The 45,451-nt window shown below is 71.8% G+C and carries 36 protein-coding genes (1 of these 36 running past the window's edge); 25 read left to right on the forward strand and 11 right to left on the reverse strand.

All coding sequences use genetic code 11. The annotated features are described in order from the left end of the window. From ABT023_RS17960 to ABT023_RS17980, 5 genes are all read left to right on the forward strand, one after another. Positions 1 to 1,150, forward strand: partial view of an RHS repeat domain-containing protein gene (locus tag ABT023_RS17960; RefSeq protein ID WP_350886777.1) — the 3' portion only. The gene continues 4,553 nt to the left of window position 1, outside the view; the window shows 1,150 of its 5,703 coding nt (coding positions 4,554–5,703); the start codon falls outside the window, past its left edge; its stop codon occupies positions 1,148 to 1,150. 31 nt (positions 1,151 to 1,181) lie between these two features. Continuing rightward, positions 1,182 to 1,649: a DUF3592 domain-containing protein gene (locus ABT023_RS17965; RefSeq protein ID WP_350886779.1), complete on the forward strand. Its 468-nt coding sequence runs from the start codon at positions 1,182 to 1,184 to the stop codon at positions 1,647 to 1,649. Positions 1,650 to 2,080: 431 nt separating this feature from the next. Next, on the forward strand, positions 2,081 to 6,697 hold the full coding sequence (locus tag ABT023_RS17970) for an RHS repeat protein (RefSeq protein WP_350886781.1): 4,617 nt from the start codon (positions 2,081 to 2,083) through the stop codon (positions 6,695 to 6,697). Beyond that, positions 6,603 to 8,423 carry an RHS repeat-associated core domain-containing protein gene (locus ABT023_RS17975; RefSeq protein ID WP_502890704.1) on the forward strand — a complete coding sequence of 607 codons (1,821 nt, stop codon included), beginning with the start codon at positions 6,603 to 6,605 and terminating at the stop codon, positions 8,421 to 8,423. Before ABT023_RS17970 ends, ABT023_RS17975 begins: the two co-directional genes overlap by 95 nt. 6 nt (positions 8,424 to 8,429) lie before the next feature. Then, positions 8,430 to 8,879, forward strand: a complete 450-nt coding sequence (locus tag ABT023_RS17980; protein WP_350886785.1) for a hypothetical protein — start codon at positions 8,430 to 8,432, stop codon at positions 8,877 to 8,879. Positions 8,880 to 9,125: 246 nt separating this feature from the next. Here ABT023_RS17980 and mgrA read toward each other — a convergent pair whose 3' ends face one another. Then, a complete protein-coding gene (gene mgrA / locus ABT023_RS17985) occupies positions 9,126 to 10,115 on the reverse strand; it encodes an L-glyceraldehyde 3-phosphate reductase (protein ID WP_350886788.1) in 990 nt (329 codons plus the stop codon). 92 nt (positions 10,116 to 10,207) lie between these two features. After that, complete coding sequence (locus ABT023_RS17990; protein ID WP_350886791.1) at positions 10,208 to 12,043, reverse strand: glycosyl hydrolase; 1,836 nt, start codon at positions 12,041 to 12,043, stop codon at positions 10,208 to 10,210. Positions 12,044 to 12,191: 148 nt separating this feature from the next. Here ABT023_RS17990 and ABT023_RS17995 point away from each other — a divergent pair, with 148 nt between their 5' ends. The 4 genes from ABT023_RS17995 to ABT023_RS18010 all read left to right on the forward strand — a co-directional run bounded on the left by ABT023_RS17995 (position 12,192) and on the right by ABT023_RS18010 (position 17,319). Further along, a complete protein-coding gene (locus ABT023_RS17995; protein ID WP_350886793.1) occupies positions 12,192 to 13,160 on the forward strand; it encodes an aldo/keto reductase in 969 nt (322 codons plus the stop codon). 63 nt (positions 13,161 to 13,223) lie between these two features. Beyond that, positions 13,224 to 14,669 (forward strand): magnesium chelatase ATPase subunit I, encoded by a 1,446-nt coding sequence (locus ABT023_RS18000; protein WP_350886796.1) that lies wholly within the window; start codon positions 13,224 to 13,226, stop codon positions 14,667 to 14,669. A gap of 3 nt (positions 14,670 to 14,672) precedes the next feature. Next, entirely contained in the window at positions 14,673 to 16,625 is a 1,953-nt protein-coding gene (locus ABT023_RS18005; RefSeq protein ID WP_350886799.1) for a vWA domain-containing protein, read from the forward strand. Between the two features lie 208 nt (positions 16,626 to 16,833). Next, a complete protein-coding gene (locus ABT023_RS18010) occupies positions 16,834 to 17,319 on the forward strand; it encodes a hypothetical protein (RefSeq protein ID WP_350886801.1) in 486 nt (161 codons plus the stop codon). Between the two features lie 230 nt (positions 17,320 to 17,549). Here the strand turns inward: ABT023_RS18010 and ABT023_RS18015 are convergent, their stop codons facing one another. Then, a complete protein-coding gene (locus tag ABT023_RS18015; RefSeq protein WP_350886803.1) occupies positions 17,550 to 18,101 on the reverse strand; it encodes a sugar O-acetyltransferase in 552 nt (183 codons plus the stop codon). A gap of 88 nt (positions 18,102 to 18,189) precedes the next feature. Here ABT023_RS18015 and ABT023_RS18020 point away from each other — a divergent pair, with 88 nt between their 5' ends. Continuing rightward, positions 18,190 to 19,119, forward strand: a complete 930-nt coding sequence (locus ABT023_RS18020; RefSeq protein WP_350886805.1) for a LysR family transcriptional regulator — start codon at positions 18,190 to 18,192, stop codon at positions 19,117 to 19,119. Positions 19,120 to 19,147: 28 nt separating this feature from the next. Here the strand turns inward: ABT023_RS18020 and ABT023_RS18025 are convergent, their stop codons facing one another. Further along, positions 19,148 to 19,432, reverse strand: a complete 285-nt coding sequence (locus ABT023_RS18025) for a DUF427 domain-containing protein (protein ID WP_350886807.1) — start codon at positions 19,430 to 19,432, stop codon at positions 19,148 to 19,150. Positions 19,433 to 19,515: 83 nt separating this feature from the next. On the opposite strand from ABT023_RS18025, the gene ABT023_RS18030 reads away from it, so the two are divergent. From ABT023_RS18030 to ABT023_RS18080, 11 genes are all read left to right on the forward strand, one after another. Then, complete coding sequence (locus ABT023_RS18030) at positions 19,516 to 20,913, forward strand: FAD-binding oxidoreductase (RefSeq protein WP_350886809.1); 1,398 nt, start codon at positions 19,516 to 19,518, stop codon at positions 20,911 to 20,913. Then, positions 20,910 to 22,253: a class I SAM-dependent methyltransferase gene (locus tag ABT023_RS18035; protein WP_350886811.1), complete on the forward strand. Its 1,344-nt coding sequence runs from the start codon at positions 20,910 to 20,912 to the stop codon at positions 22,251 to 22,253. The genes ABT023_RS18030 and ABT023_RS18035 overlap by 4 nt, the downstream gene beginning before the upstream one ends. 93 nt (positions 22,254 to 22,346) lie before the next feature. Next, positions 22,347 to 22,907: a helix-turn-helix domain-containing protein gene (locus ABT023_RS18040; RefSeq protein ID WP_350886813.1), complete on the forward strand. Its 561-nt coding sequence runs from the start codon at positions 22,347 to 22,349 to the stop codon at positions 22,905 to 22,907. Further along, complete coding sequence (locus ABT023_RS18045) at positions 22,900 to 23,760, forward strand: SRPBCC domain-containing protein (RefSeq protein WP_350886815.1); 861 nt, start codon at positions 22,900 to 22,902, stop codon at positions 23,758 to 23,760. Before ABT023_RS18040 ends, ABT023_RS18045 begins: the two co-directional genes overlap by 8 nt. Before the next feature lie 121 nt (positions 23,761 to 23,881). Beyond that, the gene (locus ABT023_RS18050) at positions 23,882 to 24,115 is read left to right on the forward strand and encodes a zinc-ribbon domain-containing protein (RefSeq protein WP_350886817.1); all 234 of its coding nucleotides are present in this window, start codon (positions 23,882 to 23,884) and stop codon (positions 24,113 to 24,115) included. A 6-nt stretch (positions 24,116 to 24,121) separates the two neighbouring features. Continuing rightward, the gene (locus tag ABT023_RS18055; protein WP_350886820.1) at positions 24,122 to 24,301 is read left to right on the forward strand and encodes a hypothetical protein; all 180 of its coding nucleotides are present in this window, start codon (positions 24,122 to 24,124) and stop codon (positions 24,299 to 24,301) included. Positions 24,302 to 24,369: 68 nt separating this feature from the next. Then, entirely contained in the window at positions 24,370 to 25,740 is a 1,371-nt protein-coding gene (locus ABT023_RS18060) for an MFS transporter (RefSeq protein ID WP_350886823.1), read from the forward strand. A 29-nt stretch (positions 25,741 to 25,769) separates the two neighbouring features. Beyond that, on the forward strand, positions 25,770 to 26,879 hold the full coding sequence (locus tag ABT023_RS18065) for a hypothetical protein (protein WP_350886825.1): 1,110 nt from the start codon (positions 25,770 to 25,772) through the stop codon (positions 26,877 to 26,879). Beyond that, complete coding sequence (locus tag ABT023_RS18070) at positions 26,876 to 28,462, forward strand: hypothetical protein (RefSeq protein WP_350886828.1); 1,587 nt, start codon at positions 26,876 to 26,878, stop codon at positions 28,460 to 28,462. The genes ABT023_RS18065 and ABT023_RS18070 overlap by 4 nt, the downstream gene beginning before the upstream one ends. A 493-nt stretch (positions 28,463 to 28,955) precedes the next feature. Beyond that, on the forward strand, positions 28,956 to 31,175 hold the full coding sequence (locus tag ABT023_RS18075) for a putative bifunctional diguanylate cyclase/phosphodiesterase (RefSeq protein WP_350886831.1): 2,220 nt from the start codon (positions 28,956 to 28,958) through the stop codon (positions 31,173 to 31,175). Between the two features lie 48 nt (positions 31,176 to 31,223). Continuing rightward, entirely contained in the window at positions 31,224 to 31,982 is a 759-nt protein-coding gene (locus ABT023_RS18080) for a MerR family transcriptional regulator (RefSeq protein ID WP_350886833.1), read from the forward strand. A 204-nt stretch (positions 31,983 to 32,186) separates the two neighbouring features. Here the strand turns inward: ABT023_RS18080 and ABT023_RS18085 are convergent, their stop codons facing one another. Both ABT023_RS18085 and ABT023_RS18090 read right to left on the reverse strand, forming a co-directional pair. After that, a complete protein-coding gene (locus ABT023_RS18085; protein WP_350886836.1) occupies positions 32,187 to 33,707 on the reverse strand; it encodes a GntT/GntP/DsdX family permease in 1,521 nt (506 codons plus the stop codon). 48 nt (positions 33,708 to 33,755) lie between these two features. Continuing rightward, positions 33,756 to 35,309, reverse strand: coding sequence for a gluconokinase (locus ABT023_RS18090; RefSeq protein ID WP_350886839.1), 1,554 nt, complete (start codon positions 35,307 to 35,309; stop codon positions 33,756 to 33,758). A gap of 257 nt (positions 35,310 to 35,566) precedes the next feature. Here ABT023_RS18090 and ABT023_RS18095 point away from each other — a divergent pair, with 257 nt between their 5' ends. Together ABT023_RS18095 and yidD are read left to right on the forward strand one after the other, a co-directional pair. Further along, positions 35,567 to 36,724 carry a hypothetical protein gene (locus tag ABT023_RS18095; RefSeq protein WP_350886842.1) on the forward strand — a complete coding sequence of 386 codons (1,158 nt, stop codon included), beginning with the start codon at positions 35,567 to 35,569 and terminating at the stop codon, positions 36,722 to 36,724. A gap of 50 nt (positions 36,725 to 36,774) precedes the next feature. After that, on the forward strand, positions 36,775 to 37,143 hold the full coding sequence (gene yidD / locus ABT023_RS18100; RefSeq protein ID WP_350886845.1) for a membrane protein insertion efficiency factor YidD: 369 nt from the start codon (positions 36,775 to 36,777) through the stop codon (positions 37,141 to 37,143). Positions 37,144 to 37,196: 53 nt separating this feature from the next. Here yidD and ABT023_RS18105 read toward each other — a convergent pair whose 3' ends face one another. Beyond that, positions 37,197 to 37,631: a VOC family protein gene (locus tag ABT023_RS18105; RefSeq protein WP_350886846.1), complete on the reverse strand. Its 435-nt coding sequence runs from the start codon at positions 37,629 to 37,631 to the stop codon at positions 37,197 to 37,199. A 189-nt stretch (positions 37,632 to 37,820) separates the two neighbouring features. Here ABT023_RS18105 and ABT023_RS18110 point away from each other — a divergent pair, with 189 nt between their 5' ends. Beyond that, on the forward strand, positions 37,821 to 38,378 hold the full coding sequence (locus ABT023_RS18110; protein ID WP_350886848.1) for a class IV adenylate cyclase: 558 nt from the start codon (positions 37,821 to 37,823) through the stop codon (positions 38,376 to 38,378). Here ABT023_RS18110 and tmk read toward each other — a convergent pair. The 4 genes from tmk to ABT023_RS18130 form a co-directional block, all read right to left on the reverse strand. Beyond that, positions 38,336 to 38,995, reverse strand: coding sequence for a dTMP kinase (tmk, locus tag ABT023_RS18115; RefSeq protein ID WP_350886850.1), 660 nt, complete (start codon positions 38,993 to 38,995; stop codon positions 38,336 to 38,338). The two genes, ABT023_RS18110 and tmk, sit on opposite strands and share 43 nt — an antisense overlap. Further along, positions 38,992 to 40,509 (reverse strand): B12-binding domain-containing radical SAM protein, encoded by a 1,518-nt coding sequence (locus ABT023_RS18120; RefSeq protein WP_350886853.1) that lies wholly within the window; start codon positions 40,507 to 40,509, stop codon positions 38,992 to 38,994. Before ABT023_RS18120 ends, tmk begins: the two co-directional genes overlap by 4 nt. Next, the gene (locus ABT023_RS18125; RefSeq protein ID WP_350886855.1) at positions 40,442 to 41,245 is read right to left on the reverse strand and encodes a DNA glycosylase family protein; all 804 of its coding nucleotides are present in this window, start codon (positions 41,243 to 41,245) and stop codon (positions 40,442 to 40,444) included. Before ABT023_RS18125 ends, ABT023_RS18120 begins: the two co-directional genes overlap by 68 nt. Positions 41,246 to 41,389: 144 nt before the next feature. Beyond that, the gene (locus tag ABT023_RS18130; protein ID WP_350886858.1) at positions 41,390 to 44,458 is read right to left on the reverse strand and encodes a DEAD/DEAH box helicase; all 3,069 of its coding nucleotides are present in this window, start codon (positions 44,456 to 44,458) and stop codon (positions 41,390 to 41,392) included. Positions 44,459 to 44,954: 496 nt separating this feature from the next. Between ABT023_RS18130 and ABT023_RS18135 the strand changes: the two genes are divergently transcribed. Further along, positions 44,955 to 45,451: DNA sulfur modification protein DndB (locus tag ABT023_RS18135; RefSeq protein WP_350886861.1), on the forward strand; the 497-nt coding region annotated here is incomplete at its 3' end.

Raw genomic sequence — 45,451 nt, forward strand, 5'->3', positions numbered from 1 at the left:
GCTCACCTGGGACGCCGAGGGGCAACTGGAAACCTCCACCGACACCACCGGCGTGACCCGCTACATCTACGACGCGGACGGCAACCGGCTGGTCCGCCGCGACCCCACCGGCAGCACCCTCTACCTGGCGGGCCAGGAACTGCGCCGGACCGCCAGCACCAACACCGTCGCCACCACCCGCTACTACACGCAGGGCGCCAACGTCGTCGCCTCGCGGACGGCGGCCGGCCTGACCTGGATCGCCGGTGACCACCAGGGCACGGCGCAGGTCGCCGTCAACGCGTCGACCCAGGCGGCGACCGTGCGCCGGCAGACGCCGTACGGCGAGGACCGGGGGGCCGTGCCGACGTGGCCCAACAGCAGAGGCTTTGTCGGTGGGACGAAGGACAGCACCGGCCTGACGCATCTGGGCGCCCGGGAGTACGACCCGATCGCCGGTCGGTTCCTGTCCGTCGACCCCGTCATGGACGAGGGCGATCCGCAGCAGTGGCAGGCGTACTCGTACGCCAACAACTCCCCGGTCACGATGAGCGACCCGGACGGCCTGTCGCCGTGCGAGCCCGGCGAGGACTGCGGCGGTTACAAGCCCGGCTGTGAGCGGTGCAACATCAAGGAAAAGGAGAACAACCCCTGCTGGCCGGCGAAGAACTGCGACCCGCCGAAGAAGCCGGCGGACAACAAGGGTGACGACGCGAAGGACAAGCCGAAGCCGCCGCCCCCGCCGAAGAAGACGCGGCCGGACTACGAGATCACGGCGGAGAAAATGGCGAAGGCCTTCGACATCGCGAGCACGGTGCTCGGTCTGCTGCCCGGCTTCATCTGCCAGCCCTGCGCAGTGCTCGGGATGATCGCCGGCACCATGGCCGGGGTGCTCTTCCTGGTGGCCGGCAAGATCGGCGACGCCATCAAGGCCTTCGGCGGCGCGCTGCTCGGCATGGTGCTGGGTGAGGCGGGAAAGATGCTCTCCAGTAAGTTGCTGGTGAAGAAGTTCGGCGGGCAGTTCTTCGACGTCGCTTATTCGATCAAGAACAAGGTGCAGCACTACCGGTTCGTTCCGTCCGCCATCCGGAGTCAGATCAATGCCGCGATCGATACCATCACCGCTGGCATCGGGACGCTCTACAACGCGCTCGTCCCACCGACAGGCTGATCGACATGAGCTCACGTGCTTAGGAGGACAGGTGTCGGTATCGCTGAGACCGCCGCGCGGAATGCGGATCATCGTCGCGGCTCTCTTCGGAACCATGCTGATCTGCGGTGCCGTCCTGCTCGATGCTCGCCTGAACGCCACTGTCGAGCAGCGGGTCAGCGAGGGGACAGCGGTGACCGGCCGGGTCGTGCAGGCAAACCGGCTCTGGCTCAGCCGTTCGTACTCGGTGACCCGGATGACCGTGGCGTACACCGTCGACGGGGTGGCGTACCAGCATCGGTTCTCCAGCGAGCTCGACCAGGGTCGGCGCCACGCCGGGGAGGAGCTCACGGTGTACGTCGACCGCAACGATCCGTCCAAGGCGGCCACGGCTGAGGGGTACGCGACGGAGGACCTGCTGCTCCAGTTGCCCGACCTGCTCGGGGTTGCCGGGGGCCTGGCGATCGTGGCGGCGCTCGTCTGGATCAAGACGGGTGGCCGCGCTCCCGGTACCAGCTGACCGGCTGCCGCCCTGCTCCTCGTCGCGGAGCGGGGCGGCAGCCCTAACCAGCCCGACGGCCATCCGGCCGGACGCGCTCCGACCCGTTCATGCACCCACCGCCGACCGGTCCTCCAGCCGGGCCTCGGACTCCAGTTCAACCCGCCCACGCCCTGACAGTCGCGTCGCACGCGCTCCTGGCCCACGTCCGACGTGGGCCAGGAGCGGGGCCCCGTGCGCCCGGCGGCGTTCTGAACCGTCGCCGGCGCACTGCCGGAGAGCACCCGCACACGGCCCGTCGGCGGCCGATCCAGCTCGGACCCTCAGCCCGCCTGGGCCAGGGGTGGCAGGACCCATCTGATCGCGGTTTTCGCGGACACCTCGGGGAGCACATGATGGACACAGTCCACCTGCCTTATCTCTCGCCTTCACGTAGACGCCGAGCGCGACTGGTGACAGCCGCCTTCGTCTCGGCGCTCATGGTCACCGGGCTGGTCAACGCGCCCACGCCCGCGGCGGGTTCGACGTCGTATCGGCCGCCCGCGCCGGAGGCCGTGCCGGTGGTGCCGGTGTCCCCCGTGGCCGTGGGCAAGTCGGCGGCACCGGCGGCGATGCCCGACGCAACCCGCAAGTTAGCCCCCGTGTGGCCGGCCGCGGGGGTCGCCGAGGTCACCGTCGGAGACCTCGCGGCCAAGCCGTCCCCGGCGGGTGCGCTCCCGGTGCGGATAGCGCCGTTGACCTCGGGGGCGGTGTCGGCGGCCGGTCGGACGCTCGCGCCCGCCGCCGCCCCGTCCCGGGTGCGGGTGGAGGTGCTGGACCGGGCGGCCACGGAGCGGGCGGGCGTTCGGGGGCTCCTGCTGCGGGTGGGCCGGGCCGACGGTGCGGCGAGTGCCGGCAGCCTGCGGATGTCCGTGGACTACGGGGCGTTCGCGACCGCGTACGGCGGAGACTGGGCGGCGCGGCTGCGCCTGATGTCGATGCCGGCGTGTGCGCTCAGCGAGCCGACTGGCAAGGCCTGCGTCGGCATACCCCTGCGGTCGACGAACGATCTGAAGACGCGCACCGTCTCGGCGACCGTGCCGGTGTCGGCGACCAACGACCTGGTGGCCCTGACCGCGGGCGACTCGAGCAGCGCGGGTGACTTCAAGGCGACCTCCCTCCAGCCGTCGTCGACCTGGACGGCCGGCGGCAACTCCGGCGCCTTCAACTGGTCGTACCCGATGCGGGTTCCACCGTCGCTCAGCGGGCCTGTACCGAGCTTGGAGCTCTCCTACTCGTCACAGTCCGTGGACGGCCGGCAGGCGGCGAGCAACAACCAGCCTTCCTGGATGGGCGAGGGGTTCGAGGCGAACCCCGGTGGCTACATCGAGCGACGCTATCTCGGCTGCGGCCAGGACATGGACGGCTCGGCCAACAACAACACGAAGACCAGCGACCTGTGCTGGGAGACCAGCAACGCCACGCTCTCCCTGGCTGGCCACTCCGGCGAGCTGATCTACAACTCGACCGAGGACCGCTGGCACCTGCGGTCGGACGACGGGTCGCGGATCGAGCGGAAGACGGGCGCGAGCAACGGCGACAACGACGGCGAGTACTGGGTGGTGACCACCACCGACGGCACCCAGTACTGGTTCGGTGCCCACCGGCTGCCCGGCTGGGCCTCCGGCGACCCGGTCACCAACTCCACGCTGACCGCCCCGGTGTTCGGCAACGACCCGGGCGAGCCTTGCCACGCGACCGCGTTCATCGACTCCGACTGCACCCAGGCGTGGCGGTGGAACCTCGACTACGTGGTGGACGTGCACGGCAACTCCGCCTCGTACTGGTACACCAAGGAGACGAACAAGTACGGCCGCAACCTCGACAAGACCGACGCGGCCTCCTACGACCGCGCCGGCTACCTGAACCGCATCTCCTACGGCACGCGCCGCGCAGGTGGCGTGGAGTCGGTGTTGGGCACCCCGGCGCCGGCCCAGGTGGTCTTCGGGGTCGCCGACCGCTGCCTGTCGAGCTGCACGACCCACGACGAGGCGCACTGGCCGGACACGCCGTGGGACCAGCAGTGCACCGGATCCGACTGCGGCACGGTCTTCTCGCCGACGTTCTGGAGCACCAAGCGGCTCTCGACCATCACCACCCAGGTACGCGCCGGCAGCGCCTACTCCGACGTCGAGCGGTGGACGTTCACCCACACGTTCCCGGACCCGGGTGACGGCACCCGGGCCGGGCTCTGGCTGTCGAAGATCTCCCACGCCGGGCTGGTCGGAACGACCACCACCGTGCCGGACATCGAGTTCACCGGGGTGCAGCTCGCCAACCGGGTGGACACGATCGACTTCGCCGCCGCCATGAACTGGTGGCGGATCGCCGCGATCCGCACCGAGACCGGCGGCACCATCAACGTCACCTACTCCGACCCGGACTGTGTGGCCGGGCAGACCCCGACGCCCCAGACGAACACGAAGCGCTGCTACCCGTCGGTCTGGACGCCGGAGGGTTACGCCAACCCGGTCACCGACTGGTTCCACAAGTACGTGGTCACCACGGTCTACGAGCAGGACAACACGGGCGGGACACCGCCGCAGGGCAGCCCCCGGGTGGTGCACACCTATTCCTACCTCGACGGCGCGGCGTGGCACTACAGCGACGACGACGGCCTGATCGAGAAGAAGTACAAGACGTGGTCGAGCTACCGCGGCTACGGCCGCGTCGGGGTGACCACCGGTGACGCGGGGGAGCAGACCTACACCGAGACCCGCTACTTCCGGGGCATGGACGGCGATCGGGCCGCGCCGTCGGGGGGCACCAAGACGGTCACCGTCGACGGGTTCGCCGACGCGGACTGGTTTGCCGGCCTGACCCGTGAGAGCAGGACACTCAACGGGCCGGGCGGAGCGGTGGTCTCCCGTCAGACCAACGAACCGTGGGGTTCTGCGGCGACCGCCAGCCGCACCTTCAACGGGGACACCGTGACTGCCCGGTTCGCCCGGATCGCCACGACCCGCAACTACACGACCCTGGACGGGGGCCGTGGCGAACGGGCCACCAGGACCACCACCACCTTCGACTCGCTCGGCATGGCCACCCAGGCCGACGACTTCGGCCAGGACGGGGTCGCCGGTGACGAACAGTGCACGAAGACGGACCGCACCCCGCGCAACGACAGCCTCTGGCTGATGGACAAGGTGCACCGCACCCAGACGTACGCGGTGCAGTGCTCCGCCACCACCGGAACCCTGACCGAAGCTGCCGTGATCGGCGACGAGCGGGTCAGCTTCGACGGCCAGGTCTTCGAGACCGCGCCCACCCGGGGCCTGGCGACGAAGACCGAGAAGATGACGGCCTGGAACGCCGGGACGCCGGCCTTCTCGATCGTCTCGCAGGGCACGTACGACGCGTACGGCCGGGTCACCGAGGGGTGGGACGCGCTGAATGCCAAGACCACCACGGCGTACACCCCCGCCACCGGTGGTCCGGTGACGGCGACCACCGTCACCAACCCGTTGCTGCACGTGGCGACGACGACGGTGAACCCGGCTTGGGGCAGCAGCTCGTCGGTCGTCGACGCCAACAACAAGCGGACCGACCTCGCCTACGACGGGCTGGGGCGCCTGACCTCGGTGTGGCTGCCCGGCCGCGACAAGGCGACCCAGACGGCCAATTCCACCTTCAGCTACCTGATCCAGAACAACGCGGCCACGGTGGTCTCCTCCTCCCAGTTGAACGCGGCGGGGGCATACACCACCGCCTACGCGTTCTACGACGGCCTGCTGCGCCCTAGGCAGTCCCAGGCGCCCTCTTCTTCGGGCGGCCGGCTGCTCACCGACACCTTCTACGATTCCGCGGGCCGGGAGGTCAGGACCTTCGGCGCCTACCATGCGACCGGAGCGGCCGGCACAACCCTGGTCACCGCCACCGAGGCGGCGCTCGTCCCGACGCAGACCCGGACGGTCTTCGACGGCGCCGGCCGCTCCGTCGCCTCGGTCTTTCAACCCTTCGCGGCGGAGCGGTGGCGGACCTCGGTCGCCTACGGTGGCGACCGGGTGGACATCACCCCACCCGCCGGGGGCACGGCGACTTCCACGATCACCGACGCCCGCGGTCGGAAGGTCTCGACGCGCCAGTACCACGGCGCGGTGCCGACGCCGGGCACGGCCGGCTCCTGGGACACGACGTCCTTCACCTACAACAGCAAGGGGCAGCACACCGGCGTCACCGACGCCCTGGGCAACCAGTGGACCTACGGGTACGACCTGCAGGGGCGCAAGACCACGCAGACCGACCCGGACACCGGTCTCACCACCCTGACCTATGACACCGGCGACCGACTCACCTCCTCCACCGACGCCCGCAACAAGAAGCTGGTGTACGTGTACGACGCCCTCGGGCGCAAGCGGATGCTGTACGAGAACGCGGTCGGGGGGCCCCTGCGGGCGCAGTGGTCCTACGACACGATCGCCAAGGGACGGCTGTCGCAGACGACCCGGTTCGTCGGCGGCGCCTCCTACCAGAACAAGATCATCGGTTACACCGACAAGTACCAACCGACCGCCGCCCAGGTGGTGATTCCGCCCTCGGAGACCAACCTGGCGGGCACCTATAACTACACCTACACCTACAACGTCGACGGCAGCCTCGCCTCGACAGGCCTGCCCTCCGACGGCGGCGACCTGCCGGCGGAGACCCTCTCCTATACCTACAGCACCCTCGGCCAGCCGACCACTATGACGTCGTTGTACGACTCGACCAACCTGTCGTACGTGGCCGGCACGGCCTACAACGCACTCGGCAAGCTCACCCAGCTCAGCCTCGACACCGACAACCTCGCCGGTAACCGGGTGTCGCAGGCGTTCACCCACGAACTGGAGACCGGGCGGCTGACCGGCGTCCGAGTGGACCGGGACAGCGTCGCGTCCGAACACGCTCTCCGACGTCCGCTTCACCTACGACCACGCCGGCAACATCAAGAAGGCGGTGGACGTCACTCCGAACCCGGTGGACGACACCCAGTGCTACACCTACGACTACCTGGGTCGGCTCACCGAGGCGTGGACGCCGAGCGCTGGTGACTGCGCCGCCGCGCCGTCGGCCACCGCGCTCGGCGGGCCGGCACCCTACTGGAACTCCTGGACGTTTGACCTGGTGGGCAACCGCAAGACGCAGGTCGCGCACGCCGCAAGCGGAAACACCACCACGAACTACAACTACCCGGCTGCGGCAGCCGCGCAGCCGCACGCGCTCTCGACGACCACCACGGGCTCGCTGACCAGGAACTACCGCTACGACGCCGCCGGCAACACGACCTGCCGGCCGGCGGGCAGCGCGACGAACACCTGCCCGACCGGTGCCGGTTCCCAGGTGCTGACCTGGGATCCAGAGGGGCATCTGGAGACCAGCACAGACGCGACGGGGGCCACCACCTACATCTACGACGCCGACGGTAACCGGCTCATCCGCCGCGACCCGGCCGGCAAGACCCTTTACCTGGCGGGTCAGGAACTACGCTACACCAACAGCACCGGGGCTACGACCTGCACGCGTTACTACGCGTTCGCTGGTCAGACCGTAGCGTCCCGAACGGCGTCGGGCCTGACCTGGCTCGCCGCCGACCACCAGGGCACGTCGAACGTGTCGGTCAGCGCAAACGCCGCGCAGACCGCGACGGTGCGCCGGCAGGACCCCTACGGCAACCCGCGTGGCGGCAGCCCGACCTGGGCCAACGACAAGGGCTTCGTCGGCGGCACCATCGACAACACCGGGCTGACCCACCTCGGCGCCCGCGAGTACGACCCCGCCACCGGCCGGTTCGTCTCCGTCGACCCGGACTTCAATCTGCAGGACCCGCAGTCGTGGACCGGATACGGGTACAGCAGCAGCTCACCGGTCACCTACAGCGACCCGAGCGGGTTGAGGGAGTGCGCCGGCTCCTACACCTGCGACGGCGAGAACGAGGGAGTGAACCAGACGCCCGTCCGGGACGAGTGCTACAACTACACCGGTATCGCCCAGCGTAACTGCGAGGAGAACGGCGGCGGGCAGAACACGAGCGCCGGGGAATCCACGGGTGGCTCGGGGTCCGGCAACAATCCATCGGCGAACGTGCCGAACATCCCGGCGGAGCGGGCGGAGACTGCACGCAGAAGAATCCAGCTTGTCATCAGCCAAAATCCGGACACCTGGAATGTGCCTGGCACACCTGCTTACAAAGCGATCATCGTTCACCTCAGGTTCGCTGTGTACGGATCGCCTAGCCTCAAGGACTACTGGGAGGCGCTGGACGGGTTTGTGGCCTCCACCGTCGTTGCCACGGCCGGCGCCGTCCTCTGTGCGGGAACGGCTGGGGCAGGCTGCCTGCTCGCCGTCGGGGCGTTGGCGGGTATTGCGGGTCAATGCGCGGACGACTGCGAGGACACCCAAGCCGTTGCCTTGGCGGCGGTGCTCGGGGCCGCGACCGGCGGCCGGCCGGCACCGGTGCTCCGGGGCTGGCAGAGTCAGCGGTTCCAATTTGGCAATCAGCAGTTCTTGCTCGACAAGAAGGGGATGGAGCACGTCTTGACCCGGCATCACCTGAGTTACTGGGATGGCTCTGTCAAGGCGCAGCAGACCTTCTTCGATCCCTCGATGAGCGCAGACGAAGTCCAGTTGGCGATCGGTAGTGTCATGCGGCAGAATCGCGATACGCTCATGCGGCGCGGCTCGAGCGGCATGTATCAAATCCAGGGAACTGTAGACGGCGTTGAATATGTTCTTGGTCTCAATAATGGCCGTGTTGGGCAGTTCTATCCAGTAAAGTAGGTGAGAATGTTTTCGATCAATTCCTTCATTAAGACGGCAGGTGGGGAGTTCGTGCAGGTGGAAGCCTGTCAAACTCGCCCGGCCGACCCTGACTACGTTGAGGGGGCTGTCGAGATTCTTGCAAATGGCAGGGAAATTGTTGGAAAGCGAGAGTGGGATTATGTTGATCAAGTTTGGTCCTACCTGGCGACGATGGTGAAGGATCTCCGCAGCCGCGAGACCGTTAGCGTCTACTATCCAGACCAGCCAATCAAAATTGAGTTTACCCGGCAGGCTTCTCGCGTGGTCGTAGCATCGATCAGTGGTGACATGGTGCGTCGCGCAAGTGTTGACCTGCTGGAATTCGAGTCAGTTATTTCCGCCGCCGGCGAGTTGTTCTTTGGGCGGATGAGTGAGTTGCTTCCCGAGAGGGCTGAGTCTTATAAAATTGCCCGCTCCGAGTTGATCAGTGGATAGAGAGTCTGGCGGATAAGCTCATCGCTCCCAGGGTGAGTGCCGTGGCGGCCTCGATCTTCGAGGCCGCCACGGCGTTGGCGCGACCGGGTGAGATACGCCAGCGGCTACTGGCGGTCAAGCTCCTGATCAGGAGCGGGGGCGGACAAGTTCGGTCAAAAGACACAAGGCCAGTCAGGCGAAGGGGCACGCCCACCTCTGCCAACTATCAGCTCACCACTGCTGAACCGACCCCCGCCACGCCCGCAGTCAACCGAGGTGGCGGTCGATCTCGGCCAACTCCTCGGCGGTGAAGTCGAGCTTGTCTAGCGCCGAGACGTTCGCCTCCAACTGCTGCACGCTGCTCGCCCCGATGATCAGACTGGTCATCCGGCGGTCGCGCAGCGCCCAGGCGAGCGCCAACTGGGCCAGGGACTGGCCGCGCCGCTCGGCGATCGCCCCGAGCGCCCGTACCGTGGCCATCTTCTTCTCGTCGAGGTCGTCCTCGTTCAGGAAGACGCTGGTGCGCACCCGGGAGTCCGCCGGGATGCCGCCCAGGTAGCGGTCGGTGAGCAGGCCCTGGGCGAGCGGGCTGTAGGCGATGCAGCCCGCGCCGACCCGCTCCAGGGTGTCGAGCAGGCCGTCGCGCTCCGTCCAGCGGTTGAGCATCGAGTACGACGGCTGGTTGATCAGCAGCGGCGTGCCCAGCTCGCGCAGGATCGCGGCGGCCCGCTCGGTCTGCGCCGAGTCGTAGTTGGAGACGCCGACGTAGAGCGCCTTGCCGGAGCGGACGACGGCGTCGAGCGCGCCCATCGTCTCCTCCAGCGGGGTGTCCGGGTCGAAGCGGTGCGAGTAGAAGACGTCGACGTAGTCCAGGCCGAGGCGGCGCAGCGACTGGTCCAGGGAGGAGATCAGGTTCTTGCGGGAGCCCCATTCGCCGTACGGGCCGGGCCACATCAGGTACCCGGCCTTGCTGGAGATCACCAGCTCGTCCCGGTACGGCCTGAGGTCGGTGGCGAGCAGCCGGCCGAAGGCCTCCTCGGCGGCACCGGGCGGCGGACCGTAGTTGTTGGCCAGGTCGAAGTGGGTGATCCCGAGGTCGAAGGCGCGGCGGACGATGTCCCGCTGCCGCTCGAAGGGGCGGTCCGGCCCGAAGTTGTGCCACAGCCCGAGCGAGACGGCGGGCAGCCGCAGCCCGCTGCGCCCCGCGCGTCGGTAGGTCATGGACTGGTAGCGCTCGTCGGCGGCAAGGTGGGTCACACCACCGACCCTATCGCCGCCCCGGTGTCCGGGAGGTTCGCGCCCGCGCGGTGGCTGGTGCCGGCGCGAACCTCCCGGGCCGTCGGGACCGGTCAGGCCGGGGCGCAGGTGGGCGTGGGAGTCGGGGCGGACCCGCTGCCGATCAGCCCGAGGGCGGCGGTGCCACCGGGGGCCAGCCGGCCGTTCCAGCCGACGTTGCGGGCGGTGACGGTGTTCCCGCTGGTCGACACGGTGGCGTTCCAGGAGTTGGCCACGCTCTGACCGGCGCCGAACGTCCAGCGGACCGTCCAGCCGGTGATCGGCGCGGTGCCCGAGTTACGCACCGTCACCTCCGCCTGGAAGCCGCCGGGCCACTGGTTGACCAGCTTCCAGCTCGCCGTGCAGCCCGCCGGCGCGGTCGGCGTCGGGGTCGGGCTGGTCGGGGTCGGCGTCGGCGTGGTGGGCGTCGGGGTCGGTGAGCCGGTGGGGCTGACGGTCGGGCTCGGGCTCGGGCCCGCGTGCTTCCAGTCGCCCAGCTCGTCGAGGGTGAGCACGTGCGGGTCGTCCCGGTAGACCCGGCGCAGGAAGTCCAGCGAGTTCCACCGCCCGTCGGTGAGGAAGTCGCCGGACCAGGTGACGAACCAGCTCCAGTCGGCCCGGTAGACGCGGGTCAGCTCCGGGTCCGGAATGGGTCCCACCTCACCCAGCGCGACCAGCTTGCGGTCGCCGCCCAGGGACACCAACCGGTCGTACGACCCGCTGAGCGGCCCGTGGTCGCCGACCGCCGGGTACGAGTCGACGCTGACCACGTCCACCACGTCGTCGCCCGGGTACCAGTCGGCGGAGATCGAGTTCCACACCCAGATCAGGTTGGTGAGCTGGTGGTGGTTGGTGAGCCGGTCGTACATCAGCCGGTAGAGCTGCTTGGCCGGGCCGGGACCCTTGGCGCCCCACCAGAACCAGCCGCCCTCGGCCTCGTGCAGCGGTCGCCAGAGCACCGGCACGCCCGCGTCACGCAGCCGGGTGAGCTGCGCGGCGATCGCGTCGATGTCGCGGATCAGCAGCCGGTAGTCGGCGGAGTTCGGGTCGGCCAGCGCCGCCGCCACGTCGAAGGTGGTGGCGTCGGTGTAGAAGCCGCGCCACCACTCCTTGCCGGGGGTGTCGATCAAACCGCTCGGCGCGTTCCAGTGCCAGGCGAAGGTGACGATGCCGCCCCGGGCGTCCCAGGCGAGCGCGTTCTCCACCTCCGTGGAGGTGGTGCCGCGTTCGACCCGGCTGGGCGAGTAGTCCATCAGGTCGAGGCCGGCGATGGCCGGCGCCTTCCCGACGTTCTCCTCCAGCCAGCGCACCCCACCCATGTCCTGTTGGCCGGAGAGCACGTCGGTGCCGTAGTGCGCGGTCAGGTAGCGCATCAGCGCCCGCGCCGGGGCGTCGGCGTCGGGGTTGACCAGCGCGCCGGTCACCTGGTGCGGGGGCGGGGCGCTGACCGGGGCGAGCCGGATCGCGTCGATCTCGTACCAGCCCCAGTTGTTGCGTACCGTGATGGTGTTGTCGCCGGCGCGCAGCAGCACCTTGCCGGCCGCGACGGTGGCCCACTCGGTGCTGGCCGGCAGCACGACGTCGCCGTTGCCGGCGCCGTTGAGCAGCAGCGAGGCGGTCTTCTGGCCGTACGGCGCGCGGTAGGCCACGGTCAGCTCGAACAGGCCGCCGGGGGAGTTGGGCACGGGGATGGCGACCTGGTCGTCGGCGGCGTCGAAGCCGGCGACGTAACCGGTTCCGGTGTAGCCGGCGGCGGCGGTCTCGACGGTCACCCCGGTGAGGGTGCCGCTCTCCGCCTCGTACACGGTCGGGCTGGCCGCCGAGGCGGCCGGGGCGAGGCCCGGGATCAGGGGCGCGAGCAGCAGCAGGGCGGCGGCCAGCGCCAGCCGGGCGGGACGGGGACGGGTCATGACGGGCTCCCGGAGCGGTGACGGTGGATGGAAGCGCTCCCACAATCGATCTATGGCTATCCGTTTGTCAACCCGACGGAGAGGAATAATCGCCCTCCTGCGCGGAATGTGCTGATAAGGTGCCCTACCTTTCGCGTAGTTTCGGGGGATGCGCTTCGTCCAGCTCGACACCCCCAAGCCCATCTCCAAGATCGGCCTCGGCACCTGGCAGTTCGGCTCGAAGGAGTGGGGCTACGGGCCCGACTACGAGCGCCGGGCGGCGGACATCGTCCGGCGGGCGCTCGACCTCGGGGTCACCCTGTTCGACACCGCCGAGGTGTACGGCTTCGGCCGCAGCGAGCGGATCCTCGGCGCGGCCCTCGGCGACGACCGGGACAGGGTCGTGGTGGCCAGCAAGATCTTCCCGCTGCTGCCGGTCGCCCCGGTGGTGCAGCAGCGGGCGGTCGCCTCGGCGGCCCGGCTCGGCGTGCGCACCATCGACCTGTACCAGGTGCACCAGGCCAACCCGGTGGTCGCCGACACCACCACCATGCGGGGCATGCGGGCGTTGCAGGACGTCGGCCTGGTCGCCGAGGTCGGGGTGAGCAACTACAGCCTGCGCCGCTGGCGGTTCGCCGAGGCGGCGTTGGGCCGGCGGGTGCTCAGCAACCAGGTCCGCTACAGCATGGTCGACCGCGGGCCCGAGGAGGACCTCCTGCCGTACGCGGAGCAGACCGGCCGGATCGTCATCGCGTACAGCCCGCTCGCCCAGGGCTTTTTGTCCGGCCGGTACGACGCGAAGAACCCGCCGAGCGGGGCGGTGCGCCGGGCCAACCCGTACTTCCTGCCGGAGAACCTGGAGCGCGGCGCCGCGCTGATCGGCGCGCTGCGCGAGGTGGCCGACGCGCACGACGCCACGCCCAGCCAGATCGCCCTGGCCCACCTGCTGCGCCACCCCAACGTGGTGGCCATCCCCGGCGCGTCGAGCGTGGAACAGGTGGAGCGCAACGCCGCCGCCGCCGAGATCGAGTTGGCCGACGACGAGTACGCGGCGCTGGCCGCCGCCGCCCGCGCCTTCCGTCCGGTCACCGGCCTCGCGGCGGTGCCGAGGCTGATCCGCGCCCGGGCGGGAAGGTGAGGGCGTAGGCCCGTGCGGGCGACGGGGCGGGGCGGCGGGCCGCGCCGCGCTAGCGTTGGTCGGGTGACTGAGCCCAACCAGGTTCTCCCGGTCCCGCCCGCCGACCTGCCCGCCACCCTCGGCGAGCTGCGGGCCGCCGGGCACCGACACCGCACGGTCAAGCAGGAACTCCGAGACAACCTCCTCGCCCGGATGCGCACCGGCGAGGACCGCTTCCCCGGCATCGTCGGGTACGACGACACGGTGCTGCCCCAGGTCGAGCGGGCCCTGCTCGCCGGCCACGACATGGTGCTGCTCGGCGAGCGCGGCCAGGGCAAGACCCGGCTGATCCGCTCGCTGGCCGCACTGCTCGACGAGTGGACCCCCGTCATCGCCGGCTCGGTGCTCAACGAGCACCCGATGCGCCCCCTCACCCCCGCCTCCCGCGCCCTGGCCGAGTCCGCCGGCGACGACCTGCCGGTCGCCTGGCTGCACCGCTCGCTGCGCTACGGCGAGAAGCTCGCCACCCCGGACACCAGCGTCGGCGACCTGATCGGCGACGTGGACCCGATCCGGATCGCCCAGGGCCGCACCCTCGGTGACCCGGAGACGATCCACTTCGGGCTGGTGCCCCGCACCAACCGGGGCATCTTCGCCATCAACGAGCTGCCCGACCTGGCCGAACGGATCCAGGTGGCGCTGCTCAACGTGTTGGAGGAGCGGGACATCCAGATCCGGGGCTACCAGCTGCGGCTGCCGCTGGACCTGTTCCTGGTGGCCAGCGCCAACCCGGAGGACTACACCAACCGGGGCCGGATCATCACCCCGCTCCGGGACCGGTTCGGCGCCGAGGTCCACACCCACTACCCGCTGGAGCTGGAACTGGAGCTGGCGCTGATCCGGCAGGAGGCCGACCCGGTCGGCGAGGTGCCGGAGCACGTGCTGGAGGTGCTCGCCCGGTTCGCCCGCGCGGTCCGCGAGTCGCCGTCGGTCGACCAGCGCTCCGGCGTCTCCGCCCGGTTCGCCATCGCCGCCGCCGAGACGGTCGCCGCCGCCGCGCTGCGCCGCTCCGGCCTGCTCGCCGCCGGCTCCGATCAGGCGTCCGAGGCGCCGGTGGCCCGGATCGGCGACGCCGTGTCGGTGACCTCGACGCTGCGCGGCAAGGTCGAGTTCGAGAGCGGCGAGGAGGGGCGGGAGATCGAACTCCTGGACCACCTGCTGTGCACCGCCACCGCCGACACGTTCCGGGCCCGGCTGGCCGGGCTGGACCTCTCCGGCTTCACCGCGCTGGTGGACGACGACCGGGTGGTCGAGACCGGCGAGCTGGTCTCCTCGGCCGAGCTGCTGCGCCAGGTCGGCACCGTGCCGGGGCTGGCCAAGGCGCTCGACCGGCTCGGGCTGGGCGACGCGCCGACGCCGGAGCAGGCGGCGGCCGGTGTGGAGTTCGTCCTGGAGGGGCTGCACCTGACGCGCCGGCTCGGCAAGGACGTCACCGACAGTGGGCGCACCGTCTACGGCAGCAAGGGCTGAGCCGTGGCCGGCAACCGGTTCCGGTACGGGCAGTGGCGCGGCGGGCCGGACCCGCTCGCCCCGCCGTACGACGTGCGGTCGGCGGTGGACGCGGTCGGCGCGGAGATGCTGGCCGGCGGCAGCCTGCGGAACGCGCTGCGTGATCTGCTGCGGCGCGGCCTGCAGGGCAGGGGCGGACTGGACGACCTGGCCGCCCGGGCCCGGCGGCTGCGCCGGGAGGCGCTGCGTCGGGGCGACCTGGACGGTGCGGTGACCCGGGCCCGGGCGCTGCTCGACCAGGCCCTCGCCGCCGAGCGGGACGAGCTGCGCGGGCGCGCCGACGAGGCGTCCCGGTTCGCCGAGGCGGTGCTGGACAACCTGCCCCGGTCCACGGCCCGCGCCGTGCAGGAGCTCTCCGGGTACTCCTGGGCCAGCGCCGAGGCCCGGCAGGCGTACCAACGGATCCTCGACGGGCTGCGCGGCGACGTGTTGGAACAGCGCTTCGCCGGGCTGCGGGACGCGGCGCGGGCCGCCGCTGACCCGGCCGCCCAACGGCAGCTCGCCGAGATGATGAGCGACCTGAACGACCTGCTGGCCCGGCACGCCCGGTCGGAGGACACCACCGACGCGTTCGCCGGGTTCATGGGCCGGCACGGCGAGTTCTTCCCGGAACGGCCGAAGGACGTCGACGAGCTGGTCGACGTGCTGGCCCGGCGTGCGGCGGCGGGGGAGCGGCTGATGCGGTCCCTGTCGGACCGGCAGCGCGAAGAGCTGGCCGGCCTGATGCGCCAGTCCCTCGGCGACCGACTGACCGGCGAGCTGTCGGCGCTGGACGCGAACCTGCGGGCGCTGCGACCCGACCTGAACTGGAACCGGGGCGAGCGGGTCCGCGGCGAGCAGTCGCTCGGGTACGGCGAGGCGGCCGATGCGCTCGGTGAGATCGCCGAGCTGGACGAGCTCCTGGACGCCCTCGACCAGGACCAGCCCGGGGCCACCCTGGACGACGTGGACGTCGACGCGGTGTCCCGGACGTTGGGCCGCGACGCCGCCGACGACGTGCGCCGGCTGCGGGAGCTGGAACGGGAGCTGCGCCGACAGGGCTGGGTGACCCGCGACGCCGACGGGCTGACGCTGAGCCCGAAGGCGCTGCGCCGGCTCGCCGGCACCGCCCTGCGCCGGGTTTTCGCGGACCTGACCGCCGGGCCGCGCGGCCAGCACGACCTGCGCTCGGCCGGGGCCGCCGGCGAGGTGAGCGGGGCGTCCCGGCCATGGGAGTACGGCGACGAGCAGCCGCTCGACGTGGTGCGAACCCTGACCCGGGCGGTCGCCCGGTCGGGCCCGACGGTGCCCGTCCAACTCGCGGTCTCCGACTTCGAGGTGATGGAGACCGAGCGCCGGGCGTCGGCGGCGGTGGCGCTCTGCGTGGACCTGTCGTACTCGATGATCTCGCAGGGGCGGTGGGGGCCGATGAAGCAGACGGCGCTGGCGCTGTCCCATCTGGTGGCGACCCGGTTCCCGCAGGACGCGTTGCAGATCGTCGGCTTCGGCCGGGAGGCGGCGCCGCTGACCCAGGCGGAGCTGGCGGCGGTGGAACCGGACATGCAGCAGGGCACCAACCTCCAGCACGCGCTACGGCTGGCCGGCCGGCACCTGCGCCGCCACCCGGGCGCGGAGCCGGTGGTCCTCGTGGTCACCGACGGCGAGCCGACCGCCCACCTCGACCCCGACGACGGCGAGGCGTACTTCAAGTGGCCGCCGCTGCCGGAGACGATCGAGGCCACGATCCGGGAGGTGGACCGGCTGACCCGGGCCGGCGCGACGCTCAACCTGTTCATGCTCGGCGACGACCCGGGCCTGCGCCGCTTCGTCGACGCGGTGGCCCGCCGTTCCCGGGGCAGGATGTTCACCCCGGACCTCGACGACCTCGGCGAGTACGTGGTCAGCGACTACCTCCGCGCCCGCAGGGGCCGCCGCTGACGCCGGCCCCCGGGCGGGCGGACCGCCCCGCGCCCGGCGGTCCCCCTGCCCGGGTGCCGAGGGGCCAGGCCCCGCCTGCGCCCAGCACCAGCGGATGCCGCAGGGGACCTCGCGTGTGCCCGGCGCCCTCCGACGGCCGGTCCCGTCCGGGTGAACCGGGGACGGTAGCCCGCCGATGCCCGCCCGGCCCCGGGGTTGACTGGGGGTCGTGGACAGCACGGGGTTGCGGCGGGCGTACGACGAGGTGCTCGCCGAGGTGGAGGCGGGCGGGTTCGAGCCGCCGGTGGGCGGGGAGCTGAGCGCCGAGCAGATCGTGGCGCACCTGGCGGCCAACGACGAGCTGATGAGCGAGGCCACCGAGGCGGTGCTGGCCGGGTCGCCGTTCGCGTACTACGACCTGGAGACCGTGCACCGGCCGCAGCTCGACGCGCTGGTCGCCGAGCACGGCGGGCTGGTCGGGCTGGCCACCATGCTGCGCGCGACCAGCCAGAAGCTCTGCGTACTGGTGGACCGGCTGGGTCCGGCGGTGGCGCAGACGCTCGTCGAGACCCGCCTGCACGAGGACGTCGACCTACGGGTCGACGAGGCGCTGCCCTGGGGTCGCACCCTCGACCTGCACACCCGGGTGCACCTGCCCAAGCACCTCGACCAGCTCCGTGCCCTGCGCCCGGAGCTGCACGCGCACCGCGCCTGACGACCGGGTCTCGCCAGGGGATCCCGGTGCGGTACCGGTACCGATCGCTTCCACGACCCGACGGTGGTCGGCCCAGGGCCTGCCCCTACGCCCGATGTTGCTGGGCAGCAGAGCAGGGATGCGGTCCCACTGCTCGTCGGTGAGGCGGCCGTGACGGGACATCGGGAACAGGACGCCCGTCCGGGCGAGCGCGCCGGCAGGAACTGCCTGCCGGCGCTCGCCCGGACGGGTCAGTCGATCGCCTTGACCACCCGCGCGGGCACTCCCGCGACCAGCGTGCGGGCAGGCACATCACGGGTGACGACAGCGCCGGCAGCGACCACCGAGCCCGCACCGATGGTCACGCCCTGGGTGACCACGGCGGCCGCGCCGATCCAGACGTCGTCCTCGATCACGATCGGGGCGCTGGTGATGTACTCGCGCCGCTCGGCCAGGGGCAGCGGGTGCCCTCCGGTGATGAGGCTGACCTTCGGGGCGATCATGACGTTGTCGCCGATGCGGATGCCGCCGTGGTCCATGAACGTGCAGCCCTGGTTGACGAAGACGTTCTTCCCGAACCGCGTGTTCATGCCGTGCTCGGTGAAGAACGGCGGGTAGATCGTCACCAGCTCCGGCAGTGGACCACCGAACACAACCGCCAGTAGTTCCGCACGCGCCTCGGTATCGCTGAACGGCAGCACGTTCAGCCGCGAGGTCGCGTCGGTCACCTGTGCGATCCGCTCCGCATAGCGTGCGAACTCGGGCGTCTGGACATACATGGCCTGGTCTGAGGTGGTGGGCATGCGCTGATCCCAGCACCTCGGCGAGGTGCGATCAAACAACCCCGAATGCGCCCAGACACAACCACTGGTTGTGGCCGTAGAGTGGGGTGTGGATGTCGAAGCGCTGCGCACGTTCGTGGCCGTGGCCGGGGCCGGCCAGTTTCAGGCCGCGGCAGACGAGCTCGGGATCAGCCAGCAGGCGGTCTCCAAGCGGGTCGCGGCCCTGGAGAAGTACCTGGGGGTCGCGCTGCTGGTACGCACCTCCCGCGGCTCCCGGCTGAGCCTGGACGGGCAGGTCTTCCTGCCGCACGCCAAGAAGGTCCTGACCGTCGCCGGGCAGGCCGAGCAGGCCGTGCGCCCCGGGGTGCGCCCGCTGCGCGTGGACGTCCTCAACCGGCGCATCGCTCCGGCCCAGGCCGTCTACCGCTTCTACCGGTCCCGTCCGGAGGCCGGCCTGGACGCGGTCACGCTGGCCGAGGAGAACGCCGTCCAGGCCGCCCGGGCCGTGCTCGAAGGAACCATCGACGCCTCGTTCCGCGCCCTGCCGGCGGACCAGGTCCCGGCCGGGATCAGCGCCGAACGACTCCTGGACTCGCCCCTGGAGCTCCTGGTCGGGCCGAGTCACACGCTGGCCAGCGCGGCCTGGGTCAGGCCCACCGACCTGGCCGGACACCGCATCTGGATCCCCGGGATCAGGCCGGGCACCGAGTGGGCGCAATTCTACCGGTCGCTGTCGCAGGCCTTCGGCCTGAGCATCGACGCGCTCGGCCCCAACTTCGGCGACGAGGCCCTGATGGACGCCCTGGCGGACTCGGCCTCGCTGGCAACCCTGGTCGGCAGCGAGGACCGCTACCTGTGGCCCCAGAGCTACTACCTGCGCCGCATCCCGCTGCGCAAACCGACCCCGCTCTACCCGCACGTGCTGCTCACGCGCACCGGGGACCAGCACCCCGTGCTGACCGCGTTGCGGGACCACCTGCGAGCCTCAAGACCGCAGACCACCGATGAGGTGTGGGTCCCGGACTGGGTGGCCCACTGAGCGGGCCGCCCCATTTAGCAGGCACGTCCTAGTCGACGACCGTGACGTCCTTCCAGAAGGCCACCCGGTCGCGCACCATCGCGGCTTCCGGCTTCGGCTCCGGGTAGTACCAGACCGCGTCGGTGCTGGTCCGCCCGTCGTGCTCCAGCGTGTAGTACGACGCGGTGCCCTTCCAGGGGCAGAAGGTGTGCGTCGAGGACTCCCGGACCAGGTCGTCGCGCAGGGCGGTGCGCGGGAAGTAGTGGTTGCCCTCGACCACCACCGTGTCGGTGCTCTCGGCGATCACGAGGTCGTTCCAGACGGCGCGCGGCATGCCGTCCACGGTATGCCCCGCGCGTGGGAACGGCCACCGTGGACGTCCCACGGGTTCGGCCCTGTCGCGCGTACAGTGATCGCATGTGTGCTGTCCGTGTGGATCATGGTGTTGACCACGACGGAGCGGTGGATCTGCTGCGCCGGTCGTACGCCGCGGTCCCCGCCGGTGAGACCGTGCGACTGGCCAAACGCACCTCGAACCTGTTCCGCCCGAGATCGGCGCCGAGCGCCCCCGGGCTGGACGTCAGCGGCCTCGGCGGGGTGATCGGGGTCGACCCCGAGGCGCGCACCGCCGACGTGCAGGGCATGTGCACGTACGAGCGGCTGGTCGACGCCACCCTGGCGCACGGGCTGATGCCGTTGGTGGTGCCGCAGCTGCGCACCATCACCCTGGGCGGCGCGGTGACCGGCCTCGGCATCGAGTCCACCTCGTTCCGGCACGGCCTGCCGCACGAGTCCGTCCTGGAGATGGACGTGCTCACCGGCGCGGGCGAGATCGTCGCCGCCCGCCCCGACGGGGAACACGCCGACCTCTTCGCCGCCTTTCCCAACTCGCTGGGCAGCCTCGGCTACGCCACCCGGCTGCGTATCGAGCTCGCGCCCGTGCGTCGGTACGTGGCCCTGCGCAACGTCCGTTTCACCGACCTGACCGCGCTGACCGACGCCATCGGCGAGGTCACCGCCACCCGGTCCTGGGCCGGGGAGCCGGTGGACGCGATGGACGGGGTGGTGTTCAGCCCCGGCGAGGCGTACCTGGTGCTGGCGGCCTTCACCGACGACGCGCCGCGGGTCAGCGACTACACCGGCCAGGGCATCTACTACCGCTCGCTGCGTCGGCTCACCCGCGACTGGCTGAGCACCTACGACTACCTCTGGCGCTGGGACACCGACTGGTTCTGGTGCTCGGCGGCGTTCGGGGTGCAGCACCCGGTCGTCCGGCGGATCTGGCCGGCCCGCTGGCGGCGCAGCGACGTCTACCACCGGCTCGTCCGGCTGGAGCACCGGCACCAGGTCGCCGCGCGCATCGACCGGCTGCGCGGCCAGCCCGCCCGGGAGCGGGTGGTGCAGGACGTGGAGATTCCGCTGGAGGGCATGGCCGACTTCCTGCGCTGGTTCGCCCGCGAGGTGCGGATGTCCCCGGTCTGGCTCTGCCCGCTGCGGCTGCGTGAGCCGGCCGGCCCCGGATCGGCCCGACCCTGGCCGCTGTACCCCCTACGCCCCGGGCAGAACTACGTCAACATCGGCTTCTGGGGGACCGTGCCGATCGCCGAGGACGCCGCCGACGGCGACGTCAACCGGCTGATCGAGCGCGCGGTGTCCGACGCGGGCGGCCACAAGTCGCTCTACTCGGACGCGTACTACGACCGTCAGGCCTTCGACCGTCTCTACGGCGGCGAGACCTGGCGTGCGGTGAAGGACCGTTACGACCCGGACCACCGGCTCACCGGACTTTACGAGAAGGCGGTAGCACGAAGATGAGCCTGACCGATCGAGAACAGGGGGCGGCGAGCGTCCCGTCCACCCCGCCGGCCGGCGGCCGGCGCCCGGCCCCGACCGTGGCCGACGTGGTCCGCGCCGTCACGGCCGGACCCCTGCCGGTGCGGGTCACCGGGTACGACGGCAGCGCCGTCGGCCCCGCCGACGCCGGGATCACCCTGGCCGTCCGCTCCGAGCGGGGCCTGTCGTACCTGCTCACGGCGCCCGGCGACCTGGGCATGGCCCGGGCGTACGTCAGCGGCGACCTGGCCCTGGACGGGGTCCACCCGGGCGACCCGTACGAGGCGCTGCGGGTGCTCAAGGACGAGCTGAGGCTCCGCCCGCCGGCACTGGCCGACGGGCTGGCCCTGGTGCGCGGGCTGGGCTGGGAGCGGCTGATGCCGCCGCCGCCCCCGCCGCAGGAGGCCGCGCCGCGCTGGAAGCGGGTGATGAACGGGCTGCGCCACTCCCGGTCCCGGGACAGCACCGCCATCTCGCACCACTACGACGTCTCGAACGCCTTCTACGAGAGGGTGCTCGGCCCCTCGATGACGTACACCTGCGCGGTGTTCCGCGGCCCCGACGACACGCTGGAGCAGGCCCAGGCCGCCAAGTACGACCTGGTCGCCGGGAAACTCGCGCTCAAGCCGGGGATGCGGCTGCTCGACGTGGGCTGCGGCTGGGGCGGCATGGTCCGGCACGCGGCCCGCGAGTACGGGGTCAAGGCGCTCGGGGTGACCCTGTCGAGGGCGCAGGCGCAGTGGGCGCAGGCGGCGATCGAGCGGGAGGGGCTGACCGAGCTCGCCGAGGTGCGGCACCTGGACTACCGGGACGCGCCGCGCGAGCAGTTCGACGTGATCTCCTCGATCGGCCTGACCGAGCACATCGGGGTGCGCAACTACCCGGTCTACTTCGGCGCACTGCGGGACCGGCTGCGGCCCGGGGGTCGGCTGCTGAACCACTGCATCACCCGGGCCGACAACCGGGCCCCGCACCGCTCCGGCGCGTTCATCGACCGGTACGTCTTCCCCGACGGCGAGCTGCCCGGCCCGGGCCGGCTGATCGGCGAGATCCACGACGCCGGGCTGGAGGTGCACCACGAGGAGAACCTGCGCCAGCACTACGCGCTGACCCTGGCGGGGTGGTGCCGCAACCTGGTGGCGAACTGGGACGAGTGTGTGGCCGAGGTCGGCGAGGGCACCGCCCGGGTGTGGGGTCTGTACATGGCCGGCTCCCGGTTGGCGTTCGAGCGCAACGGCATCCAGTTGCACCAGGTGCTGGCCACCCGCAACGGCCCGGACGGGGTGAACGGCTACCCGCTGCGTCCGGACTGGACCGCCTGACCCACCGTACGACGCAGGGGCGGCCATCCTCGGCCGCCCCTTTCGTCGAACCAATTGACAAGCAAGTTTTTTACGTACAAACTTGTTTTTGTTATGAGAGACGTCCTGTACCTCGAAGAGATGTCGCAGGCCGAGACCCTGCTCAAGCCGCAGCGGATAGAGGTGCTGCGGCAGCTCGCCGACCCGGGCACCTGCACCGAGGTCGCCAACCGGCTGGGGCAGACCCCGCAGCGGGTCTACTACCACGTCAAGCAGCTCGTCGCGGCTGGCTTGGCCGAGCAGGTGGCCGAGCGCAAGGTGCGCGGCATCAGCGAGGGCATCTACCAGGCGGTCGCCCGGTCCTACTGGCTCTCGCCCCGGCTCGTCGGCCGGATCGGCGGGCTGCGTCGGGCCCGCGACGAGCTGAGCCTCGGCCACCTGGTCGACCTCATGGAGGAGGTCCAGGCGGACGTCGCCGCCCTGGACCGGGCGGCCCCCGAGCTGCCCTCGATCGGGGTCTCCGGGGAGATCCGGGTGCCGGCCGAGCGCCGGCAGGAGTTCCTCGCCGACCTGCGCACCACCCTGCAAGAGCTGTTCACCCGCTACGGGGGCGCCGAGGGGGACGCCTTCAAGCTCGCCGTGGCCTGCTATCCCAAGGGAGAAGACCGTGACTGAACCGATGACCCTGCGCGCCCGGCTCGCCGCGCCCGTCGAGGCCGTCCACCGGGCCCTCACCGACCCGGCCGAGCTGCGCGCCTGGCTGGCCGAGCACGCCGAGGTGGAACTGCCCCACCGGTACGCGTTCTGGGGGCGCTACACCCCGGAGGGCGACGCCCCGCACCAGCGGCTCCTGCACGCCGACGAGCGGATACTGCGCTTCGCCTGGCTGCTCGACGGGGTCGAGACCACCACCGAGATCGCCCTGGAGCCGCAGGGGGAGTCGACGATCCTCACCCTGCGGCAGAGCCACTTCGACTTCGCCGAGGCGATGAGCGGCAGCACGATCCGGGGCGTGTTCCAGACGTACTGGGCCCTGGCGATCGCCAACCTGGCCGCCCACCTGGAGGGTCGCCAGCTCCTGCCGCGCACCGACTTCACCTCCGCCGACCTGCGCGGCGAGCTGCTCATCGCCGCCCCGCTGCCGAAGGTGTACGAGTCGCTGACCGACTCGGAGCAGGCCAGCGCCTGGTTCGGGTACCCGATCGGCATCGAGCCCTGGCTCGGCGGCCGGTACGCCATGGGCGGCTTCGAGACCGGCTACGCGGCCAAGGTGGTCGACCTGGACCCGGGCCGGCGGATGTCCGTCGACTGGGGGCCGACCGGCGTCACCACCTGGGAGCTGGCCGAGTCCGACGGGAAGACGAAGCTCACCTTCGTGCAGAGCGGCTTCGACGAGCAGAACCCGCCGTACGCGGCGTGGAGCGGGACGGTCTCCGGCTTCGGTGAGCTGGTCCGCTACCACCAGATGCCGGACTGGCAGCCCATCTGGCTCCCGGAGGAGCCGGCGACCGCCGACGCAGCCCGCTGAGCAGAGGTGCCCGTCCGCCACGCCGACCAGTCGTGGCGGACGGGGGCTGTCTCGCCCCGCCTCTGAAGTTGTGGGCGGCCTTAGGGGTGCAGAAGGCTGGGCGAGTGGGTAATGCGGGGCGATGTTCTTCATATTCGGGCTCCGCACCAAGGTCGACCGGTCGGGCGTGGTGCAGCAGGTGTGCCGCAACTGCGGCAACCACGCCGCCCAGGTGATCACCCGCCGGTCCACGAGGTTCACCCTGTTCTTCGTCCCCCTGATCCCGATCCGTACCCGGTACGCGAAGCAGTGCACCTTCTGCGGTGCCCAGTACGACATCGCCAAGGCCGAGGCCGAGCGCCTCCCGGTCGGCTGATCCCTCGTGGCCCGCTTCCTCTGCTGGCTGATCGGCCGCCAGCCGGCCGGCGTCCCGGTCGCGCCGGTGCACACCGTCTCCCGCCCGCCCTGCACCCCCGGTCGCCGCCCGCGTCGCCGTACCCGCCGCCCGCTGGCCGGCACCGCCCTGCCCCGCTCGCCCTGGAACCGCTCCGCCGGCCGCTGAGCCCCCTGGAACCGCTGGCCCGACCATCGGCACCTACGCTGAGACGGCCGCGAAGAACGGGGAGGATCGTGCGCAACCGTCCGGCCGTCGTGCTCGTCGCCGTCCTGCTGTCGACCGTGTCGCTGCCCATCTCACTGACCGGCGCCTCGGTCGCGTTGCCGGACATCGGCCGCGACCTCGACGCCGGGCTGGCCGGGGTGCAGTGGGTGGTGAACGGCTACAACGCCACCTTCGCCAGCTTCATGCTCGCCACCGGCGCGCTCGCCGACCTGTTCGGCCGCCGCCGGGTCTACGCCGTCGGCCTGGTGATCTTCGCGGTGGCCGGGCTGGCCGGCGCGGTCGCCGGGAACATCGTGCTGCTCGACGTCGCCCGAGCGCTCGCCGGGATCGGCGCGGCGGCTGCCGCCACCAGCGCCTCCGCCCTGCTCGCGGACGCGTTCCAGGGCCCCGCCCGGGCCCGCGCGTTCAGCCTCTTCGGCACGTCCATCGGCGTCGGCCTCGCGTTCGGCCCGTCGAGCGCCGGGCTGCTGATCGAGACGTTCGGCTGGCGGGCCGTCTTCGCCGTGCCGGCGATGGCCACCTGTGCGGTCCTCGCCCTGGTCCCGTTGCTGCCGGAGTCCCGCCCGGCGCGCGCCGGCGGGGTGGACTGGGCGGGCACCGTCACGTTCACCAGCGCACTGCTGCTGCTCATCTTCGGCTTCGTGCAGGGCCCCGAGCTCGGCTGGTCCGCCCCGGTGATCGTGGCCGCCTTCGTCGCGGCGGCGGCCCTGCTGGTGCTCTTCGTCCGGGTGGAGCGCCGCCGAGCCGAGCCGATGTTCGACCTGGCCCTGCTGGCGAGCCCCCGGTTCCTCGGCGTCTGCCTGGCGGCGGCCACCAGCGTCGCGGTGCTGGTGCCGCTGCTGGTCTACCTGCCGTCGTACCTGACCACGGTGGTCGGCATGAGCCCCGGTGCGGCCGGCGGGACGCTCATCCTGCTCACCGCCCCCACCCTGGTGCTGCCGGTGCTCGGCGGCGCGCTGACCCGGCTGGTGCCGGCCCCCGCGGTGATCGTCGCTTCCGTGGCGGTGGTCGCGGTCGGGGCGGCCTGGGCCACCGTGCTCGCCCCGGACAGCGACGCCGCGACCCTCGCGGGACCGCTGCTGACCATCGGGGTGGGGATCGGACTGTCGATCGGGCTGCTCGACGCGATCGCGATCGGCAGCGTCGCGCCGGGCCGGGCGGCCACCGGGGCCGGGATGATCAATACCGCCCGGTTGTCCAGCGAGACGATCGCCATCGCGGTGGTCGGCGCGGTGCTGGCCAGCACCACCGCCGGCCGGCTCGCCGACCCGGGCTTCACCGGCGGCCTGCGTACCGTGCTCTGGGTGATGGCGGCGGCGGCGCTGGTTGCCGCCGCCACGGTCGCCGTGTTGGTGCGGCGCGGCGCGGCCCGCGCCTAACCGGCGGAGAGGGCCTATCGTGGCGTGTCGTGACGAGCACCGCGCAGCGACTGGCCGAGATCCGGGGCGACGCACCACCTCGGCGGCACAACGCCCGGACGATCGCCGCCCTGACCGGTAACCCCGGCTGCGCCCGCCGGGCCGTGCTGGACAGCGCGGGGGTGGACAAGCCGAAGCTGGCCGAGCGGGTCGGCTTCCCGGCCCGATTCGGTCAGTCCCGGTTCGCCATCACCCGGGGCAACGCGTTCGAGGCGCAGGTCAAGGCCGACGGCGGGGCCGAGCTGCTCCGGCTGGTCGCCGAGCGGCTCGGCGTCGACCCGGGCGGCCCGGCGACGTGGACCGACCTCGGCGCCGACGACCGGCCCGGCCAACCCGACCGGTCCGCGCGGTCCCGGGCCGCGCTGGCCGCAGCCGCGCCGACCGGCGTGGGGGACCCGGCCGCCCTGTTCGACCATCCGCTGCTCGGCCTGGACGTCGCCGGCCAGCGGGTGCACCTGGAGCCGGACCTGGTCGCCGCCCGGCTCGCCGGCCGGTTCCACGTGGTCGAGGTCAAGTCGTTCCCGGTGATCGACGGGCAGGCCGACCCGGGCAAGGTGGCCGCCGCCGCGATCCAGTCCGCCGTCTACGTGCTGGCCCTGCGCGAGCTGCTCGCTGCCGAGGGGCACGATCCCGAACTGGTCTCCTCGGACGTGCTGCTGGTCTGCCCGCGCGACTTCGCCAACCAGCCGGTGGCCAGCCTCGTCGACGTGCGCAAGCAACTGCTGGTGCTGCGCCGGCAGCTCGACCGGACGGCCCGGATCGACGACCTGCTGGCCGACGTGCCGGCCGGCTTCACCGCCGACCCCACGGCCGACCCCGTCGACCTGCGCCGGTCCCTGCTGTCGGTGCCGGCCCGCTACGCGCCGGAGTGCCTGGCCGCCTGCGAGTTGGCGTACTTCTGCCGGCACGCCACCCGTGCGGAGACGGCCACCCTGGGCCGGCCGGTCCGCGAGGCGCTCGGCGGGGTGGCGACCGTGGCGGAGGCGCTTGCGTTGGCCGGCGGGGAGCACGCCGGCGAGCCGGAGCAGGCGGAGGCCGCCGCGCTGCTGCGGGCCGCGGCCCGGCTGCGCGCCGACGCCCTGGCCGGGCGGCCCGCATGAGTACGCTGCGCGCGCTCGCGAGGGCCCAGGCGCTCGCCGCCGGGGTGGCCCAGCCGGTGGCCACCGTCCGGCACCTGCACCTGTCGCCCCGGCCGCTGGTGCTGGTGCCGCTGGCCATGGCCGGCGAGGCCAACGCGCCCCTCGCGGCGCTGGTCGGCGCCGCCCCGGACGACGCCCGGCTGCTGATCGTGCCGCAGCCCCGCAACCGGGACCAGCGATTCGCGTTCGCCGCCGAGCTGGCCGGGATCGTGCTGCCCTACCTGGACTCGTTCCGGGGGCTGTCCGAGGCCGTCGCGGTGGACCGGGGCCGCGACGTCCGGCACCGGTACGTCGACGCGCCGCAGCTGCTGCTGCCGAACCCGGCCGGGGTCACGTTCCTGCGGCTGCTCGGCCGTTCCACCCGGTTCCGCCGGCCCGACGGCGAGTACCCGGTGCACCCGTCGGTGCCGCTGCTCGGGCGCTGGCTGACCTTCTTCGCCGAACGGGCCGAGCACCCCGGCTCGTCGGCGCTGCTGGCGATGACCGAGGCGCTGACCCAGCACTGGGCCACCGGGCAGAGCGCGGTGGAGGACCTGCACCTGCCGGCGGTGCTCGGCTGGCTCGACCCACCGCCGGGGCTGGACGGCGTGCGGGCGGCGGCCCGGGCCGAGGACCCGGCGGTCTGCCCGCCCGCCGGCCCGGCCACCGACCCGGAGTTCGACAACCGGGTGCTCGCCCCGGCCATCGCCGCGTACACCGACGCGGCCGACGACGAGACCGCCCGCCGGTCCGCGTACGCGGAGCTGGAGCGGGAGTTGCGCGGGCAGCTCGCGCCCACCTGGGAGCTGATGTGGCGCGGCGTGGGGCTGCTCGCCGCGCTGCCGCCCGGCGCGCGCGTCGAGGGCCGCTGGGCCGCCGACCGGGACGCCTTCACCGCGTACGCCGAGCACGTCGACGCCGGCGGCGGGCCGCAGCCGCGCCGGGACGGGGCGGTGGCTGCGGCCGTGCGCCTGCACCGGCTGGAGCGGGCCGGCACCTCGTACGCGGTCCAGCGCGCCTACGACGACCCGCTGGTGATGGCCGAGCACCGGCTGACCGGGGAGGCGTTCGTCGGGGACGTGACGCTGGCCGACCCGAGACGGGTGGACGACACCGGCAAACGGCCGGTGTTGCGGCCCCGCATCCAGGTGGTCACCACCGAGCCGGTGGCGGTGCCGGTGGGCGCGACGCTGTACTCGCCGGCCCGGCCGGGGCAGAAGGCGAAGGTGGTCTTCCTGACCCCGGCCGCCGACGGAAAGACCGAGGTGGTGCTGGAACTCTCCGGCGGGATGGGCCGAGGGCTGAGCGCCCCGCCGGGCACCGTGCCGGAGGTGGGGGAACGGCTCTGTCTCACCACCCTGTCGGACGGGTTCCTGCCGGCGGGGGCGTTCCCCGACCCGGCGGAGACCCCGTGGACCCACGGCGGCCCCCCGGCCGCGGCCACCCCCGACCAGAGCCCCGGCCCCGCTGACCCGCCCGGTGCCGGTGCCGGTTTTGGTGCTGGTGTCGCCTCCACTCCGGTGGTCGGCCCGTCCGACGGCGACCCGGCCGAGGACTGGGCCTGACCGCTCGCCGGCGTGGCTCGGCGGGTGCCCTCCTCGGCTCCTTTGGAGCTGCCCGCATGAACGGGGCACGGGGGTGAGTGCACTCGGGCCACCCCTCGCCATCTCGGGCCACCCCTGGCGGGCTCTTGGCTGCCCCGTCTGTGGGGGCAGCTCCAAAGGAGCCGGCGGACACCATCGTGCCGACATGGAGCAAGCTTCCTCCGTCACAAAGGATCGGGTCGTCCACCATCGAAGTAGCAATGCGGTTCGGCGCGGTGGCTGCCTCCGCGCCGGCCCCACGAACCTTGGCAGCCCTCGCCGCAGGCGGCCGGAAGACCCTGGCGGCCCGCCCGTAGGCTGACTACGCTTTCGTCGTTCGCCGTCAACGACCGGTCCTCACCGTCGAGGTGCGCAAGGAGAGGAAGCCGGAGCGACCGCTGTGCTGTCCCACGACGCGCCTCACCCCCGCACGACCCCCGCCGGGGCGTACCGGCCCGGTCGGGCCGGACTCGTCGTGGCCGCGATCGTCCTGCTCGTCGAGGCGGTCTGGCTGATCGCCCGACTGCCCGGCGCGGCCCTGGTCAGCGATCTCGGCGCGGTCGCGGTGGCGGGCTGGGCCGGCTACGCGTGCGTCGACGCGGCCCGCCGGCACCCCGCGCCGCTACGCCGCTTCTGGGCGCTGCTCGCGGCCACCATGGGTTTCGCCGTGCTCGGCCGAGCACTGTGGACGGCGCAACGGATCGGCGACGGCGGCCTGCCGAACACCCCGCTGATCGGGTTGCTGTTCACCCTCGGCATCGTCACCGGCACCGCCGCGCTGCTCTGCTCCCTCGCCGCCCCGCGCAGCGCCGTCGGGCGGGCCCGGACGGTGTTGGACGGCGTCATCGTCGGGCTCGCCCTCATCCCGATCGGCTGGGTCGTGGTGTTCCGCGGCATCGCCGCCGCCGACCTGACCGACCCGCTGCGCACCTTCGGGCTGCTCTACCCGATGCTGGATCTGGTACAGCTGACCATCCTGGTCGCGGTGGCCGGGCCGGCCCGGCCGATGTGGCGTCCGCTGACCCTGATCGGGGCCAGCCTGGTCACCCGGGCGGTCGCCGACGCCGCATACGTCTCGCTCTTCGCGAACGGCAGCTACGCCCCCGGCCACCCGATCGATCTCTGCTGGCCGCTGAGCTACCTGCTGATCGCCGCCGCCAGCCGGTACCCGCTGCCTCCGGCCTCGGACGACGTCGACGAGCCCACCGAGTCGCCGCTGCCGCCCTGGTGGCGGGTCGCCCTGCCGTACCTGCCGGTGGGTGGGGCGATCGTGGCGGTGATACTGGCCCGGCGGCCCACCGGGCAGACCCCGCACATGGTCTTCGTCGGCATGATGGCGCTGCTCGGCGTCCTGGCGCTGCGGCAGGGGCTGGCCGCCAACGAGAACCTCCGGCTGGTCGCCCGGCTGCGCCAACTCGCCTACACCGACCAGCTCACCGGCCTGCCGAACCGGCTGATGTTCAACCGCCGGCTGCGTGAGGCGCTGCGCGACGAGGCCCCGGTGGCCGTGCTGCTGCTGGACCTGGACGGCTTCAAGCAGGTCAACGACCGGTTCGGGCACGGTGCCGGTGACATCCTGCTGACCAGCATCGCCGGCCGGATGGCGCGGGCCGTGGCCGACGACGGCAGCATCGCCCGGCTCGGCGGTGACGAGTTCGCCGTCCTCGTCGACGGCGACCGGCAGGTCCGGCCGGAGCGGGTGGCCGAGCGGCTGCTCGCCGCCCTGCGACCCTCCCCCGGGGAGGAGGAGGCGGGCGTGCACCCCTCGGCCAGCATCGGCATCGCCGAGTACGGCCCCCAGCACGCCTCCCACACCGACCTGCTCCGCGACGCCGACATCGCCATGTACGCCGCCAAGGCGGGCGGCAAGTCCGTGTACCGCACCTGCACCCCGGCCCTGCGGGAGGCGACGGTGAGCCGGGCCGAGCTGATCGCCGATCTGCGCCGCGCCGTCGACGAGGAGCAACTGCACCTGGAGTACCAGCCGATCGTCGACCTGGTTACCGGCGAGGTGCGCAGCGCCGAGGCGCTGGTGCGTTGGCGGCATCCCCGGATGGGGCTGCTCACCCCGGCGCGTTTCCTGCCGCTGGCCGAGGAGACCGGGCTGATCCTGCCGATCGACCGGTGGGTGATCCACGAGGCATGCCGGGCCGCCGCCACCTGGCGGGACCGCGCCCCGGAGGCGACGGTCGCGGTGAACATCGCCGCCGCGCACCTGCGCCGACCGGACCTGATCGCCACCGTCACCGCGGCCACCGCCGGCGCCGGCCTGGCGCCCCGCGCGCTGACCCTTGAGCTGACCGAGTCGGCGCTGATCGACGGCAGCGACACGGTGCTGGAGCGGCTGCGTCAGCTCCGTGAGCTGGGCATCCGGATCGCCATCGACGACTTCGGCACCGGCTACTCGTCGCTGAGCTACCTGCACCACATCCCGGCCACCGAGCTGAAGATCGACCGGTCGTTCGTGGCCCGGCTCGGCGAGGACACCCGGGCGTACGCGACGGTGGAGATGGTGACCCGGTTGGCCGGGGCGTTCGACCTGACCGTGGTCGCCGAGGGGGTGGAGACCGACGAGCAGCACGAGGCGGTCACCGCTATCGGCTGTGTCCACGGCCAGGGCTGGCGTTACGGTCGTCCCACCGGCCTCGCCGACCTGCGCGCCAAATTCACTCCCGTGCCGCAGAATCAGGCTTGACCCTCACGCTGCGGCAGGCGGCAGCCTGGTTCCGGAAGGGAGGGAACCATGGCGTACACGGTGGGGCGGGTGGCGAAGGCCGCCGGGGTGACGGTGCGGACGCTGCACCACTACGACGAGATCGGGCTGCTCTCGCCGAGCGGGCGCACCTCGGCCGGCTACCGATGCTACGACGATGCGGACCTTGAGCGGTTGCAGCTCGTCCGCTACTACCGCGAGCTGGGGTTCCCGCTGGAGGAGATCGCCGCGATCCTCGACGACCCGGCCGCCGACCCGAAGGCGCACCTGCGCCGGCAGCACGAGCTGCTCAGCGGGCGGATCGGGAAGCTCCAGGAGATGGTCGCGACGATCGAGCTCGCGTTGGAGGCGAGAAGGATGAACATCAGACTGACCCCGGAGGAACGGTTCGAGGTCTTCGGCGACGTCGATCCCGAGGCGCACGCCGAGGAGGCGGAGCGGCGGTGGGGCGACGGCGAGGCGTACCGGGAGTCGAGCCGACGCGCCGCCGGCTACTCGAAGGACGACTGGCTGCGCAACAAGGCCGAGAACGAGGACTGGGGGCGGCGGTTGACCGCGCTGATGGCCTCGGGGGCACCGGCCGGCGGCCCGGAGGCCATGGCGCTGGCCGAGGAGCACCGTCAGTTGATCAGCCGCTGGTTCTACGACTGCACGTACGAGATTCACACCGGCCTGGCCGACATGTACGTGGCCGACGAGCGGTTCACCGCCTACTACGAGGCGATCCGCCCCGGGCTGACCGCCTACCTCGCCGAGGCGATCCACGCCAACGCGATCACCCGGGCCTGATCGTCACCCGGGCCTGATCGTCATGCTCGTGGGCCCTGTGGAGCTGAGTCGTCCGCGACATCACCGGGCCGGGGCGTCGATGACCAGTGGCGAAGACCGGATCGGGCGATCACGGGTTCCGGGCCGGTCTCGCCACCGCGACTCGGTCTCGCGGCACCGGCCCTCCTGCTTCGATACCGTCTGCTGCGGGGGCGGATCAGGGCGTCACAACAGCAGGTCGAGCAGCAGGACGCCGGCGAAGCCGACCACCGAGATGATCGTCTCCATCACCGACCAGCTCTTGATGGTCTGCCCGACGGTCAGCCCGAAGTACTCCTTCACCAGCCAGAAGCCGGCGTCGTTGACGTGCGAGAAGAAGAGCGAGCCGCAGCCGACGGCCAGGGCCAGCAGCGCCACCTCGGGCCGGTCCAGGGTCGCCGCGAGCGGGGCGACGATGCCGGCCGCGGTGATCGTGGCGACCGTCGCCGAGCCGGTCGCGACCCGGATGCCGACCGCGACCAGCCAGCCCAGCAGCAGCGGGGACAGGCTGGCGTTCTCCGCCGCGTCGGCGACCAGGTTGCCCACCCCGGCGTCCACCAGCACCTGCTTGAACCCGCCGCCCGCCGCGACGATCAGCAGGATGCCCGCGATCGGCGGCAGCGAGCCGCCGAGCACCGAGGAGACCTGCTTGCGGCTGAACCCGGCCTGGAAGCCGAGGGTGAACATGGCCACGATCACCCCGGCCAGCAGCGCCACGATCGGGGCGCCGACGATGTCCAGGGCCTTGCGGCCGGCGCTGCCCTCGGCCAGGGCCAGCTCGCCGACGGCCCGCAGCAGCATCAGCGCCACCGGCAGCAGCACGGTGATCACCGCCGGCCAGAACTTCGGGGCCCGGCGGGCGGTCTCGGTGCCGGAGTCGTCGACCGGCGCACCGGGGCGGCCGGTGCCGGGGTTGACCAGGTCGTCCTCGGTGAGCAGCTCGCCGTCCACGCCGCCCTGCTGGCGGCCTGCGGCGCCGCGGTCGGTCCCGCCACCCCCGACGCCGGCCGACGTACGGGTCGGCAGCAGCGCCTCGGGGATCGTCGCGGGGACGTACCGGGAGATGATGTTGCCGAAGACCGGCCCGGCGATGATCACGGTCGGGATGGCGATCAGTAGGCCCAGCCCCAGCGTCAGGCCCAGGTCCGCGTTGAGCGAGGAGATCGCCACCAGCGGGCCGGGGTGCGGCGGGACCAGGCCGTGCAGCACCGACAGGCCGGCCAGCGCCGGGATGCCGACCTTCATCAGCGGCACCCCGGTGCGCTTCGCGACGAGCAGCACGATCGGCACCAGCAGCACCACGCCGACCTCGAAGAACAGCGGCAGGCCGATCAGCGCGGCCACCCCGGCCATCGCCCAGGGCAGGGCCGATCCGGAGACCTTGTTGACGATTCGGGTGACGATGCCGTCCGCGCCGCCGGACTCGGCGAGCAGGCCGCCGATCATCGCCCCGAGGGCGATCAGCAGACCGACCCCGCCGACGGTGGAGCCGACGCCGCCGCTGAACGACGTGACGATGGCGTCGGGCGCCACCCCCGCGACGACGCCGAGTACTGCCGCGCCGAGGATCAGTGACAGGAACGGGTGGACCTTGCCCCAGGCGATCAGGACCACCACCGCGGCGATGCCCAGCAGGGCCGCGACGATCAGTTGGGTGTTACCGGCGTCGGTGAGTGGTTCCGCCGGTGCGGCGAGCAGAGCGACCACGGCTATCACGACCTTCGGACGGCGTCCGTGCCAGCAGGGTACGGGCGATCACATGGGTGGAGAGGTGGGCGGTGGCTCCGGCGGCAGGCTCGGGGCCAGCCGCCGCAGCGACGCGAACGTCGGAACGAGCGCGTCGTACAGTTCGGAGTGCAGCGGAAGCAGGGCGGCGTAGACGGCGGCGGCGGTGGGGTCGGGGCGTACCGTCTCGTCGATCTTCACCAGGTCGGCGGCGACGTCGACGGACGCGATCAGGCCGAGGGCCTGCATGCCCAGCAGCGCCGCGCCGAAGCTGGAGCCCTCGTGGCCGGCCGGGAACCGCACCGGCATGCCGAGCGCGTCGGCGAGCATCTGCCGCCACAGCGGGCTGCGGGCGAAGCCGCCGCTGGCCCGCACCTCCCGCACCTCGTTGCCGGCCGCCCGCACCGACGACAGCACCAGGGCGAGCTGCTGGCAGACCCCCTCCAGCGCCGCCCGCACCAGGTGCTCGCGGCGGTGTCCGTGGGTCAACCCGACGTACGCCCCGCGCGGCAGCGCACTCCAGTGCGGGGCGCGCTCGCTGAGCAGGTACGGCAACATGATCAGCCCGCCGGAGCCGACCGGCGCGTGGGCGGCCAGGTCGAGCAGCTTCTCCTCGGACTCCTCGCCCAGCTCGGGGGCGAGCGCGTCGCCGGCCCACTGCAACACGATCCCGCCGTTGTTGATCGCGCCGCCGACCACCCAGCGGTCCTCGGTCAGCGCGTAGCAGAACACCCCGCCGAGCGGGTCGACGGCGGGGCGTTCGACCATCACCCGCATCGCCCCGCTGGTGCCGATCGAGCAGGCCACCACGCCGGGGTGCACCGCGCCGAGGCCCAGGTTGGCCAGCGGGCCGTCGCCGGCGCCGACCACGATCGGGGTGTCCGCCGGCAGGCCGGTCGCGGCGGCGGCCGCCGCGGTGAGCCCCGGCAGCACGGTGGTGGTCGGGACGAGCTGCGGGAGCTGCTCCTCGGTGATCCCGGCGATCCGCAGCGCATCGGCGTCCCAGGCGAGCCTCCAGATGTCCATCAGGCCGCTGGCCGAGGCGACCGAGTGGTCGGTGACCAGCGTCTCGCACAGCCGCAGCAGCACGTAGTCCTTGATGCCGACCCAGTGTGCGACCCGCTCGAACAGTCTCGGCTCCTGCTCGGCGAACCAGACCAACTTCGGCAGGGGTGCCATCGGGTGCACCGGGGTGCCGGTTCGCCGGTGCAGCGCCAGACCCGACGGGACCGCCCGCAGCCGCTCGGCCTGCCGGCTGGAGCGGGAGTCCGCCCAGGTCACCGACGCGGTCAGCGGCTTACCGTCCGGGTCGAGCCCGATCAGGCTGTGCATCGCGGTGCTGAACGACAGTCCGGCGATCGGCCCGGGCAGCTCCGCCACCACCGCGCGGACCGTCTCCACCACCGCGTCGAAGATCAGCAGGGGGTCCTGCTCGGCGTAGCCGGGGTGCGGCTCGTCCAACGGGTAGCCGACGGAACAGGTGGCGAGCTGCCGGCCGTCCGTGTCGAACGCGACGCTCTTGGTGCTGGTGGTGCCGATGTCGACCCCGATCACGACACGCGGGCGCTGATCCGGGCCGGTCACGGGTCCCCCTTCGCGTCGGTGCTGCCGGCGCGGCATCGCGGCCCGGCTGCGGCTGACGTTACCCAGCGATTCACCGATCCACACGGCGTCGCCGAGGACCGCCGACAGAACGTGAATCGACGCGGCGTCATCCGCTTCTCGGCCGCTCTTGTCAACCGATCAGGTGATTCGCCCGCTTTGCCGGGTCCGTTCGACCGGTCGGCGCCGTTGATCCGGATGACACCCCGGTTGGCGGCTCGCGCGGCTAAGGAGTCGGCGTGGCGAAGACTGATTCGACGGGTTCCACGTGGCGGTACCGGTGGACGTACCGGCAGAACGAACGACGAAAGCGGACGTACCGCGCCGCCGAGCAGGCGTGGCGGCGGCGCGACGAGGAGCTGCGGCGGCTGCGCGCGACGGCGGCCGACTTCGGCCGGCGCGCGACGGCGGACGCCGGCCTGCCCCTGGAACTCGCCCCCGGCGAGCGGGTCCACTGGGCGCTGCCCGCCGCGCAACTGGTCGAGCTGCGGCACGCCGCCGTGCTCCCCGCCCCGGACCTCAGCGTCGATCCCGGCCGGCCGGCGCTGCACCACCGGCGCCCCGACGGGGTCAAGGTCACCGACGCCGGGATCGCCGTGCTCACCGACCGCCGGCTGGTCCTGCTCGGCGGGCGCGGCCGGCGCGACTGGGCGTACGGGAAGATGACCGGGCTGGCCCACGACCCGGCGGCGCCGGTCACGTTGATCCAGGTCCTCGACCGGCGGCGCACCTCCGGGCTGCTGCTGCCCGCCGAGGCCGCCGCCGAGTTCCGGTTCACCCTCGCCCTGGCCTTCGCCGACGCCATCGAGCAGCGAGGCACCGTGCTCGCCCAGCTCGACGAGCTGATCGCCGAGCACGACCAGACCCGGCCGTTCCGTCCGGCCATCGCCACCCCCGGCCAGGCCCGGATCACCGCCGCCGTGCCGGGCGGCCGGCGTACCGTCGCGGTGGCCGTCGCCGCGGCGCTGCTGGTCCCCGCGGTGCTCTTCGAGTCGGACCCGCCGGTGCGGCCCGGCTCCGACGTCGCGTCCGCCGCCACCGCGGCCCCCACCCCGACAGCCGCCCCCACCCCGCCGCCTGCGGCGCACCCGACCTCCCGCGCCGCCGCCGTCGGCCGGGCCACCCCCAAGCAGCCCCGACGCGGCACCGCGTCAGCCACCCCCGAACGCGACGGGCTCTGCGGCGCCCCGGCCAACCCCTTCGGGTACGACTACTGCGGCGGCTCCCGCATCCGGAAGCCCGACGTGCGGGTGTGTGACTACTTCGACTGCGGGCAGGACTTCTGGGCCGGGCGGGGGTACCTGGTGCAGTGTCGCGACGGCGCGCTCAGCCTCACCGGCGGCCGGCAGGACGCCTGCGCCACGCACGACGGCCTCCGCCGCACCGTCTGGACCTGAGTCCGCCCCCCGGGCCGGCGGGGTGGCGCGGGTGTCGCACCATCGGCGTCGTGATCAATCTGAAGCGGAACCACCGCAAGAAGAAGCGTCGGGGCGACTCCTGCACCGACTGCGACTGCGAGGGCCCGGACTGCTGCGACTTCGGGCTGTTCTCGTTCATGTTGACCCTCGGCTCGGTGGCCGCCGGGGCGACCCGGGCGCCGGTCGTCGACCGCGCCGGCCGCGCCGCGATCCTCGGTTACCGGCGCTGGCTGTCGCACCGCTGGCCGGGTCAGTGCCGCTACACCCCGACGTGCAGCGCGTACGGGCTCACCGCCGTCGAGCGGCACGGGCTGGCCGTGGGCGGCCGGATGGCCGCCGAGCGGCTGCGGCGCTGCAAGCCACACGTGCCCCGGGGCACCCACGACCCGGTCCGCTGACCCGCCCCGCCCCGCCCCGCGTCGCCTCGGCCGTCTCGGCTGCCGAGGCGGCGTCAGGCGGTGCCGAAGTCGGGGACGGTGAGGGTGCCGTCGGCGGCCAGGGGGAAGCCCGGGTTCCAGGCGATCTCCCACAGGTGCCCGTCCGGGTCGGCGAAGTAGCCGGCGTACCCGCCGTAGAAGGTCTCCCGGGCGGGCCTGGTGACGGTCGCCCCGGCCCCGGCCGCCGCCCCGATCACCTCGTCGACCTCCTCGCGGGACCGGACGTTCTGCGCCAGGCTCAGCCCGCCGAAGCCGCCCACGCCCGCGTCGCCGATGCCGGCGTCGGCGGCCAGCTCGTCACGCGCCCACAGCACTACGGCCAGCCCGCCGGCCTGGAAGAAGACGGTCTGCTCGACCTCCTGGCCGCGCCAGCCGAGCCGCTCGTAGAAGGCGCGGGCGCGGGACAGGTCGGCGACGCCGAGGGTGATCAGGCTGATCCGTTGTTCCATGCCCGCAACATAGCCGCCGCTCGTTGGCGACGTGTTCGACGGTCTCCAGCAGGTCCAGGTGCGGCCCTACGACCTCGGGATTCTCGCGCCCGACAATTCGCGTCCAGGTGCAGTGTGTCACCGGGTGAGGGCCGGCGTGCCTGTGGTTGAGTGACCGGGTCCACGAACGCTCTGGCCCTGGGAGATGCGATGACCGACGGGGTGCGGGAGATCGAGGTCAAGTACCGGGTCGCCGAACCGGCGGCGTTGGTCCGAGCCCTGCACGATCGGGGGGCCGTCTTCTCCGCGCCGGTCCGGCAGGACGACCAGGCGTACGCGGCCAACGGCTGGAGCTACGGGCAGAGCAAGGCGGGAGCGGCGTTCGCGCGGCTGCGCACCGAGAACGGCCGGCACACGTTCTGCGTCAAGAAGCCGCTCGACAACGAGCTGGCCTGCGCGGAACACGAGACCGAGGTCCTCGGCCGGGCCGAGATGCACGCCGCGATCCTCGCCATGGGGTTCTACCCGACCATGCGGATCGTGAAGACCCGGCGCACGGCGCGGCTCGACCACATGCTGCTCTGCCTCGACGAGGTCGACGGGCTCGGGGCGTTCTTCGAGATCGAGGCGATGATCAGCGGCGACCGGCCGGCGGCCGAGGTCCAGCAGGACCTGGACCGGTTCGCCCGATCCCTCCGCGTCGAGCTGGAACGCAGCACCGAGACCTACGACTCGCTGATCCGCGCGGCCCTGTCGGTCGGGGTCTGACCGCTGCCGGTCCCGGCGAGGAGCAGCCGCACCCGGATCAGCAGTTCGGCCGCCACCTCCTCCGGTTTCTGCTCGCCCACCTCGTGCAGGTGCACGGTGAAGCCCGCCTCCGCCAGCTCCACCGCCACCTGGTCGTACCGCTCGCGTTCCCGCCGCCCGGCCTCCGGCCCGCCCCGGTGGAAGCGGCTGTGGATGCCACGCGCGGCGGCCCGGGTGCGGGATCGGGTGGGGTCGCCGGTGAGGATGATGGTCAGGTCCGGCCTGTTCGTGTACCGGTTGAGAGCCCAGACGAAGTCGCCGTCCACGCCATCCATCCTTTGCAGCACCAGCGAGGTCGCCAGGTAGCGGTCGCAGAGGACGACCTTTCCGGCGGCTAGAGCGGGACGGACCTCCGTCTCCAGGTGGTGGTAGCGGTCGGCGGTGACCAGGCAGGCGAGGGTCAGACCGTGGTAGTCGTCGGTGCCGTACCGGGCCGTCTCGCCCAGCCGGGTGCGGGTCGGCTCCTTCGTCTGGTGGACGCGGTGGCCCTCGGCCGCGACGAGATCGGCGAGCAGCGAGGTCACCGTCGTCTTGCCGACGCCGCTCGGGCCGTCGACGGCGATGAACCGGCCGGTCACCGGCCGACCAGCCGATCGTGTTGGGCCCGGGCCAGCTCCACCAGCCTGCGCCGCACGTGGGGCAAGTCGACCTCCCCGAACTGGAGATTGACCGAGAAGTTGAACTCGTCGCGGGTCCGCATCGCCTCGTCCAGTCCGTCGTCGGTCAGGTCCACGGCGCTGTAGTCCAGAAGCTGCGCCGGGTCGTACCGGCCCGTGGCCAGCAGCCGGTGCCACTCCGGGGTGCCGGGGTAGGGACGGAACTCGAAGACGCTCGCCCGGAAGGAGCCGGGGAAACTCTCGGTCAGGTCCCACAGCTCGTGTATGTGCCGGACGGTCGCCTCCAGTTCGGCGTACGTCTCGGTGGGCAGGCCGAGGATGAAATAGCCCTTGACGTTGATGCCCCGGCGGGTGAGCCGGCGGACCACGTCCCGCGTCAGCTCGGGTCTGATTCGCTTTCCGATGTGGCTCAGGACGCGTTCGCTGCCGGACTCGATGCCGAGGGCGACCTCCCGGCAGCCGTTCGCCGCGAGTGTCTCCAGGAGTGCGTCGTCGGCGCGGGCGAGGATGTTGATCCGGCCGGTGGCGTCCCAGACGTACCGGCTGCCGACGTCGGCCGAGGTGAAGGCGGCCATGCAGCGCCGGATGAACCGCTCGTAGCCGAGGAAGAGGTCGTCGACGAACCGGAACGCCCGCACACCGTATTGGATGTTGAGTTCGTCCATCTCCGCGATGATGTTGGCCGGCTCCCGGGCGCGGATGGTGACGTCCGGGTTGGCGCTGACGGCCGCGCCGCAGAACGAACAGTCGTACGGGCAGCCCCGGGCACCCACCATCGCCGCCTCCCACGGCCCGTCGCCCGGGCGGTACGGGTCGGCGGCGAGGAACCGCCGATCGACGAAGGGCAGGGCGTTGATGTCCGGCGCCAGATGCCAGGCCGTGCCCGGCCCACCACCCGTGACCGGCGTACCCAGGATCGGGTCCCGCCACATCACGCCCGGAAGCCGCACCCGCTGCTGGTGGTCGTTCAGAAGCTCGGCGACCCGGGTCTCGGCCTCGCCGACGATCAGCGCCTCCAGGCGGGCGAAGCGCGGGTCTCCGATGACCGCCTCCGGCATCGCCTTCGCCTGGTGACCGCCGACCATGATCTGGATCTCGTGGTCGAGGCCGGCGGCGATGCGGGCGCTCAGCTCGTACGTCGGCGCCAGCAGGTTGAACCCCACCCAGCGGGGCGCGGCCTCGTTGACGACGCTCTGGATCCGGTCGATGCCCAGGCCGAGGGATTCCCCGTCGAGGACGCCCACGCTGAAGCCCTGCACGGTGGCGTAGGTGGCGAGGTAGCCCATGCCGAGCACCGGCAGCGTGAAGTCGTTGACCCGGGGGCGGAGCGTGTAGTCCCGCAGCGGTGCGTTGACCAGCAGCAGGTCGAGCGGCGTGCCCGGCTCGACGCCGAGGATGGGCTGCTGCTCAGACGGCTCCGGCCTGTCGGCAGCCGAGGGCGAGGGTGAGGAGGGTGTACGTGCCGAGGTGCTCACCGGTCACCCGCCGCCACGTCCGGGCGAACGAGGGTTCGTCGGCCGGCCATGAATGGTCGGGGTTTGCGCGCCTCGCCCAGGTGCGGACGGCCAGGTCGCCATACGGGTAGAGCGACCAGTCGTTGCTCCAGTCGGCGACTGCGGCCCCGGCGCTCCAGGGGCCGATGCCAGGAATCGTCTGGAGTTCCTTGACCAGGACCGACGGTGAGAGCTCCGACCAGGACCCGCCGTGGGCGAGGAAGGCGGTGGCCGCGTGCCGAAGCGGCCTGCGCTTGAACGCCATGCCACTCTCGGTAAAGTCGTCATCGCTCAGGGTTAACACACGTTCTGGAGATGGGAAAGTGTAAATGTCCATCTCCTCGGATGGTGCGACCCCATTCCCAAACAGACGGCAGAAGTCCCGATGGAGCTTTCGCGCCTGCGCCGCCCGGATCACCTGCCGAATGATCGCCGTGGCGAGCGCCTCCCAGAGGCTGGGGTTCCGGAGCCGGCCGACCGACCCCAGCGTGGCGAGCGGGGCGTGGATGGGGGCCGCATGCGGGTGCGCCGCGGCCGGCGGTGTGAAGACGTGCAGGTCGGGTAGGGGGTGATCCCCGCTTACGAGCGTCGTCGACACCTTGCGCTCCCGCACCTCGACGAGCCATACCGTGTCCGCGTCGAGCCGCAGGACGCGGGCCTGACGGAAGCGGTCCGAGTGCCAGGCCGGATGATCGGTCATGAGAAAGTCGAAGCTCACGAGGCCGCCCTCTGCGTGATCGTCTCGCCGATCCGGCGATTGTTCCACCGCTGGGAGCGGCCCGGCGCCCCGGCTCGCCGTCGGCCTGTCGCTGTCTACAGGTGGCGGCTCAGTCAGGTGGCGGCTCAGTCACGTGGTGGTCGGTCAGGCGGCGATCGTCCGGGCGGCGGAGTACATGTCGGCGGGAAGCGGATGGGTCAGTTCCCAGACGATCCGCATCGGCCGGTCCCCGGTGTGCTCCCGGTACGCCATCGGCCCCGCGTACAGGTAGGCCGGCGCGCCGAGGTCCCGGTCCGGTACCCGGGTCTCGCGGACGAACAGGTGCACCGTCGACCCTTGTTTCTCGTGGTTGACGTATCGCTGCCCGGTCGTCGACGCCGACGACGTGGTGCTCTGCGACTCCCACTGGAACAGCCGGTCCGTGATGGCCCGGTCGGCATACATGGTGGTGGGGGAGTAGTGCCGCTCCGACTTGACCAGCGTGACGAAGAACAGGTCCGCCCGCTCTGCCGGAAGCCACTTCACGCCCTCACGCAGCGACCCAGGGTTCGACATCCCGAACGCCGCGCACGCCTCGTTGCGGCTGTACCGGGCGTGCACCCGCAGCGCCCCCGCCCGCGTCGTCACCCGGTGAATCCGCTCCCGCAACACCTCGGCGACCTGGCGCAGCTCGACGCAGCGCGCCGGCTCCGCCCACAGCCGCGCCATCCGCTCGTCCCGTGAGGCCAGCGACGCGTTGGGTCCCCACAGGTCGAAGTGCAGCATGTCCCAGAGCCGGCCGGCTGCGGGCTGTTCCCCGGCCGCGATCCGGGCCAGTAGGTCCAACCGGTCCACGTCGTCGAGGTGCAGCATCCGCCCGACCGCCCGCCCCAGCTCACGGTCGTCCGAGCCGGGGGTCGACGTCTCAAGGCCGGCGAGCCGCCGCAGCCCGGTCCATCCACCGACCGACGTTGACCGGTACACGTCTTCGATCTCCAGCCCGGTCTCGTGCAGGAACGTGGCCAGGTTGACGTCCCCGAGCTGCCGCAGCTCCGCGACCAGGCCCTTCTTCGAGGTGGGCATGGCGCTCCTGAGGTTATTCAGCACCACCTCTTTCGCCACCCGGTCCAGCTCGACGTGGCAGCCGCTCGGCAGGGAGGGGAAGTCCTGCTCGACCGCGTCCTTGATCGCCCGCCGGCTGACCCCGGTCAGCGCCCGCCAGCGCAGGTCGAAGCGGAAGTTGGCGTGCTGCCCGCCGATGAAGTCCAGCACCGTGAGGCAGGGCTTGTCGTCGTCCAGCCGCAGGCCCCGGCCGAGCTGTTGAAGGAAGATCGTGGCGCTCTCGGTGGGCCGCAGCAGCAGGATCGTGTCGACCATCGGCAGGTCGACCCCCTCGTTGAACAGGTCCACCGTGAACAGCACGCGCAGCTTCCCGGCCTTGAACTCCCGAAGCAGTTGGTCCCGCGACCGCCCGGCGCGGTCCGCCCGTGAGGTCACCGCCGCCGACGGTACGCCCCGGCGGGTGAACCAGTCCGCCATGAACTCGGCGTGCCCGATTCCGACGCAGAACCCGAGCGCCCGCATCCGGTCCACGTCGACCTTGTCCCCTACGGCCTTGAGGATGAGCCGCGCCCGCGCCTCGTTGCCGGTGTAGACGCCGCCGAGCTCGCCCAGGTCGTACCCCTGGCCGCGCTTCCACCGCAGGTGCGACAGGTCCACGTCGTCGTGCATCCCGAAATACTGGAACGGGGCCAGCAACTGCCGCTCCAGGGCCTCCCACAGGTGCAGCTCCACGGCGGCGTGGCCGTCGAACCACCGCCGCACGTCGCCGCCGTCGGCCCGGTCGGGGGTCGCCGTCAGCCCCAGCAGTACGCGCGGCTCCAACCGATCCAGCAGCCGGGCGTACGTCGGCGCCTCCGCGTGGTGGAACTCGTCGACGATCACCATGTCGTACTTCTCGGGGTCGATTTCCCGTCGGTGCAGCGACTGAATCGAGGCGAAGATGTGCCGCCAGCCGGTCGGCTCCCTGCCGCCGACCAGCAGCTCGCCGAAGCTGCCGTCGCCCATCACCTGGCGGAACGTCGCGAGGCTCTGCTTGAGGATCTGCTCCTGGTGGGCAACGAAGAGCAACGAGTCGACGGTCTTGCCGCGATGTAGGCGTCGGTAGTCCAGCGCCGCCACGACCGTCTTGCCGGTGCCGGTCGCCATCACCACCAGGTTCCGGTGCCGACCGTGCACCTGCCGCTCGGCGTCCAGGTCGGCCAGGATTTCCGCCTGGTACGGGTACGGCCGCACGTCCAAGTTCGAGACTTGGGTGATGCCGTCGTCCGACCGCTCTCCGCGCAGCGCCTGCCGCAGCCGCTCGGCGTCCCTGCCCGGCTCGTACGCCTCGAAGGCGGGGTCGTTCCAGTAGTCCTCAAAGGTAGCGGTGAACATGTCGATGACGTGCGGCTGCTCGATGTTCGAGATCCGGACATTCCACTCCACCCCGTCAACCAGCGCTGCCTTCGACAGGTTCGACGAGCCGACGTACGCCGTGGTGGTGCCGTTGCCCCGGCGGAACAGCCACGCCTTGGCGTGCAGCCGGGTGGTCCTGGTCTCGTAGGAGACCTTGACATCGGCGCCCAACTCGGCGAGCCGGTCCAGGGCCCGCTGGTCGGTGGCGCCCAGGTACGTGGTGGTGATGACCCGCAGCTTGCCGCCTCGGCCGATCAGCTCGCGGATGGCCGGCTCGACGATGCGCAGGCCGTACCACTTGATGAACGCACAGAGCAGGTCGACGTGGGTGGCCGACGCCATCTCGTGGTTGACCTCGTGGCCGATCCGTGGCTGGTGGCGGCCGTTGACGAGGAGCGCGCCTGTGGAGAGCGGGGTGGTGGGGCGCTGCGGGAAGGTCGGCTGTGCGGGTGGGGTGGGTGGGGCGGCGATGGCGTGCAGGAGGTTGCGGGCGTCGGAGACATGGTCGCTGGGGCCGGCCGCGTCGGGGTTGAGATCCGCGATTGCGGTAGCGAGGCGGTTGGCCAGGTCGACCTGGCGGTGGAGCTTGTCGTCACCCTTGGGGACGGCCTCCAGGGCGCGGCTGATGAGGGTGGCGAGGTGACGGGTCAGGTGCTTGTGGGAGTCGGCGGGGTCCAGGGGGCGGTGCTGGACCAGGGCGGAGTCGAGGTGGTGGAGCTGGCCGGCGAGCTGGTGAGTAACCAGGTGCTCGTAAATGCCGCGCTCAAGATCCGCCACCCGGGCACAGTAGCTGCCAATACGACGTGCGCAAGCTGGCTGTCGGGTCCTTGACAGTTCGACTTCCCTACTCGCCGGTAGACGAATGCGCCTATGCAGCGATAGCAGCACTTGGTTGTTGCCGCAATCCTGGCTGACCAGCGGAAACGGCAGACCTCCCCAGAGTTGGAGATCCAGGAGTGTCGCCCTGATATTTCCATTGCCGGACCCAGGCATTCCCGCGTTCGGCAACCAGGTCTGGATCGTGCGTCGGTGATAGGGCTCTTGCCTGTAAGGTGCCCGGAGCGCCTTGCTGGAGCGAGAGGGCGATGCTTGCAGGCTGAAGGTGCCGCCCGCACTTGAGCTCCTGGCTCATTTGTCCTTGCGCTTGATGGTCCGTGCTCAAGTGCACTGCGGCCCCGGCGGTATTGCAGTCAGGGGTCCACCATTTGACCCTCGTCGTTCATGCCCACCTACAGCCAGGCTCAACATCTACAGAGGACGGAGTAAACGGCCGATGTTCTTCGCTGAGCTGGGCCTGACCCAGCACGATTCCCTTACCGCTGCCCAACAAGCCGCGAGCGAGGCTGCCTCCGCTTCTGGCGGACGCTCATTCACCTGTGTGGTCTTTCACCAGGGTGGGCGCCTAATGCTTACCACGGCCTTTTCGAACGCGTTTCTCATTAATCATGTCGTTGCCGAGCCTGCTACCAAGGGCGGCAACCCGCGCATGGCGACGAACCGTCCTGTGGACTCGGCCCATGTTCGTGCTATTGGCAAATATCTTGTCGAGAACGAGCAGAACTACATCCTGCCATCCCTTACCTTGAATGTTCGTTCGGTTCCTGCGATTCACGTCCCGCGCGGCAACTTCGCCACTGCCGTTGGTTTCGTCGTCATCGGCGACGAAACCAAGTTCTCTGTGACCGATGGGCAACATCGGCTTGCCGCGATAGCGAAGGCGAGTGAATCGCTGACCGGAGCGGACTCGACCTTCATGAGCGATAGCATCTC

It is taken from the genome of Micromonospora sp. NPDC002296 (assembly GCF_040296145.1).
In the GTDB taxonomy this organism is placed as follows: Bacteria; Actinomycetota; Actinomycetes; order Mycobacteriales; family Micromonosporaceae; genus Micromonospora.

Excerpts from the sequence above, each read along its gene's own strand:
- ABT023_RS17980 (WP_350886785.1), top strand. The coding sequence starts at position 8,430 with ATGTTTTCGATCAATTCCTTCATTAAGACGGCAGGTGGGGAGTTCGTG.
- ABT023_RS17990 (WP_350886791.1), bottom strand. The coding sequence starts at position 12,043 with ATGACCCGTCCCCGTCCCGCCCGGCTGGCGCTGGCCGCCGCCCTGCTG.
- ABT023_RS17995 (WP_350886793.1), top strand. The coding sequence starts at position 12,192 with ATGCGCTTCGTCCAGCTCGACACCCCCAAGCCCATCTCCAAGATCGGC.
- ABT023_RS18015 (WP_350886803.1), bottom strand. The coding sequence starts at position 18,101 with ATGCCCACCACCTCAGACCAGGCCATGTATGTCCAGACGCCCGAGTTC.
- ABT023_RS18025 (WP_350886807.1), bottom strand. The coding sequence starts at position 19,432 with ATGCCGCGCGCCGTCTGGAACGACCTCGTGATCGCCGAGAGCACCGAC.
- ABT023_RS18030 (WP_350886809.1), top strand. The coding sequence starts at position 19,516 with ATGTGTGCTGTCCGTGTGGATCATGGTGTTGACCACGACGGAGCGGTG.
- ABT023_RS18035 (WP_350886811.1), top strand. The coding sequence starts at position 20,910 with ATGAGCCTGACCGATCGAGAACAGGGGGCGGCGAGCGTCCCGTCCACC.
- ABT023_RS18040 (WP_350886813.1), top strand. The coding sequence starts at position 22,347 with ATGAGAGACGTCCTGTACCTCGAAGAGATGTCGCAGGCCGAGACCCTG.
- ABT023_RS18050 (WP_350886817.1), top strand. The coding sequence starts at position 23,882 with ATGTTCTTCATATTCGGGCTCCGCACCAAGGTCGACCGGTCGGGCGTG.
- ABT023_RS18070 (WP_350886828.1), top strand. The coding sequence starts at position 26,876 with ATGAGTACGCTGCGCGCGCTCGCGAGGGCCCAGGCGCTCGCCGCCGGG.
- ABT023_RS18080 (WP_350886833.1), top strand. The coding sequence starts at position 31,224 with ATGGCGTACACGGTGGGGCGGGTGGCGAAGGCCGCCGGGGTGACGGTG.
- ABT023_RS18105 (WP_350886846.1), bottom strand. The coding sequence starts at position 37,631 with ATGGAACAACGGATCAGCCTGATCACCCTCGGCGTCGCCGACCTGTCC.
- ABT023_RS18110 (WP_350886848.1), top strand. The coding sequence starts at position 37,821 with ATGACCGACGGGGTGCGGGAGATCGAGGTCAAGTACCGGGTCGCCGAA.